Annotated in this window: 42 protein-coding genes, 1 tRNA gene and 1 other annotated feature (1 of these 44 running past the window's edge); of the genes, 11 read left to right on the top strand and 32 right to left on the bottom strand. The window is 46.1% G+C overall.

Annotation, left to right across the window (positions count from 1 at the left end; genetic code table 11):
• The 3 genes from M2444_RS24845 to M2444_RS24835 all read right to left on the bottom strand — a co-directional run.
• Positions 1-1593, bottom strand: partial view of an exosporium glycoprotein BclB-related protein gene (locus tag M2444_RS24845; RefSeq protein WP_280788269.1) — the 5' portion only. Its footprint begins 270 nt before the window's first position; only the first 1593 of its 1863 coding nucleotides appear in the window; it begins with the start codon at positions 1591-1593; its stop codon lies off the left edge, out of view.
• A 437-nt stretch (positions 1594-2030) separates the two neighbouring features.
• Positions 2031-4916: a beta strand repeat-containing protein gene (locus M2444_RS24840; RefSeq protein WP_280788268.1), complete on the bottom strand. Its 2886-nt coding sequence runs from the start codon at positions 4914-4916 to the stop codon at positions 2031-2033.
• A 14-nt stretch (positions 4917-4930) separates the two neighbouring features.
• Positions 4931-5290, bottom strand: coding sequence for a hypothetical protein (locus tag M2444_RS24835; protein WP_094878790.1), 360 nt, complete (start codon positions 5288-5290; stop codon positions 4931-4933).
• A 279-nt stretch (positions 5291-5569) separates the two neighbouring features.
• Positions 5570-5786 (top strand) — a binding site (T-box leader).
• Between the two features lie 40 nt (positions 5787-5826).
• Here M2444_RS24835 and M2444_RS24830 point away from each other — a divergent pair.
• The gene (locus M2444_RS24830; RefSeq protein ID WP_280788267.1) at positions 5827-7692 is read left to right on the top strand and encodes an arginine--tRNA ligase; all 1866 of its coding nucleotides are present in this window, start codon (positions 5827-5829) and stop codon (positions 7690-7692) included.
• A 60-nt stretch (positions 7693-7752) separates the two neighbouring features.
• Here the strand turns inward: M2444_RS24830 and M2444_RS24825 are convergent, their stop codons facing one another.
• From M2444_RS24825 to M2444_RS24810, 4 genes are all read right to left on the bottom strand, one after another.
• On the bottom strand, positions 7753-11097 hold the full coding sequence (locus tag M2444_RS24825) for a GH36-type glycosyl hydrolase domain-containing protein (RefSeq protein ID WP_280788266.1): 3345 nt from the start codon (positions 11095-11097) through the stop codon (positions 7753-7755).
• A 47-nt stretch (positions 11098-11144) separates the two neighbouring features.
• Positions 11145-13310 (bottom strand): beta-glucosidase BglX, encoded by a 2166-nt coding sequence (bglX, locus tag M2444_RS24820; protein WP_094878787.1) that lies wholly within the window; start codon positions 13308-13310, stop codon positions 11145-11147.
• Between the two features lie 42 nt (positions 13311-13352).
• Positions 13353-14102 carry an alpha/beta hydrolase gene (locus M2444_RS24815; protein ID WP_280788265.1) on the bottom strand — a complete coding sequence of 250 codons (750 nt, stop codon included), beginning with the start codon at positions 14100-14102 and terminating at the stop codon, positions 13353-13355.
• A 119-nt stretch (positions 14103-14221) separates the two neighbouring features.
• Positions 14222-15241: a LacI family DNA-binding transcriptional regulator gene (locus M2444_RS24810; protein ID WP_094874611.1), complete on the bottom strand. Its 1020-nt coding sequence runs from the start codon at positions 15239-15241 to the stop codon at positions 14222-14224.
• Positions 15242-15642: 401 nt separating this feature from the next.
• Between M2444_RS24810 and M2444_RS24805 the strand changes: the two genes are divergently transcribed.
• Positions 15643-16551 carry a serine hydrolase domain-containing protein gene (locus M2444_RS24805; protein ID WP_280788264.1) on the top strand — a complete coding sequence of 303 codons (909 nt, stop codon included), beginning with the start codon at positions 15643-15645 and terminating at the stop codon, positions 16549-16551.
• Positions 16552-16878: 327 nt separating this feature from the next.
• Here M2444_RS24805 and M2444_RS24800 read toward each other — a convergent pair whose 3' ends face one another.
• The 3 genes from M2444_RS24800 to M2444_RS24790 form a co-directional block, all read right to left on the bottom strand.
• Entirely contained in the window at positions 16879-17055 is a 177-nt protein-coding gene (locus M2444_RS24800; protein WP_280788263.1) for a hypothetical protein, read from the bottom strand.
• 33 nt (positions 17056-17088) lie between these two features.
• Positions 17089-17162 (bottom strand) — tRNA-Arg (locus M2444_RS24795).
• A 166-nt stretch (positions 17163-17328) separates the two neighbouring features.
• Complete coding sequence (locus tag M2444_RS24790) at positions 17329-17685, bottom strand: hypothetical protein (protein ID WP_280788262.1); 357 nt, start codon at positions 17683-17685, stop codon at positions 17329-17331.
• Positions 17686-17830: 145 nt separating this feature from the next.
• Between M2444_RS24790 and asnB the strand changes: the two genes are divergently transcribed.
• Positions 17831-19675, top strand: coding sequence for an asparagine synthase (glutamine-hydrolyzing) (gene asnB / locus M2444_RS24785; protein ID WP_094874317.1), 1845 nt, complete (start codon positions 17831-17833; stop codon positions 19673-19675).
• Positions 19676-19739: 64 nt separating this feature from the next.
• Here asnB and M2444_RS24780 read toward each other — a convergent pair whose 3' ends face one another.
• From M2444_RS24780 to M2444_RS24765, 4 genes are all read right to left on the bottom strand, one after another.
• Complete coding sequence (locus M2444_RS24780) at positions 19740-20576, bottom strand: aldo/keto reductase (protein WP_094874318.1); 837 nt, start codon at positions 20574-20576, stop codon at positions 19740-19742.
• 157 nt (positions 20577-20733) lie between these two features.
• Complete coding sequence (locus tag M2444_RS24775) at positions 20734-21186, bottom strand: cupin domain-containing protein (RefSeq protein WP_094874319.1); 453 nt, start codon at positions 21184-21186, stop codon at positions 20734-20736.
• A gap of 102 nt (positions 21187-21288) precedes the next feature.
• The gene (locus M2444_RS24770) at positions 21289-22224 is read right to left on the bottom strand and encodes an SPFH domain-containing protein (RefSeq protein ID WP_094874320.1); all 936 of its coding nucleotides are present in this window, start codon (positions 22222-22224) and stop codon (positions 21289-21291) included.
• The gene (locus M2444_RS24765; RefSeq protein ID WP_094874330.1) at positions 22224-22658 is read right to left on the bottom strand and encodes an NfeD family protein; all 435 of its coding nucleotides are present in this window, start codon (positions 22656-22658) and stop codon (positions 22224-22226) included. Before M2444_RS24765 ends, M2444_RS24770 begins: the two co-directional genes overlap by 1 nt.
• A 602-nt stretch (positions 22659-23260) precedes the next feature.
• On the opposite strand from M2444_RS24765, the gene M2444_RS24760 reads away from it, so the two are divergent.
• Positions 23261-25189: a glycosyl hydrolase family 18 protein gene (locus M2444_RS24760; protein WP_256990661.1), complete on the top strand. Its 1929-nt coding sequence runs from the start codon at positions 23261-23263 to the stop codon at positions 25187-25189.
• A 77-nt stretch (positions 25190-25266) separates the two neighbouring features.
• A complete protein-coding gene (locus tag M2444_RS24755; protein WP_280788261.1) occupies positions 25267-27657 on the top strand; it encodes a glycosyl hydrolase family 18 protein in 2391 nt (796 codons plus the stop codon).
• A gap of 246 nt (positions 27658-27903) precedes the next feature.
• Here M2444_RS24755 and M2444_RS24750 read toward each other — a convergent pair whose 3' ends face one another.
• The 3 genes from M2444_RS24750 to M2444_RS24740 form a co-directional block, all read right to left on the bottom strand.
• A complete protein-coding gene (locus M2444_RS24750) occupies positions 27904-28560 on the bottom strand; it encodes an XTP/dITP diphosphatase (RefSeq protein WP_094878473.1) in 657 nt (218 codons plus the stop codon).
• 1 nt (position 28561) lies between these two features.
• Positions 28562-29320, bottom strand: coding sequence for a ribonuclease PH (gene rph / locus M2444_RS24745; protein WP_280788260.1), 759 nt, complete (start codon positions 29318-29320; stop codon positions 28562-28564).
• 164 nt (positions 29321-29484) lie between these two features.
• Positions 29485-30606, bottom strand: coding sequence for a GerMN domain-containing protein (locus M2444_RS24740; RefSeq protein ID WP_179281759.1), 1122 nt, complete (start codon positions 30604-30606; stop codon positions 29485-29487).
• A 272-nt stretch (positions 30607-30878) separates the two neighbouring features.
• Between M2444_RS24740 and M2444_RS24735 the strand changes: the two genes are divergently transcribed.
• Positions 30879-31487, top strand: a complete 609-nt coding sequence (locus tag M2444_RS24735; RefSeq protein ID WP_094878470.1) for a phosphatidylglycerophosphatase A family protein — start codon at positions 30879-30881, stop codon at positions 31485-31487.
• 736 nt (positions 31488-32223) lie between these two features.
• On the opposite strand, the gene M2444_RS24730 is transcribed toward M2444_RS24735, so the two are convergent.
• The 5 genes from M2444_RS24730 to M2444_RS24710 all read right to left on the bottom strand — a co-directional run bounded on the left by M2444_RS24730 (position 32224) and on the right by M2444_RS24710 (position 39439).
• Entirely contained in the window at positions 32224-33231 is a 1008-nt protein-coding gene (locus M2444_RS24730; protein ID WP_348536933.1) for an MBL fold metallo-hydrolase, read from the bottom strand.
• Positions 33232-33327: 96 nt separating this feature from the next.
• Positions 33328-34062, bottom strand: a complete 735-nt coding sequence (locus tag M2444_RS24725; RefSeq protein WP_280788258.1) for a class I SAM-dependent methyltransferase — start codon at positions 34060-34062, stop codon at positions 33328-33330.
• A 149-nt stretch (positions 34063-34211) separates the two neighbouring features.
• Complete coding sequence (locus M2444_RS24720; RefSeq protein ID WP_094878469.1) at positions 34212-35903, bottom strand: glycoside hydrolase family 13 protein; 1692 nt, start codon at positions 35901-35903, stop codon at positions 34212-34214.
• Positions 35904-35974: 71 nt separating this feature from the next.
• Positions 35975-37624 (bottom strand): response regulator, encoded by a 1650-nt coding sequence (locus M2444_RS24715; protein WP_280788257.1) that lies wholly within the window; start codon positions 37622-37624, stop codon positions 35975-35977.
• A complete protein-coding gene (locus M2444_RS24710) occupies positions 37625-39439 on the bottom strand; it encodes a sensor histidine kinase (RefSeq protein WP_094874329.1) in 1815 nt (604 codons plus the stop codon).
• A gap of 350 nt (positions 39440-39789) precedes the next feature.
• On the opposite strand from M2444_RS24710, the gene M2444_RS24705 reads away from it, so the two are divergent.
• The 4 genes from M2444_RS24705 (at position 39790) to M2444_RS24690 (ending at position 44335) form a co-directional block, all read left to right on the top strand.
• On the top strand, positions 39790-41154 hold the full coding sequence (locus M2444_RS24705) for an ABC transporter substrate-binding protein (protein WP_094874434.1): 1365 nt from the start codon (positions 39790-39792) through the stop codon (positions 41152-41154).
• A gap of 207 nt (positions 41155-41361) precedes the next feature.
• The gene (locus M2444_RS24700) at positions 41362-42246 is read left to right on the top strand and encodes a carbohydrate ABC transporter permease (RefSeq protein WP_042130723.1); all 885 of its coding nucleotides are present in this window, start codon (positions 41362-41364) and stop codon (positions 42244-42246) included.
• Positions 42247-42271: 25 nt separating this feature from the next.
• The gene (locus tag M2444_RS24695; RefSeq protein WP_094874433.1) at positions 42272-43162 is read left to right on the top strand and encodes a carbohydrate ABC transporter permease; all 891 of its coding nucleotides are present in this window, start codon (positions 42272-42274) and stop codon (positions 43160-43162) included.
• 351 nt (positions 43163-43513) lie between these two features.
• On the top strand, positions 43514-44335 hold the full coding sequence (locus M2444_RS24690; RefSeq protein WP_094874432.1) for a TerC family protein: 822 nt from the start codon (positions 43514-43516) through the stop codon (positions 44333-44335).
• A 484-nt stretch (positions 44336-44819) separates the two neighbouring features.
• Here M2444_RS24690 and M2444_RS24685 read toward each other — a convergent pair whose 3' ends face one another.
• Positions 44820-47186 (bottom strand): YcdB/YcdC domain-containing protein, encoded by a 2367-nt coding sequence (locus tag M2444_RS24685; RefSeq protein ID WP_280788256.1) that lies wholly within the window; start codon positions 47184-47186, stop codon positions 44820-44822.
• 171 nt (positions 47187-47357) lie between these two features.
• Between M2444_RS24685 and M2444_RS24680 the strand changes: the two genes are divergently transcribed.
• A complete protein-coding gene (locus M2444_RS24680; RefSeq protein ID WP_280788318.1) occupies positions 47358-48305 on the top strand; it encodes a serine hydrolase domain-containing protein in 948 nt (315 codons plus the stop codon).
• 99 nt (positions 48306-48404) lie between these two features.
• Here M2444_RS24680 and M2444_RS24675 read toward each other — a convergent pair whose 3' ends face one another.
• The 9 genes from M2444_RS24675 to M2444_RS24635 all read right to left on the bottom strand — a co-directional run bounded on the left by M2444_RS24675 (position 48405) and on the right by M2444_RS24635 (position 57126).
• Positions 48405-49535 (bottom strand): low temperature requirement protein A, encoded by a 1131-nt coding sequence (locus M2444_RS24675; protein WP_094874429.1) that lies wholly within the window; start codon positions 49533-49535, stop codon positions 48405-48407.
• A 178-nt stretch (positions 49536-49713) separates the two neighbouring features.
• Positions 49714-50466: an ABC transporter permease gene (locus M2444_RS24670; RefSeq protein WP_094874428.1), complete on the bottom strand. Its 753-nt coding sequence runs from the start codon at positions 50464-50466 to the stop codon at positions 49714-49716.
• Positions 50460-51236 carry an ABC transporter ATP-binding protein gene (locus tag M2444_RS24665; protein ID WP_280788255.1) on the bottom strand — a complete coding sequence of 259 codons (777 nt, stop codon included), beginning with the start codon at positions 51234-51236 and terminating at the stop codon, positions 50460-50462. Before M2444_RS24665 ends, M2444_RS24670 begins: the two co-directional genes overlap by 7 nt.
• Entirely contained in the window at positions 51217-52209 is a 993-nt protein-coding gene (locus M2444_RS24660; RefSeq protein ID WP_280788254.1) for an ABC transporter substrate-binding protein, read from the bottom strand. Before M2444_RS24660 ends, M2444_RS24665 begins: the two co-directional genes overlap by 20 nt.
• Before the next feature lie 247 nt (positions 52210-52456).
• Positions 52457-53170, bottom strand: a complete 714-nt coding sequence (locus M2444_RS24655) for a GntR family transcriptional regulator (protein WP_094878584.1) — start codon at positions 53168-53170, stop codon at positions 52457-52459.
• Positions 53171-53178: 8 nt separating this feature from the next.
• Positions 53179-54195: a sugar kinase gene (locus M2444_RS24650; RefSeq protein ID WP_280788253.1), complete on the bottom strand. Its 1017-nt coding sequence runs from the start codon at positions 54193-54195 to the stop codon at positions 53179-53181.
• Positions 54188-54943 (bottom strand): 2-dehydro-3-deoxy-phosphogluconate aldolase, encoded by a 756-nt coding sequence (gene dagF / locus M2444_RS24645; RefSeq protein ID WP_280788252.1) that lies wholly within the window; start codon positions 54941-54943, stop codon positions 54188-54190. Before dagF ends, M2444_RS24650 begins: the two co-directional genes overlap by 8 nt.
• 1 nt (position 54944) lies before the next feature.
• Positions 54945-56048, bottom strand: a complete 1104-nt coding sequence (locus M2444_RS24640; protein ID WP_280788251.1) for a DgaE family pyridoxal phosphate-dependent ammonia lyase — start codon at positions 56046-56048, stop codon at positions 54945-54947.
• Positions 56014-57126, bottom strand: a complete 1113-nt coding sequence (locus M2444_RS24635; RefSeq protein ID WP_280788250.1) for an amidohydrolase/deacetylase family metallohydrolase — start codon at positions 57124-57126, stop codon at positions 56014-56016. The genes M2444_RS24640 and M2444_RS24635 overlap by 35 nt, the downstream gene beginning before the upstream one ends.
• Between the last annotated feature and the right edge of the window lie 545 nt (positions 57127-57671).

Raw genomic sequence — 57671 nt, 5'->3', positions numbered from 1 at the left:
CCCCAATAAAGATAGTGCAGCTGTTGTACTGAAATAGGCTGCCATAGACGTAATCGTTCCGGCACGAGGAACTGAGAAGGCAAAGTTCAATAAGGTCCCGGCTGCTCCTGTAAGATCAATAGTGCCCCCTGTAATAGCAATGTTTGTTGCGTTGCTGCCGAAGCCGACTGCGCTTGAAGTATTCAGAAGACCTCCCAAAACTGTGGTCATAGCTACTGGCAGACCAGAAGCATACGGAATAATTGCACCTGAACCTGTGGCGCCCGTTGCTCCAGTCGTTCCCGCTGTTCCCGTTGCTCCGGTCGCTCCGGTGGCTCCCGCTGTTCCTGTTGCTCCGGTCGCTCCCGCTGTTCCTGTTGCTCCGGTGGCTCCCGCTGTTCCCGTTGCTCCGGTCGCTCCCGCTGTTCCTGTTGCTCCAGTGGCTCCTGCTATTCCTGTTGCTCCGGTGGCTCCCGCTGTTCCTGTTGCTCCGGTCGCTCCCGATGTTCCTGTTGCTCCGGTGGCTCCCGCTGTTCCCGTTGCTCCGGTGGCTCCCGCTGTTCCCGTTGCTCCGGTCGCTCCCGCTGTTCCTGTTGCTCCAGTGGCTCCTGCTATTCCTGTTGCTCCGGTGGCTCCCGCACTTCCTGTTGCTCCGGTGGCTCCCGCTGTTCCTGTCGCTCCGGTCGCTCCCGCTGTTCCTGTTGCTCCGGTGGCTCCCGCTGTTCCTGTCGCTCCGGCGGCTCCCGCACTTCCTGTTGCTCCGGTGGCTCCCGCTGTTCCTGTCGCTCCAGTGGCTCCCGCTGTTCCTGTTGCTCCGGTGGCTCCCGCTGTTCCCGTTGCTCCGGTGGCTCCCGCACTTCCTGTCGCTCCGGTGGCTCCCGCTGTTCCGGTGGCTCCCGCACTTCCTGTTGCTCCGGTAGCTCCGGCTGTTCCTGTTGCTCCGGTGGCACCCGCACTTCCTGTTGCTCCAGTGGCTCCCGCACTTCCTGTTGCTCCAGTGGCTCCCGCACTTCCTGTTGCTCCGGTGGCTCCGGCTGTTCCTGTCGCTCCGGTGGCTCCCGCTGTTCCTGTTGCTCCGGTGGCTCCGGCTGTTCCTGTCGCTCCGGTGGCACCTGCTGTTCCTGTTGCTCCGGTGGCTCCCGCTGCTCCTGTTGCTCCGGTGGCTCCTGCTGTTCCTGTCGCTCCGGTGGCACCTGCTGTTCCTGTTGCTCCAGTCGCTCCTGTATCTCCGGTTGCACCAGTGGCTCCTCTAATCCCTATATTTTCACCATACAATTCAGAGTAGACAAGCCGATGAGCAGTCACTAATTGGCCAGTGCTACTTTTTCCCCAAACTGAGACTTGAATTGGATCATCTACTAGAGTTGGTGTTGTAAATATAAATTCGAATGAATCAAAATTTGCATAATAGTCATTCGTTTGTACTTCATTAGGTCCCACCGTATGAAGTTCACTAACATATAGCGTTCTTGTACCGTTCATATAGTAGCCTTCGATTTGAACTATCGACGCAGTGACATCGCTCTGGTTGACCAGTTTAATAGTAACAAGCTGAGTAGGTCTTTCACCGCTTACCAGATTGTTTTCTATAGGTCCAGTAGATAAATAACTCAAGTTCTCAACTCCTCTTCAATTCAAATAGATTTATAAATACTCTTAAAATCTTTAGATCAAAAAACCCCTACAACAAGATAGTCCACTATAAATTTTTAAAATTGTAACGTTACTATAATCATTCCTCCCATCTACTCCAAATTTGTTAACGATGAGCCTATTATATTTTTCAGTCCATAATTTCTGGCTCTTTATAGTAATATTCTTATCTTGAAATATTGCGTGGACATCCATTAAAAGCCACTGCTATACATATTAAGTACTGTCAGAGCAAACTAGTAAATCTATGAGAATTCAATCTACTACAAATCTTAAAAGTACTTTTCTCCGTCTAGCCCACAACATATTGTGTTATCAAAACAGAGGATAACCCATGAGCTATACTTACAGCTACAGGTTATCCCCCTCTTTGAACATTGAAACTTAGAGAACAATTTTTAAGTCAATTCATGAACAGACCAAACTATACCTGCTGTGTTGGCGCCGCCCAAATTCAAAGGAACTGTCAAACCATTAGACACATAGAACAAGCCAATAACATCACCTGCTGTTAGAGCAAACTCACCAGCCAGCGTTACAGTCCCGCTCCCCAAAATAGCTCTCAAATCTAGAATAAGCGCAACATTGACATCTAACACAGGAAATAATCCACTTACCAGATTTGTTGCGGTAGGAGATGTTCTCTGAACTATAAATGCTGGATTAATTCCACTACCAAGACTTATTGAGATAGAAGCGGTTGTGGAATAATTAATAGTTGCTTCAATAGAATATCTGCCTGTCGTCGGAACTGTGTAATTTCCCGTAACTGGGCTAAAGGATGGATCAGAATAGAACGGAGAAGTCACAGTCCAGCCCGTAAGTTGGGAAGAACTAGATACTGACAAAGTTGGCAGGAATGCAGAGAATCCTTCAGCTTGAATATTCGGCCCCGTTGCTCCAGTTACACCAGTTGTTCCGGTTGCTCCTGTCACTCCAGCAGCTCCCGTTGCTCCGGTCACTCCTGCGACTCCTGTTGCTCCGGTCACTCCTGCGGCTCCCGTTGCTCCGGTCACTCCTGCGGTTCCGGTTGCTCCTGTTGCTCCAGCCGCTCCCGTTGCTCCGGTCACTCCTGCGGCTCCGGTCGCTCCTGTCACTCCAGCGACTCCGGTTGCTCCGGTCACTCCTGCGGCTCCGGTTGCTCCTGTTGCTCCATCGGCTCCCGTTGCTCCGGTCACTCCTGCGACTCCTGTTGCTCCTGTCACTCCTGCGGCTCCCGTTGCTCCTGTCACTCCTGCGGCTCCGGTCGCTCCTGTCGCTCCAGCGGCTCCGGTCGCTCCTGTCACTCCAGCGACTCCGGTTGCTCCTGTCACTCCGTCGGCTCCGGTCGCTCCTGTTACTCCAACCGCTCCCGTTGCTCCAGTTACACCAGCCGCTCCCGTTGCTCCTGTCACTCCTGCGGTTCCGGTTGCTCCTGTTGCTCCTGTCACTCCTGCGATTCCGGTTGCTCCTGTTGCTCCATCGGCTCCCGTTGCTCCGGTCACTCCAGCGGCTCCGGTCGCTCCTGTCACTCCATCAGCCCCGGTCGCTCCTGTTACTCCAACCGCTCCCGTTGCTCCAGTTACACCAGCCGCTCCCGTTGCTCCTGTCACTCCGGTCGCTCCGGTCACTCCTGCGGCTCCGGTTGCTCCTGTCACTCCAGCGACTCCGGTCGCTCCTGTTGCTCCATCGGCTCCCGTTGCTCCGGTTACTCCAGCGGCTCCGGTCGCACCAGTCGCTCCATCGGTTCCGGTCGCTCCTGTCACTCCAGCGGCTCCGGTCGCTCCTGTCACTCCAGCGGCTCCGGTACTACCAGTCACTCCAGCGACTCCGGTTGCTCCTGTCACTCCTGTCGCTCCTGTTACTCCTGTCACTCCTGTCGCTCCTGTTACTCCTGTCACTCCAGCGGCTCCCGTTGCTCCAGTTGCACCATCGGATCCGGTCGCACCAGTCACTCCAGCGACTCCGGTCGCTCCTGTTACTCCATCGGATCCGGTTGCTCCTGTTGCTCCAGCGGCTCCCGTTGCACCAGTCGCTCCGTCGGCTCCGGTCGCACCAGTCACTCCAGCGACTCCGGTTGCTCCTGTCACTCCTGCGGTTCCCGTTGCTCCGGTCACTCCTGCGGCTCCGGTCGCTCCTGTCACTCCTGCGGTTCCCGTTGCTCCGGTCACTCCTGCGGCTCCGGTCGCTCCTGTCACTCCAGCGACTCCCGTTGCTCCTGTTGCTCCAGCGGCTCCCGTTGCTCCCGTTACACCAGCCGCTCCCGTTGCTCCCGTTACACCAGCCGCTCCCGTTGCTCCCGTTACACCAGCCGCTCCCGTTGCTCCCGTTACACCAGCCGCTCCCGTTGCTCCCGTTGCTCCGGTCACTCCTGTCGCTCCTGTCACTCCTGCGGTTCCGGTTGCTCCTGTTGCTCCATCGGCTCCCGTTGCTCCGGTCACTCCAGCGGCTCCGGTCGCTCCTGTCACTCCAGCGGCTCCGGTCGCTCCTGTCACTCCAGCGACTCCGGTTGCTCCTGTCGCTCCTTCAGCTCCCGTTGCTCCTGTCACTCCTGTTACTCCGTCGGCTCCCGTTACACCAGTCACTCCATCAGCCCCGGTCGCTCCATCGGCTCCCGTTGCTCCTGTTACTCCATCGGCTCCCGTTGCACCAGTCGCTCCATCGGCTCCGGTCGCACCAGTCACTCCATCAGCCCCGGTTGCACCAGTTGCTCCGTCGGCTCCCGTTGCACCAGTTGCTCCGTCGGCTCCCGTTGCTCCTGTTACTCCATCGGCTCCGGTCGCACCAGTCACTCCATCAGCCCCGGTCGCTCCATCGGCTCCGGTCGCACCAGTCGCTCCATCGGCTCCCGTTGCACCAGTCGCTCCATCAGCCCCCGTCGCACCAGTCGCTCCGTCTGCTCCCGTCGCTCCAGTCACTCCTGTATCACCTGTAGCCCCAGTTGCCCCTACGGTTGCTCCGAGTAATTCTGAATGAACAAGTCGGTGAGCAGTAACGATTTGCCCTGAGCTATTTTTCCCCCATACTGAAACTTGAATAGGATCATCTACCAGGCTTAAAGTCGTAAATATAAATTCAAATGCATCAAAATCAGCATAATAATCATTGGTTATGACTTGCTCAGGCATTACGTTAATAAGCTGACTAACATACAAAGTTCTTGTCCCATCCATATAATATCCTTGGACGAGAACCGTAGAAGAAGTAACATCGCTTCGGTTATCGATTTTGATCGTAACATGTTGAGTAGGTCGTATCCCACCCACCATGGTATTATCTATCGGCCCGGTAGATAAATAGCTCAATTCTCAACACTCCTTTAGATTATTTCTGCGTGCTTCTCCCATGCTACTACACGATGAGGATCTACCAATTGTCCTGAAGCCTGTTTTCCCCAGACCGAGATCCCTACCTGTGCTTCAACTTCTTCTAGTGTTGCAAACACGAATTCAAATGCATCTAAATCCGCAAAATAGTTCCTAGTTAGTACTTGGTTAGGTGTGAGATTTACCGTTTCATTCACATACATTGTTCTTGATCCATTTAGAAAAAAGCCTTGAATGACGAGATTATAAGGATTAAGAGAATCCCGATTAACCACTTTTACTGTTACGATTTGTGTTTGTCTGATCCCCAGAATTGGACTATTATCTATAGGTCCGGTTGAAAATAATGCCATCTTTATTCACTCCTCTCTTTCACTCAATTTGAAAAAATACAAACTATAAAACTAGTAATATGATCCATAATTAATAGCTCTATATAGTAATATTCTGTATTTAAAGTTAATGCGTGGACATTTATGCAAAGGAATTTCCACTCAATAATGAGAGCCCCTTCTGTTTTGTGAGTTTGTAATTACTTATCGGACAATCTAAAACTCAAGCGTTTCCAGATTGATACCGAGTTTCGCCCTATTGCTTTTTTCAAAATATTCGTTATACTAATTAAAATTATTCAAGCATCGATGAGCGGGAGAGTAGTTAAGGTGTTCTAGTCCTCAGCGAGCCGGGTAAGTGTAAGCCGGTACAGATCACTTAATGAAGCGCACCCGTGAGATGGACTTCTGAACCCAAGTAGGAAGTCCCGGCTGAAGACCGTTATCCTGTAAGGTGGCTAAACGTCTGTTTAGCAACGAGAGTGGTACCGCGAGCGCTAAAGCCCTCGTCTCTTTTGAGACGAGGGCTTTTTTGTATTTTCAAAGGAGGGTATAAAATGTTAAGTCAAATCATCAAAAACAGCATTGAACAAAGTGTAAAAAAAGTATTCCACACCTTAGAAATTCCTTACCCAAACGATGTTCCTATTCTGATCGAGCAGCCCGCTAATCTAGAGCATGGTGATTATTCCTGCAATATTGCTATGCAGCTAGCCAAAATCCTGCGCAAACCACCTCTCGTCATAGCAGAGTTAGTAAAAGCAGAGCTTAAATTACAAGAGAGCTACACAGGCTTTTTACAAAAGGTCGAAGTAGCTGCTCCTGGATTTATTAATTTGTACATGGATTGGCGGATATGGGCTAAACATTCCTTTGAACTGCCCAACAGCACAGGGGAAAAGGTCATCATCGAGCACACCTCAATCAATCCAAACAAAGCTGCTCATGTGGGTCACCTGAGAAATGCGTGCATCGGCGATGCGCTGGTCAGACTAATGAAAAGAACCGGTCATAACGTAGAGGTCCATAACTACGTCGATGATCTGGGCAACCAGTTAGCGGATACAGTCGTTGGTTTATTGAATGTACCGTTGGAAGGAGATCATCAGCGTTTTGGTGATTATTGCTGGGATCTTTATGCCAAAGTGAATAAAGAATATGCACAGAATCCAGAGATGACACATAAGCGCACAGAAATGCTGCATGCCCTGGAACAGGGTAACGGCAATAAGGCGTGGCTGGGTAACCTTGTCGCTGAACGTATGGTGAGAGAACATGTAGAGGAAATGAAGCGTTTCGGTATTCACTATGACCTGCTGGTATGGGAAAGTAATATTTTAAAAGAGGGATTCTGGGCAGCCGCATCTGAGCAATTGAAGCAAACCATGGTTTTTGTACAGGAGACTGAAGGTAAGCTGGCAGGCTGCTGGGTGTTAAAGCAAGGGACAGCGATTAGCAATGGAGCGGATTCGGAGGATCATCATATGGATAAGGTACTTGTACGTTCGAATGGTATTCTGACTTACACTGCCAAAGACATTGCCTATCACCTCTGGAAATTTGGTCTATTAACCAAGGATTTCACCTACAGTGAATTCTCGTCCGGCTTATGGACTACAGGATTAACTGGAACCCAGGAGCCCTATGGACAGGCGGATCGTGTTATTAACGTGATCGATTATAGACAGGAATATCCGCAGCAAATGGTTAAGCAGGCTTTGGGCGCATTAGGTTATAACGATCAAGCCGCGAAACTCCATCATGTGAGTTATGGTGTGGTGTCCCTTAGTCCGGCTTCCGCAGCCGAGCTGGGAATAAATATTTCGGAAGGAAAATCTTCTTATGCCATGTCAGGGCGCCAAGGAATTGGTGTTAAGGTGATCGATTTAGTGAAGCTTATGGAACAGAATATCGAACATTCACGCTCCGATAAAGAGGGGCTTCCCAGCCATATCATTGCAGCTGCTGCCATTCGCTATTATCTGCTGCGGTTTAATCTGGGAACAGAAATTGTGTTTGACTTCAAACAGGCTACCGAAATATCCGGCAACACAGGAGTTTATCTGATGTACACCTATGCCCGTGCTAGTAGTGTTTTGGGCAAATCCACCCTCCCAATCCACACAGATGCCTCACAGATTCAATTCCCACTCGAAATGGAAAAAGCAGAGCTTGCTCTGCTGAGACAGCTTAGCCTCTGGGAGGAGACCTTGTATTCTGCAAGCGTAGAATTGACGCCGAATATACTCTGCTCTTACGCACATACTTTAGCCACTCTCTTCAATAATTTTTATTCTACTTGTCCGATTTTAAAAGGGGAGGCGGCGACCATTGCCTTTCGCCTCTGGCTTACTTCGAGATTTAAGGACACTTTAGGTGATGTGCTAGAAGTACTTGGATTACCAACACCGAGCCGTATGTAGTATTTCAAAAAAAAGGGCAATCTCTACACTTATCGTAGAGATTGCCCTTTAATGATTAGCTTACTTATAAATTTCAATCACATTTCCGGCTTCTACGCAGAGACGATCAAAGTCCTCACGCTTAATCCGAACACCGCCACTACGGTAGCGATTAAGTGTACCTTCAGCCTGCACTTCTGTACCATTGATAGTAATCCGACTGTTCTCCCCACCCGTAAGGTGGTAGATAAAGTCTACCTTAGTACCTGCATATTCAAAGCTAAAGCGCATGCCGTCCAGCGACTCCGGCAGGATGGGGTCAACAATTAAATCTCCGCCTTCGGTACGAATCCCTAGTGCATTCGAGATTAACTGATTCATGTAGATCCCAGGACCGCTGGAATAGATTCTCCAGCCGCCTTTGACCGCCACGTCACCATTACGCAGCTTATCGAAATTCTCCTGTGCCTCATAACGAGTGTTAAATTTACCATCCGAGCTACTGAAATAGGAGTTAGCTTGACGTAGTTCAGCGTTTGGCACCACATCGCGAATTCCGATCGGATTGATCGCTGCTAGGCCATTCCAGACCTGATCGGTTTTCCCTAGCTTAGCCATAGCTTCTACATAACGGATGTGCGCATGTACATATTGAAGTCCAATTTCCCGACCAAAGTTAGAAGCTTGCTCTGCACGTTTGAAATGACTGCTTACACCGCCAACATATTGTGCTGGACGGTTCATTAAACGTACACCGTCAGGACAGAATAGTTTATCTTGGATCACTTCATAATGAGCTTCGGCTTGTTCCGGAGTTAATAGCTCACTGATCATACTGCGCGTCATTGGCAGCAGACGATACTGGATTCCTGTTTCCTTATCACTCGGGTGTACCAAAAGCTTCACTTGCTCTGGATCTTCCATATACAGGAATCCAGGAATCACCTCAGATTGGAGCATATGTGTATTGAAATCCTCATGGATACCATCCACCATTGCCTTCAGCTCGTCTGCTTCCGCTGGATCAACGGAACGAAGAACTTCCGAGAACTGATTAAGAGTCTGATAGGTAAGCGCCACTGTCCAGCTACTAACCATGTATTGCTTCAACTGTGGATTCGCAGGCTGGAGTGTATCATCCCAATCTCCATCACCGTAAGAAGACAAATACGTATCATGCAGGAAGTGGTTCTTAATATACGCCACTTCCTTCCGCGCATGATCCAGCAGTGTCGCTTCTTTCTCTGTAAAGTCAAAACTATGCTTACGAGTATACGGCACTGTTTCTTGCAAAATGCTGTAATCTTTAGTTACTGCCAAATAGTCCCCAAGCACTTTTAGCGGCCACACAATAATATCCCCGTGGCTTTCCTCTTGCTGAATCTTCGTATATTTATCAAACATGAACCACTGTGGCCAGTTACCGTCATCTTCATATTGATGAGCATACAGCGTCAGCAATATTTCACGAACCTGTTCGTATTTTTGCGTAGCCATAAAATATTCCACAGGTCCCTGACACACATCACGAGTTCCCCAGGCAGCGCCGCCATATTGCTCCAGCCCGTGAGGGACAGAATAATGGATGAGCATATTATGTGTATACCACCAAGCCAGAGCATTCACCTTAAACAGCTCACCTTCTGACCCATCACCTAGCGTCAAGCGGAAGCCATTCATAACCCCGCTATAGAACTCGCGGTATGTGGAAATTTCCTCTTCAACTGTACGGCTGCTCGAATGAATCTCCTTACCATCCAGAAGGCCTTGAATATTCAAAGTCCACTCACTGCTCGCCGACAACTCCAGAACAGCTAACGGTGCATCTGTGTGTGGAGCATTGGTAACGAATCTGCCTTCATCTTGAAGCGTAAACTCCGCTCCCTGTACCTGGAATTTATACTGCAAGTCAGGATACTCTCCAGCACTTAGTGCGCTTCTGTCCGCCGAGAAGGTCACAGTTCCCTCTTCTTGCTTGCATTGATATGGAAGCTCGTATTCATTAACGTTCATAGTGATTTGATTAGTGACTAAATAGCGATAAGCTTTTCCGCTTTCCGTACGCACATTCAGGAATATTTCCGGAGAATCTGCCGTAGTGTAGTTCGTAATCATAAAGCATTCGCCTTCTGTTCTGTAATACCAACGGGCATAGTTGAAACCAACCTCGAACAGGGATGGCATGGTCAGTAGACGGTATTCGCCATTCCACTGCACATAAATTCGTTGTCCCGAAGCTTTTGGAATATTAAGCGCATTTCTAGGATTGGACATTAGCTTGTTGAAATTGGTATTGCCAATGACTACTTGGGAGTTGAAAATCCCATACATATATGAAGTTGTCGTGATAATCTTATCGTTAAGTCGAGCGTTATCCCCACTCATCAGAATATGACCATGTGGGCGTTCTACGCGTAATTCCTTCTCTTTTAGGACTACATGCTCATAATTTTCAGTGAAGAAAGACAGTAGAACGTCTCCTTCTTTCTCCTCTTGATAACGAACTGGAAACAGACCTTCGATCTCATTCTCTGATAGAGAATCTGCCACCAGCGGAGCACCAAGCTCCTCCGTGAGGAAAGAACGTTCGAGCGGTGCTTCAGCTTCTAAAGGTAAATCTTTTACAGCATCCCAAGCCGCAGCGATATCATTCGTAAATTCTAGGGTAGTGATCGCTTGTGGATGATCTTGTTTGAACAATCCGTAGAATACAAACCTTGCTTCCCCACTCAATTTCACCCGCTCCGATTGCAATGCAGTATAAGCGAATTCATATTGATAGATTTCATTACTTAATTGCTCACGGCTCAAGCTTTCCGGTTGATTAGTCTCTTTATAAGACAATCCAAAGAATTGAAAACCATCTGTCGAGAAGCTTGCTGACTTAGTGATTGCACCCTGTTGTAGATATGGAAATTTGCCACCTTGCGGTTGATTCTGTCTGGAGCATACTACATATCCCTTTGACTGATCCTCGAATACGGCATGATCAATATACTGTGACAGGTAGGCTTCATTACTGCGAACAGCACCGATATCGGCAATACCCACATCTTGTCCGTACACGAGATCCACATCTGCCTCATGTCCCGAAAGCTTCACATCCCAGAACCATGCGCCTTGAGCCGTAGGAGTAAAAATAACCTGATATTCAATATTTTCCGCAGTACCTTCCCAAACCAAGCGGTTCCCGGCCTTACGTACAGTGCTTGAAGAATGAATGCCCAGCAAAGGAACAGCTTGAATGCTTCCATTACTATGAATACGTAAATATAGATTGGATAAGGAGCCATCCACAATATTAGGCAATAATTGATTGATCATTGTCCGTTCATGAAGAACTTGGAACAAGTCCCCACTGTTTGTAAAAGTGAATGATAAGTCTCCAGCGTTTAAATGGATGTTAGAATTCATATTAGTAGTCATATTTTCGCACTCCTCGATTACGACAGCGTGTGTCGTATATATTCTACTTAAGCTAATGTTAAGCGAAAATCGCGTTCTTTAACCTCTTGGCTATTTGGACCCACAAACAATTTGAATTTGCCCGGATCACTGCTAAAGCTTAAATCGCTATGATAATAACGAAGCTGTTCTTCCGTAAGCGTAAAGCTTACTTCCTTGCTTTCTCCCGGGGAGAGGCTGAACTTGGCAAAGTCCTTCAGTTCCTTCATCGGTCTGACAACTTCTCCTGAAATGTCTCGGATATAGAGCTGTACTACCTCTTCACCTTTTACATTGCCCGTATTAGTCACCGTAACAGTCACCTTAATAGGCTGATCCTTCGTCATGATTTCACCGGAAAGGAGCGGCTCACTGTAGCTAAATGTCGTATAACTTAGACCGAAGCCAAATGGCAGAAACGGCTCATTAGGAATGTCCAGATATTGTGAGACATAACGTTTGTCCGCACCCGGTCCAAGAGGGCGTCCAGTGTTGAAATGATTATAATAGACCGGAATTTGCCCAACAGATACAGGGAAAGACATCGTTAATCTTCCTGACGGATTCTCGTCACCATACAGTAGGCTGGTAATCGCCGCACCGCCCTCGCTTCCTGGGAACCAGGCTTCCAGAATAGCATCCGCGTTCTCGATCACGCCACTAAGATCCAGTGGGCGTCCGTTAAATAACACCACCACAATAGGCTTGCCCAGCGTCTTCATACGCTGCAAAAGCTCACACTGCGCTTCCGGCAAACGGATATCTGAACGACTTCCAGCTTCTCCGCTCATGTCCGAATGTTCTCCAAGTGCCAGCACAATCACATCGGCTTCCAATGCTGCCGATTTCGCCTCCAGCCATTGCTCTTCTGTAAAGCTCTCAATCCCGGAGCCTTCGGCAACGGTAATTCTACCCGCAACAGCACGAGCTTCCATTGCTGGGGCAAGACGGCTAGCTTCTTCCGTTGAACCCAACCAGGACCACGGTCCAAGAATATCTCCGTTATTGGCAAAAGGTCCGATTAGTGCAATGCGTTGCTCTGCCGCAAGCGGTAAAACCTGATCATTCTTAAGGAGTACACAGGATTTAACTGCTAGTTCACGCGCTGCTGTCCGGTGATCTTCACAGAAAATCACTTCACGCTCTTTCTCTACATCTGCCCCGCGTAAAGGATTCTCAAACAAGCCCAATCTTTGCTTCAATTTCAAAATACGAAGTACGGCTTCATCGATGATGCTTTCGTCCACTTGCCCATCAGCTACAAGAGCTGGTAATTGGTGCACATAACACTCCGTCATCATCTCGATATCCACGCTAGCTTTGATAGCTTTAAGTGCTGCTTCAGCTTCATCCTCGGCGACACCATGCGGGATCAGTTCCTTCACCGCGCCCCAATCCGAGATTAACACGCCGTCAAAGCCCCATTCCTCACGCAGCAGCTGACGAAGCAGCTTAACGTTTCCGCTTATCGGAATTCCGTCAATCGTGTTGAACGAAGTCATCACCATTTCTGCGCCCTCATCCAGAGCAGCGCGATAGGCTGGCAGATAATATTCCCTTAGCTGACGTTCTGACAAATCGACCGTATTATAATCCCGTCCGCCTTCGGATAGACCATAGGCTGCAAAGTGCTTAACACAAGCTGCCAGACGACTTTCATCGCCCGTCAAGTCACTTCCCTGAAATCCGCGTACAAACGCACGAGCAAACCTACCATTTAAATAAGAATCTTCGCCGGTAGACTCCATCACTCTACCCCAGCGCGGATCCCGAACAAGGTCCGCCATGGGTGCAAAAGTGACGTGTACACCGGAGACCGCCGCTTCTTTAGCCGCAATCTCGGCGCTCAGCTCTGCTCGTTCCATATCCCAAGAGCAGCCAATCGCTAGTGGCACCGGAAAAATCGTCTTGAAGCCATGCACGATATCCGCCATCATCAGTAATGGAATACCTAATCTATTTTTACGTAAATGAGCTTCCTGGACGGCAATGACTTGCTCTGCGCCCGAAAGTCCAAGTACTGAACCACTATTCTCAATCATGTGATCCGTAATCCCCATGGATGCCATAGGGCCAGTGATTTTCCCTCCTTCTTCTGCCCCTTCATAGAAATTAGCAGCAAGCTGCTGTAATTGTGCGATCTTCTCTTCAAGCGTCATCTGATTCAACAGGGACGTCAGTTGCTGGTCTTTCATCTCAAATCCTCCATAATATCTCTCTAAAATCACTCTTTACTCTTAGTTGTACAAGAAATCAAAAGCCGTCTTCAGATGCTGCTCCCAGAATCTCCATTCATGCGTTCCTGAGGTCTCAACATATCGAAATGTATAGGGGCTCGCCTGCATATAAGAAGCAAATTCCCTGTTCATCTCAACAAATGGATCTTCAGAGCCACAGCAGGTCAGCATCGAAGGCAGCTCACGTTCCTCGTCGATTAATTTAGCCGCTAAAGCATACAGATCTTGATCCGGCTTGATTTGTAAGCGTTTTCCGAAAGTGCCTGCCATCTCCCTCGCCATATCCGAAGACATTTGCGGGTCTCTCAATCTTTTCTGAATATCTGTAACGCCTGATAAAGAAACGACTTTGCTATAACGCTCAGGATAGGTAAGCGCACATTTTAATGCCCCATATCCACCCATCGATAGTCCGGCAACATACGTCTTCTGCGGATCATTATCCAGTCTCAACATTCGGCCACAAAGCTCAGGCAGCTCTTGCGTAACATAGTGGAAGTAATCCAGTCCGTACTCCATATCTGTATAATAACTTCTTCCTACCTGAGGCATTATGACTGTACAGCCATACTTGTTAGCATACTGCTCAATAGTGGTCATCCTGTACCATGTGCTAGCATTATCGCCAGCACCGTGTAACAGATAAAGCGTCCCACCGGAGGTGTTGCCCGAATCAACGGGGGAGATTATGCTAATGGACGTTGTCATTCTTAAGGTAGGAGAACCGGTCTCCACTGTTAGAAGTGCCATATGTCATCTCCTTACGGAACCTTTTTTTTAAAATACAAGAAAGTATATGCTTACGCTATAAATTATCCTTCTATTTCTCGCTCAAACGCTTACCGTCCTTACAAGGACGCCGAAGGTATTTATGCTTGTTTATTAATCTTCTTGCAAGATCCCCGCTTAACCAAAACAGACTCGAATACCACATGCTTGTTCTCCGATTGTCCCGAAATCAGGTCAAACAGAATTTCAACACTGGCTTTCGCCATATCCACCCCAGGTTGGCTAATCGTATCCAGCGATGGGTGATAGTATTCTGCCATCTCTATACCGTCAAATCCGATGATCGAAATATCATTTGGAATTGATAGACCCAAGGACAATAAAGCTTTGGCAGCTCCGATAGCAATGGTATCTGATGCGGCAAAGACAGCAGTGATATCTTTCTTCTTATTGAGCAGTCTTTTCGTAGCTGTAAAGCCAGAACTTGGACTGTATTCACAATCCTCTACCAAGGCAGCATCATACTCAATCCCATGATCCTCAAGCGCCTTGATATAACCCATAAGACGACGGTTTCCGGTAGTATGCTGAACCAAAGGAAATCTGGCCAAAAAACAAATGTTCCGGTGTCCGAGTGAAATTAGATAGCTCACAGCTTTATAGGACTCTTGCATATCATCAATGATCACACTGGAGAATACGGCAGGATCAACATCCTTCGTAGTCGTGATGGTAGTCAAAACGAATGGGATCGGCAATTGTTTGAATTTTTCTTCAGAATGGTCATATGTACCACCCATAAAGATTACCCCGTATAAATTCTTTTCCTTCACAAGCTGAAGAGCAGCATTGATCTCATCCACTCCATCTTCAACATGCTGGATCAGAAGCGGGCAGCCGCGCAGATTTACTTGACGCTCTACTTCTTTGATCATGTCTGCAAAAAACGGGTTTGCAATTCCCTTAACCATAAGCGCTATCGTATTGGAACGCGTTTTCTTCAGATTGCTCGCATTTCCATTTGGAATGTAATTATGTTCTCTTACAACAGCCATTACTTTAGCTCTGGTTGCATCACTTACAACACCGGAGTTATTAATTACCCTGGAGACCGTGGCGATACCAACGCCTGATAGTCTTGCAATATCCTTGATATTCATAATTCCCCCTGTTTCACCCCTATAATGAGCTCCCATGCACCTGATGAAATCAGCTTGGTGGAAACGCATGAAATGATGGGAAACGTTTCCCATGACATCATTTTGACTGTTTTCGTATCTAAATCGCTTAATACGTTCATTATGGACAGATATTTTTTAGAAGTCAACCTATGATTTTCGAATAAAAATGAATCGCATCTCGAATCCGTTTTAAATTTTAAGTATTTTAGTGTTAAATAGTAGTCTTCCTGCTTGCATTGACTTTAAAATAAGAATAGAATACCATCAATTTAGCTATTAAATATCCAGACAGAGGAAACGTTTCCACTCTATTTTCAATCATTTTGATCGACAATCTACCTCATCAAGCTTGGAATCATAGAGAAAGAGGGCTGCATTTTATGTTAAACATGACTCGCTTTGAAGCTCAAATCCGCGAACGTGGATTAAATGTATTCAATGTACGTGTGCTTCAAAACGGATCTCTAGTGGGGAAAGTGGATCTCGCAGAGGATATCCGGCGCTTGCAGCATTCGGTCAGCAAATCTTTTACATGCATGGCGGTGGGTCTAGCCATCGAAGAAGGAAAGCTATCACTAAATACAACACTTAAAGATGTGTTTCCCGAATATGCATTCACTCATAAAGAGGCCTGTTCTTCCATGCAACCTGGGGAGTTGACCTTGTTCGATTTACTACGTATGAGTACAGGGCATGATTCCCCACCGTTTTGGGTTGAAGAAAGATTGGCTTTGAAGAATGTAAATTGGATACAACATTATCTATCGCTGCCTTTAGACAGACCTCCTGGGGAACAGTTTACCTACAGTAGCGGGGATACCATTATGATCTCTGCCATGGTTCAGGCCCGTGTCGGACAAACCGTAAAGGATTACCTCGTTCCCCGTCTCTTTGCCCCACTAGGCATAGAAAATATTGATTGGGAAATGACTCCTCAAGGGATCACCCTCGGTTGTGCCGGACTTCAGATCAATACCGAAGAACTAAGCCAATTTGGACAGCTTCTTTTGCAAAAAGGAATGTGGAAGGGACAGCAGCTTATTCCAGCAGCTTGGATTGATTTTGTTACACAAAAGCAGATCGAAAATAACGGAGCTGGTGATTGGGGCCAAGGGTACGGTTGTCAATTCTGGTTGTGTACGCACGATGCTTATCGTGCCGATGGCGCTCACGGTCAATTCTGCATGGTTGCCCCGGATGCTCAAGTGGTAATCGCTATTAACAGTATGGAAGATAATATGCAAGCTATTCTAGACACTGTCTGGGAGGAGATCTGGCCGCTTCTATAGCGGTGGGCATATGTAAGATGGCCTTCTCACGGGAAGGCTCAAGGTGCCGAAAAAGTAGTGAAGGCTACTTTCTCGGCATCTTCTTTTCGTATAATTAGGCCAACCCCAATTATAGGGTTGGCCTTTTTTGAGAGTAATTAGGGAAAAGCTCCCTCTATTTAGCCGATAATTGCTTGAAATGAATGAAAAGAGGGAAATCCTCCCTAAAAATCGGGAGAATATCTATATTCGCCAACGAATTAGTTAAATTACAGGGAGGATTTCCCTAATTATTAGTCTATTGAGTAGAAAGCTCTGCATTATAGGGAGATTTTCCCTAATTATCTATCAGAGCTTCAGTTTACTTACTTTGGCGAGGATGCTCTTCTCGCAAAAATACCTTCCCGAAGGAAGGCTGTTACTTGCCCCGAGCGGGATGCAGCCCTTCCGGGCTGACTGCGAAGCTGATCCTATCGATGCCTTTGCTCCGACGAACCAACCGGGCTTCTCTTCCCCTGTACGCAAAAACAGCCTTCCCGAAGGAAGGCTGTTACTTGACGTCCCGGAAGGGATTCGAACCCCTGACCGTGCGCTTAGAAGGCGCATGCTCTATCCAGCTGAGCTACCGGGACATATAAGAATTAATGATATGTATTGACGCAACGATATTTATTATACCTTATTCAGCAGAATTTTCAAGATCAAAAATTTTGGAAAAAAAGTAATCATTATCCTGTTAAATAAATAACAAGGGTATCCTAGCTATTTTCATAGCTTAAAGATACCCTCTTTTTCATCCTACTCCAGATTCCGAAAATGCTGCTCCAACTGTTTTTTCAAATCTCCATATGTCATTAACTCTCTCTGAAACTTGGAACGTTCATCTTCAGGCGTCATAATCATACTGCCTGTAAACGCGCTCGAAGTCACATCTTTAAAAGCATCATGCATATTGTTATCAAACCAATCAGTAGAAGTATCTGCTTCGTTAGTGAGGATACGGACAATCTCATAACCTTCTTCGCGCTGATCTTCTACGATATATACCAGAAGCGCAGGATCACTAACAGCACCTGGCAATACACCTACTTCTGCACAAGGCGCACCGTCATACTCCATCATTCTACGAATTTTGGCATCTTTAATATAATACACCTGTCATCCTTCCCTCCTGGCAAATTCATCTCTTCCCTAGTGTTCGGATAAGGACATACATTTTATGCCTTCCTTCGGCATATATCTGTATTACTTGGCAAAAAAGTAAGGACAACAATCGCACAAAAAGAGAGGATGAACCATCATGTGCGGAATAACCGGATTTATCCAGTGGCGCGGAGATCTCACGCAGCACTCGCAGTTGCTGGTCAAAATGACTGAAACTTTAGCAGACCGCGGACCGGATGCAGCTGGAACTTGGATTTCAGGCCCCTGTGCATTCGGTCACCGCAGACTTAGCGTTATCGATCCAGAGAACGGCGCGCAGCCTATGATCACCCGCCATGAGGAACAAGTATACGCGATTGTGTACAACGGCGAATTATATAATGCACCCGAGCTCAAACAAGAACTTAAGCAGCGGGGTCATCAATTCCGTACCCAATGTGACACTGAGGTTCTGCTTCACGCCTATATCGAATGGGGACCGGATTGTGTAGAGAAGCTCAATGGGATCTTTGCCTTTGCAGTGTGGGACGGTCTTCGGGATCAGGTCTTTTTTGCACGTGACCGTTTAGGCGTGAAGCCCCTGTTCTATAGTAAAGTGGATGATGTCTTAGTTTTTGGCTCAGAGCCTAAGGCGCTGCTGCAGCACCCCAAGGTACAGCCAGTCGTAGGTCCAGAAGGACTTGCGGAAATCTTTATTATCGGTCCAGCCCGTACACCAGGACACGGTGTTTATAAGGATATGCAGGAACTTCGTCCTGGGCATGCCATGATCTATAGCCGTGAAGGTCTGCGTAGTTACGCTTATTGGAAGCTGGAAAGCGTAAAACACACTGATAATGAAGCAGAAACAGCTACTAAGGTGCGTGAACTGCTGCAGGATACGCTCGAACGCCAACTGGTCTCAGATGTTCCTGTCTGCTCCCTCTTGTCAGGAGGGCTGGACTCCAGTGCGTTAACAGCACTTGCAGTGGACTACTACAACCGAAACGGTCAAGGACGAGTGGATACGTATTCCGTCGATTATGTCGATAACGACAAGCACTTCAAGAGCCATACTTTTCAGCCCGGAGCAGATGGGCCATGGATTAAGCGAATGGTCGATGAATTAAATACGAACCATCGCTATATCTCGTTTGATACACCAGAGCTTGTAGAAGCACTTGATAATGCACTGTACACACGCGATTTACCTGGGATGACCGATGTGGACTCTTCTTTGTATTTATTTTGCCGTGAGATTAAAAAGAATGCTACTGTAGCCATTTCCGGCGAAGCTGCCGATGAGATTTTTGGCGGTTATCCTTGGTTCCATCGGGAGGAAATGCTCTCCTCAGGCACTTTCCCTTGGTCTGTTGCTCCTAAAATGCGTGCCAGTCTATTATCCCCTGAAGTTAATGAATGGATTCGGCCGCTGGAATATTTGGGTGACAGATACAGTGATGCAGTAGCCGAAGTCCCAACATTGGATGGGGAGACAGGTAAACAAGCACAAATGCGCGTAATGTCCTATTTAAACATCACCCGCTTCATGCCTACTTTGCTCGACCGTAAGGACCGAATGAGTATGGGCGCCGGACTAGAGGTACGTGTTCCTTATTGTGATCATCGCCTCGTTCAATATGTCTTTAATATTCCTTGGGAAATCAAGAACCTAAACGGTCGTGAAAAAGGGATTTTACGCAAAGCGCTTGAGGGAATTCTTCCAGATGATGTACTATATCGTAAAAAAAGCCCTTATCCGAAAACACATAATCCAGCCTATTTAAACGCAGTACGAACACAAGTATTAAATATTCTAGATGACTCTACTTCACCTATACTCCCATTAATTGATGCTGCCAAAATCCGTGAGATCGCCGCTTCCCCAGAATCCTCTACCAATCTGCCTTGGTTCGGCCAGCTCATGTCCGGTCCTCAGCTTTTTGCTTACCTCGCCCAAGTAGATCTCTGGCTGCGTAAATATAACGTCTCCATCCAATAAGCGACAAGCCAAACAGCAAGTCCCCGTATCGGCGGCTTGCTGTTTGGCTTGTATTCGTAATTTTTTAGAAATTAAAATTGTCCGGATCGGGACCGAAACGATGGTTTCTGTTCAAATCTTCGATGGCTTTAACATCCTCATCACTTAACGTGAAGTCAAAGAATCCTGCATTTTCCTTGATTCGATCCGCATGTACTGACTTCGGAATCGTAATGACGCCTTGCTGCAAATCCCAACGAAGTACAATTTGAGCAGGGGTCTTATCATACTTTCCAGCCAGTTCTTTAAGAAGGGGAAGATCCAGGTTCCCTTGCATTAGCGGACTCCAAGCTTCAAGCTGGATCCCTTGCTCATTGGCATACTTCAGCAGCTCGCGCTGAGTCAAAAGCGGATGGAATTCCACCTGATTCACCACTGGAACCACGCCAGTATCCTCGATGATATCCTTCAGATGATGAATCTGAAAATTGCTCACGCCAATAGATTTGATGAGGCCCTCTTTTTGCAGATGAATCAGAGCTTTCCAAGTCTCCCGATACTTTCCTGCCACCGGCCAATGTATGAGATACAAGTCTATATAGTCCAGCCCCAGCTTGCGCCGGCTAACTTCGAACGCTTTCAGAGTTGATTCATAGCCTTGATCAGGGTTGCGCACTTTCGTCGTAATAAACAGTTCATCACGGGCCACTCCACATTCACGAATAGCCTGACCTACACCTTCTTCGTTATTGTAACCAGCAGCCGTATCAATACTGCGATATCCAAGCTCCACTGCGGTCTTGACCGCGTGAATAACCTCTTCCCCATCTTTAGTCTGATACACGCCAAGGCCCAGCCACGGCATAGTCACTCCATCATTTAAAGTCGGACCTCCCGAGAACGGTGCATTCAATTCACTCATTGCTTAACCCTCCAAGCTTATTGTTATTTCATTAATCTTACTTAACCTAAATTCACGCTTCAGAAGCAAGCGCTATCACAAAAGTATAGCAGAATGCTTCATCATTCCCAAAATCCTCATAAAAAAACGGAGGCATATATAAAGCCCCCGCTCTTCTTTATTTCTCAATTAGTTTGAAATCATCAAAATGGAATTCTGGAGAAACGATACAGGAGACCAACGTCGGTTCTTCACCTAACGTACGCGCGGCCTGCCATACTCCCGCTGGAACAACCACTTGTGGCTGCTGGCCTGCAGCAATATCGAGACCCAAAATAACTTCCTGCACATCCTCAGGCTTATCTCCAGTACCTCCGAGACTAAGCACGATTGGACTACCGGAATGCCACAACCAAACTTCATCGGACAATACCGTATGCCAATCAGATTGCTCGCCTTCGTGAAGCAAAAAATAAATGGAAGATGCCGAATGACGTGATCCAGAATAGCTATCGCCTAGCACTTCCTGGGAGATTTCAAATTCTGAATTCCAAAGTCTTTTGTACCAACCACCCTCTACGTGGGGCTGTAGTCCGAGCAGTTCAACTAGCGGTGAGATTTCTTTTGTCACGGTAGCTTCTCTCCTTCAAAGTTTGCATGAGCAACAATAGCTTCGTATGCATAAGGTTGTTTTTGCTTTTTACTTTAACGGAAGAAGCACGAATTGTAAAATCTATTTACTATCCTTGCTCGCTTTGAATACCTCAGCAATCGCCCCAAGACTTCCCAGCGTTTCAACAGCGCTTGTTGGCAGGAACACTTTATTCGCAGGACCTTTAGCGATTTCAGCCAGCGCCTCGAAGGAGCGATAAGCTAGCACCTGCTCATCCAGACCTGCTGAGCGAATCAGCTCTATGCGTGTTTTTTCAGCTTCGGCCACCGCTTGAATGGCTTTCGCCTCACCATGAGCTTCCAGCTCCTGTGCTTGCCGTGAACCCTCTGCTTGGCGGATACGTGCTTCCTTGTCACCTTCTGCTTTTAGAATCTTACTCTGCTTATCCCCTTCAGCACGCAGGATCATATCCTGCTTAGCAGCTTCCGCTTCCAAGACAATCGCCCGCTTGCTCCGTTCCGCTTTCATCTGCTTATCCATTGCTTCCTGAATATCCAGCGGTGGCTTGATATCAATGACTTCCACACGCTCAATCCGTACGCCCCATTTCTCTGTAGCTTCATCAAGAGCCAACCGAATATCGGTCGAAATCTTTTCCCGCCCAGATAAGGTCTCATCTAATTCAAGCTTACCGATGATTTGCCGCATTGTTGCCGTCGAAATGTTTCTTACCCCATATACATAATCAGAAATGCCATAGGTTGCTTCCTCTGGTCCAACCACCTGATAGAAAATAATTGTATCAATCTGCACCTGCACGTTATCCTTCGTGATTACCGTTTGTGGAGGTACATTCGCTTGCTGGATTCGTAAATCATGGTACGTACGCACCTGATCAATTACAGGAATCAGAATGTTCAGTCCCGGAGTCAGCAGACGATTAAATTTACCGAGACGTTCCACTACACCTACCCGCTGTTGTGGTACGATTTTGACTGTTAATGCCACAAATACTACGACCACCACAATAATAATTCCGATAATTGCCCATTCCATTAGTTCATGTCCCCCCATCGTTCTACTTCAATAATCGTCGTGCCTCTCTTCACTACTCTTACAACCTCATCCTTGCCCAGAGACTGAACCGAGCTTGCGCTCCATGTATCTCCACCTACCTTGACTTGCCCATATTGTCCTTGCTCAATAGGCTCAACGACGACACCTTGCCTGCCGACGATTTCTGTACCGGTATCCTTGAACCCACGTGAGCTGCGAAATTTAGAAACCAGTGGTTTCGAGAATATAGTAAGACCAAGTGCGACCAGTGATCCGAGAACCACCTGAAACAAAATAGCATCGGGAGCAATCAACGAAACCAAACCAGCAGCTAATGCACCTATACTGAGCCACAACAGATAAAAAGTAAGCGTCATCATCTCTACTACAAACAGGACACCGGCTGCGATCAGCCATAACACCCACACAACCATCGGTGAACCCACCACCTTCCGTATAATACTACTATAACGAAAAGAACCTGCGATGCGTTGCGTAATTTCCGTAAAAATATTGCAGGCATGTATATCATTTATATTCATGACATCAAAGGTTATGTGTTCTGCATACGTTTCCTGAAAAATAGGACATGCGCCCAATCTATCAAACCTCGATCAAATATGTATCCTTCAATAAGAAAAATCTCCCCCTACATTCCCGAATTTTATCCCTAGCTTAATCGCGCTCTATGCTTGAAAATAAGAAATGCCTCCACCCATATATATGAAATTCATCCTAATTATTCAACTCCAACCCAACTCTTCTACCCATCCTACCCTCTACCAGCATTGTTATATCTACAAGTTTATTAGAAAAGGAATTCTTAGAACAGCAGTTTAGAAAGCGCTTACTTACCTTGTGAGGCTTCATGAGGACGGCTATTTGGGGCTGCTAAATCTATGAATTGGATGTCGGTAGAATGAGAGATACGCACAGGTGAAGGTACAGGTCCATTTCAAACTACGGGAGGTGAACATCGGGATTTCTTGCCGAAAAGTATTCGAACTACACATTAAACCTCGGAGGTAGAAAATCAATGATATTCATGAAAAAAAGTTCACGCAAAACCTTTGCGATCGCGATGATCGCCGCGCTTGTTCTGACACTTTTTTCAACCCTGGGTAGTAGTGCTAAAACGGCCAACGCTGCACAGGATTATAAACTGGTTGGTTATTACGCATCTTGGGCCGCTTATGGGCGGGCTTACAATGTATCCGATATTGATCCTACCAAAATGAATGTCATTAACTACGCCTTCGCAGATATTTGTTGGAATGGCATTCACGGCAACCCCGACCCAACTGGCCCGAATCCAGTAACCTGGAGCTGTCAAAATGAGCAAGCACAGACCATTAACGTTCCGAACGGCACGATCGTACTGGGTGACCCGTGGATTGACACCGGTAAGAGCTTTGGGGATGACAAATGGGATGACCCCATCAAAGGTAACCTGAAGCAGCTGTGGAAGCTGAAAGAAAAGAACCCCAACCTGAAGACAATGATCTCCGTTGGAGGCTGGACTTGGTCGAACCGTTTCTCGGATGTGGCGGCCACCGCTGTGACCCGTGAGGTTTTTGCCAACTCTGCGGTAGACTTCATTCGTAAATATAAAATGGACGGTGTCGATCTCGACTGGGAGTACCCAGTTAGCGGTGGGCTCGCAGGGAACAGCTACCGTCCCGAAGACAAGGAGAACTATATCCTTCTTCTGCAAAAAATCCGTGAAAAGCTAAATGCTGCCGGTCAGACCGACGGTAAAACCTACCTGCTGACCATTGCTTCCGGGGCAGGCCCGACGTATGTCAATAACAATAATCTTGCAGGTATTGCTTCCATTGTAGATTGGATCAATATTATGACCTATGACTTTAACGGAAGCTGGAATAAGACTACAGGTCACAATGCTCCTTTGTATTATGACCCTGCCGCTTCTGCCTCAGGTCTGACCGAACCGCAAAATTTCAACATCGATAAAGCAGTAACCAGCTATTTAGATCATGGCGTACCCGCAAACAAGTTAGTTCTCGGTATGGGATTCTATGGTCGAGGATGGGGTGGCGCTCCGGCAACAGGAAATGGCCAATACCAATTGTCCTCTGGAGTTTCGTCCACAGGTACATGGGAGAAGGGCAGCTACGATTTCTACGACCTCGAAGCTAATTATATTAACAAAAACGGCTATACCCGTTACTGGAATGACACATCAAAAGTGCCTTATCTCTATAATCCAACGAATCAAACTTTTATCAGCTATGACGATGTAGAATCCTTTGGCCATAAGATCAGTTATCTCAAATCAAAAGGTCTTGCAGGCGCCATGTTCTGGGAAACAAGTGGGGACCGGAACAAAACACTGACCAACAAACTAAACGCCGATCTTGGCGGTGGAGTTGTGCAACCAACTCCAACTCCAACAGTAACGCCTACACCAACACCAACACCGACGGCTACAGTAACCCCAACCTCAACACCGACACCAACGTTAACTCCATCGCCAACAGCTACTCCGGGACAATGTGCAGCGGCATGGAGCCAGACAGCCGTATATACGGGCGGTCAGCAAGTTTCTTATAACGGTTCAGTCTATGAAGCCAAATGGTGGACCCAAGGCGATCGTCCCGACCTTAGCGGTGCTTCCGGAGTCTGGAAATTTATCAGCTTGTGCGGAACAGCAACGCCGGCTCCGTCGGCAACAGTAGCACCGACGCCAACTGTTGCGCCAACAGCAACTGCCACACCAACCGCAACAGTAACACCGACACCAACTGTAGCACCGACGACAACTCCGACACCAGCGCCTACTGTAGCACCGACTCCTGGAAGTTCCAGCTGGGCAGCAGGAATCGCCTACAAAACGGGTGATGTCGTTAGCTACAATGCCAAAACGTATACCTGCCTTCAGCCCCATACTTCACTTCAAGGATGGGAACCGGCGACCACACCCGCTCTTTGGAAACTGAATTAAGATTCCGATTTGCGCGTAGGGAATCATCGTTCCTATCTACCCGTGAAATCATATTATCCCCTATGGAGGAATGTTAAATGAAGATAAGTACACGAAATAGGCGAAGTAAATCCGCACGTTACATTGCAGCCTTAATGAGCGCCATCATTCTGCTCCCGCTTTACACAAGTGCAGGAGGATCGTCGCAAGTGGCCTTAGCAGCAGGAACAACGCCAGCTGCTCCTGCTCCCGCTGCAGATCATCCGCGTAAAATTGTTGCTTATTTCCCGGAGTGGGGAGATCAGGAGAACAAAGGATTTTATACTGTCGACAAAATACCGTGGGATAAAATCACTCATATTAACTATGCATTCGCGAAGGTAAACCCTCAAACGAACAAGATTGATTTGATGGACCGTACAGCAGCGATCGAAAAAGATTATCCCAACCAGCTAACGAATTTGCCGTTTAAAGGACATTTTAACCAACTTATAAAGTATAAGCAGCTTTATCCTGATGTCCGCACCCTGATTTCGGTTGGTGGCTGGTCGGGTTCTGGTGGTTTTTTCAACATGGCCAATTCAGAAGCAGGTCGCGAGACGTTTGCGAACAGTGTCGTGGATTTTCTACGTACGTACCAGTTCAACGGTGTAGACATTGATTGGGAGTACCCATCCGGCACAGGCCAATCAGGTAACCCGAATGACTTTGGCGTAGCTGAGCCGCTGCGTACAGTGAACTACAACAACTATGTTCTCCTGATGAAAAAGCTTCGCGAAAAGCTGGATCAGGCAGGTGCACAGGATAATCAGAAATATGACCTAACCATCGCCGCAACCGCTTCCTCCTGGATTCTAGGCGGGATGAAGTTAGGGGAAGCTAACCAGTATTTGGACTGGGCGAACCTCATGACATATGATTTCCACGGTGCGTGGAATGGATATGTAGGACCGCATTCCGCCCTGTACCCAGATTCTCGCGATACAGAAACCGCTGCGCTGGGCACTCCGGTTCTGAATACCGACTGGGCCGTTCGATACTATTTGGGTACGCTTCCACCGGAAAAAATCGTTATCGGAGTTCCTTATTACTCACGTGGCTGGAAGAATGTAAATGGAGGCATCAACAACACCGGTCTTTACGGTACAGCACCTACAACCGGAGGTGGAGCCGATGGCATATACGGAATCTGGAATGACCCTGCACCAGAGCAGCCGGCTGGCGCAAATCCAATCTGGCATGTGCTGAATCTGCTCAAGGACCCAGCGAACAAGCGCTATTTCGATCCTGTTACCAAAACCCCATATATGTATAACGCAGACAAAAAGGTATTTCTTACGTATGAAGATAAGGAATCTCTCGGCTACAAACTGGATTATATCAAGCAAAAAGGATTGGGAGGGATGATGTTCTGGGAATTGACTGGCGACTATTCTGAAAAGAGTGATGGCACCTATACGTACGGCAACGCTTTGACCGATTTTGCCTATGACCAGCTTAAGACAGCCTCTCTGCCAGGTGGAACACCGAAGCCACAACTTCCTGCGCCTCAGAACTTTAGCCTTAATTTCAGTGGCACTTACGATCATCCGAATTATACCTACTCCTTGAAAATAACGAATAACACAGGTACGGATATCTCTGGTGGCTGGAAGCTGGAATTCGATCTACCGACAACAACAACCTTGACCTCTGCGTGGGGAGCAGGTACTGTAGAACAAATCTCTACGGCTTGGGACTTTAACCGCTACCGTATTACAGGGACGGCTTCCCAAACGATTGCAAACGGAGCTGCACTGGAAATTCCAGGCATGATGAAGCTGAACTTCTCGGGCGGTCCGCAACGCATTACACTGAACGGAAGCTCGTCCCAGCAGGAATACGACAAACTATATGGAGGCGTTACGCCAACACCAACGCCAACACCGTCTGCAACACCAACACCTACTCCAACCACGACACCGTCTGCAACGCCGACTGCAACCATAGCACCAACTTCAACGCCAAGCGCAACCGTAACTCCAACACCTACGCCGGGACAATGTTCGGCAGCAACTTGGAGTGCGACAGGCGTGTACACTGGGGGACAGCGTGTATCCTACAACGGTTCACTATATGAAGCCAAGTGGTGGACGCAAGGAGATCGTCCCGATCTTAGCGGTGCTAATGGCGTCTGGAAATTCATCAGCACATGCGAAACCGCAACGTCTACACCTACGGTAACTGTAGCTCCAACAGTGACGCCGACGTTGGCACCTACAGTGGCACCAACGTCTACTGTTGTCCCAACACCTACAGCAATCGCAACACCAACTCCACTACCTACCGTTGCACCTACTTCGGGAGGCTCAATCTGGATAACAGGGGTTGCTTACAAAGTAGGTGACGTTGTCACCTATAATGGAAAAACATATTCATGCTTGCAGCCTCACACTTCCCTTCAAGGGTGGGAGCCAGGTTCCACACCTGCTCTTTGGAAGCTGTTATAATCCAGCCAATGAAAAAGCTCCACATTTATTATAGTGCCGAATAATCTTCAACCCTAAGTCTTACGGATTCACATGACGTTATTTGTATAAAGCCACTTTTAAGATCAGCTGTGTCCGGTAATGGTAACAAACTTGCAAATATAACAACCATACGAAGTTCGGTGCTTAGTTTCCGAAATGATTGCAAAAAAACAGGGTATCCAGCAGCCAATGGCTTTTGGATACCCTGTTTTGTATAAAAAGGCTCTATTCCTGTGGTAGTTCGCCTTCAGCTGCCAGCTTCTTCTCCAGCTTCGCTGTTAGCATTCGCAGTGCAGCTCCTCGATGGCTGATATGCTGCTTCTCTTCTAGCGTAAGCTCTGCCATAGTTTTTTCATGCTCCGAGAGATAGAAGAGCGGGTCATAACCAAATCCGCCAGCACCGGAAGGTTCTGAGGTAATCCAGCCCTCGACTGCACCTTCTGCGGTTAGCTCCTGCTTGGAAACCGGATCATACAGCGACAAAGTGCAGACGAACCTAGCTGTGCTCAGCAAAGGCTGGTCAGTGTCTTCCCCCTGCTTCAATCGCTCCAGCTCGCTAAGCAGCTTCAGATTATTCGCACCATCCGTAGCATCTTCACCAGCATAACGTGCAGAGTACACACCCGGCTGACCATCCAAGGCGTCTACGCAAAGACCCGAATCATCGGCGAGGACCGGGATTCCAAGGGCATCACCTACGGCTTTGGATTTTTTAAAGGCGTTCTCGGCAAAAGTGGCTCCGTCTTCTACCACATCGGGCAGATCCGGATAGTCGTACATACTTTTCACTGTCAGCCCTAGCGGGGCAAAAGCATGCTCGAATTCACGTACTTTCCCCTTATTCTTCGTCGCAACAATAAGAATACCGCCGTCAGACTTCATGCTACACCTCTTGGCCCGGCTGGCCGGAAGGGATTTTGAGAGCAATCGCTCCCAGTGCTTCTTTCTGCGCAGCAATCAGTTCATAGATTCCCTTCTCACCTAGACCCAGTAAAAGATCCAGCTCTTGACGAGTGAACGGTCTTTCTTCACCAGTCCCCTGAAGTTCAACAAAGGCACCGCCGCCAGTCATCACTACATTCATATCTACTTTTGCTTTGGAATCTTCTTCATAATTTAAATCCAGCAGCGTTTTATCCCCTACAACACCGACACTGATTGCCCCCAAGAAATCTGTTATAGGAAACACAGGCAACTTATGCTGAACTGTAATTTTGTTAATCGCAAATGCCATGGCAACAAAAGCACCTGTAATCGAAGCGGTCCGCGTACCACCATCCGCCTGAATCACATCACAGTCCAATGTAATACTACGCTCGCCTAACGCTTGTAAATTCACTACAGAACGAAGCGCTCGTCCGATCAGCCGTTGGATCTCCATGGTGCGCCCGGTAAGCTTACCGCGTGCAGCTTCACGCTGATTACGGGATTGAGTGGCCCGAGGAAGCATCGAATATTCTGCGGTTACCCAGCCTTTTCCTTGTCCTTTAAGAAACGGAGGTACTTTTTCCTCTACTGTAGCCGTACAAATGACTTTGGTATCTCCCATTTCTATGATCACGGAGCCCTCAGCATATTTATTCGTTTGGGTTGTTATTGTCAGCGGCCGTAATTGGTCGTCGTTTCGCCCGTTTGATCTCATCTTTTCTGCCTCCTACATCGTATAGCTAATAGTTTAGCGTGAGTCCCGTCTCCCCGTTATAAATAGCGAGTCGTATACTGCTTGGGACGCAACGTTTTTTTGAGCAACTTTTATTCTACCAAAGAGGAGGCACAAAAGCATCTTTTAAACCTTACAGAGTCATTCTATAACGGGATCTCATTCAAATATTCTGGTGCGGAAACAGGTTTGCTGTAGTCCACATTATCTGTATCAGTAATCGATTCCTTGCCGTTTAAGCGAATTTGCACAAGAGAATCATCTGAATTTTGAGCAACCGTCAGTACGACCGATTCCAGCATTTCAGCGGGTACACCTTTACCATCTGTGAACATATCATCCGTCAAAGATACGGTAACTACACCGTTCTGCCCAGCGTCAACGGAATCAAGTATCGTTCCCTCCGTCATGACCATTTCCAGCCCATTTCCGGATTCAGGACCTGCGATCAATTCGTTCAAAGCAGCAGTCAGCTGTTCTTGTCCAGCGGGTACAAAACGGGTTACAGGAACATAATATTGGATACCGTCAGGAGATGTTGTGGAAAAATAAACAGTAACCGCACTGGAGTTCATCAGAAGAGGACCTTGCTTCGGCAAATTAATGCCCATTGTGCGGGTTAATGGACGATCCAGCGGAGTTCCTTGAAGCGGCATCTCTGTGAGCTTTTTACCATCTACCCAGAGCTGTACGCTTTTAATGTCATCTTGACCGGTCAGCGTCCAAGTGATAGCTTCGAGGATTTTACGTTCCTCTAAAGGATCATAATTATTGAATTCTGAATTAAATTCGACAACAGCTGAATTCGACTTGTCTATCGTAACATCTTTTACTTCCGTTCCAGCTGGAAGAACGCCTTGGAATCCTTCAGGCACTGATGAGGCATATTTCCCCTTGCTCACTAATGCCATTAACGAGTTTTTAATTGCGCTGGAATCTTTGCTCTTTGGCAAGCTGAGGGATACCGGAGCGAGTAATCCATTACCATCTTCCAAAAATACGGTTGTCCGATCTCCGGAAGCATTGCTCTGTGAAGTTTTGGTGTTGCCTTTAACCGTGGTCTGTGTATCATCCTGTGTCACCGGACCGAATACACCTGAATCCAAAGTAGTATCTCCACTAGTCTGTAACATTTGCGCTTCCACCTCTGGTGGCGGAGCGTCAATCGATGCCGATTCTGAACCAAACAATCCACAGCCAGACAGTGTCAGTGGAACTGCGATCAGGAAGACTGCGGAGATTCCGCGGATTTGTTGCATAGGTTTCATCATTTATTACCCCTTTCAAGGTTAGATAGGCTTTGTACTGCTATGTATACGAGACCTTTGTCCAAAAAATAACAACAGCTTATCCTAAATTGTTGGAAAAGCCTTTGGACTACTTCTTCATCTCAAGTAGGAGCTGGATTTCAGGTCACTGAAACTTCCCTCTCTGGACAAATACTTCCGGTAAACGTACAATCTGAGGTAACAACAGTCCTTAACATCATACTAACGTTTGCTGTAATGAAATGACTTACTAAACAACGAGGTGAATGAACATGGCTGATGAAAAAATCGAAAAAATACCGTACAGTCTGAACAGCAAGGCCGTCGCAGATGCGACCAAATTCTGGCTGAACAAGCGTGGAGTAACCCTGGAAGAAATCGCGGAACTCGTTATGTTCCTGCAACAGAAATACTATCCGAATTTAACGATGGATGAATGTATCCATAATGTAGAGATGGTGCTTAGTAAACGCGAAGTACAAAATGCAGTACTCACAGGCATTCAATTAGATGTAATGGCAGAAGAGGGCAAGCTGTTCTCCCCACTTCAGGATATGATCGAAAATGATGAGGGATTATACGGCGTAGATGAGATTCTTGCCTTCTCTATCGTGAACGTATACGGCAGTATCGGATTTACCAACTATGGCTATGTGGACAAGCTGAAGCCAGGTGTTCTTCAAAGGTTAAATGACAAAAGCACCGGACAGATCCACACCTACCTCGACGACATCGTCGGAGCCGTGGCGGCCGCAGCCAGTAGCCGAATCGCACACCGCAAGCAAGCGGAACGCGAAATTGAGCTGGATTTGCCTCATACACCGGAGGACCGCGAAGAGGCCGCTAGGAAACTTGCGGAATATGATGAAACGCCAGAGTGAGTTTCGGATGCATCAAAATGAGGAGTTCCAGATATATCAAATGAAATATCAAATGAAACTCTGAAACAATCGCTTTTTTGTGAGTAGCGGGCGAGGGGTTCTACGGTGGGGGTTATGCTGTGGAGGTTCTACAGGGCTCGTTGGCTATAGGGAAATCCTCCCTATAAAATAACGATTTTGGCTCAAATCCAGAGATTATACGGAATTCTTCCCTATAATCTCTATGAAAATCTCAATTTATAGCCAAATCAGTAGAATTATAAGGAGAAATTCCCTATAAACAGCTCTAGAATCCTTAAACCCAAAATTACAGGGTGAAATTCCCTATAATTACTACCAGCATTTAGCTGCACCACATATATCATTTAGTTGCACGACTTTTGAAGCGTTTCGCCACGTTGTCGGACTTAGGAGACGTTATACTCACAAATCACCCTTAATTTAAATACTTTCGGATTCCAGAGACGCTATTCGCTCAAAAATGACCCAAAAGACTATTCTGCACAAGTAATAACGCCTTTCCGGTCCAATACTAACCTCAAATGCCCTAAAATCCACGAATAGCGTCATCTGAGTCCGAATACATACGCTAACGCATGAATATGGAAGTGATCGAAGGATGATAAGAGGGACGGAGGGACAAGGTTACTCAAATACAAAAAAGAGCAGTCCCCACAATCAGGACTGCTCTTGAACAAGTTATACTTTCCAGTACACTTCGATCTTACAAGATACTCTAACTGATATGCTCTCCTGCACTTTCAGCTGCGGCGAACAAGAAGCCGCCGTCTGCCTCCAGCATGACTGCCCGTCCCCGGCGCACCAGCTCCGCCAAATGCGCCAATGTCTCACTCATCGCAAAGCGCATCTGGTGAACGGTGGTTACCCGGCTGCGAAACAAAATTTCGCATACCGCGAATCCGCTAAGCGGACCGTTGGCAAGCAGAGCCGCCGCTGTATCCAGCCGCTCCTCATGATGAGCGAGAAGGCTGTCTACCCGGTGCGCGAAGCCAGCGAAGGGCTCGCGATGCCCCGGGAACGCCATGCTTACCCGGTAGCTGCCCAGTTCACGTAGCCCCTGAAGGAACGTCTTCAGCGGCTGTGGATCGCTGCCTGGCAGCAGGCTTACATTGGGCGAGATCTGCGGCAGCACAGCGTCTCCGCAAATCATAAGCCCGCTGCCAGCATGATACAGGCTAACATGCCCAGGCGCATGTCCGCCGGTAACAATGAGCAGCCATTCACGGCCGCCCATCTTGAAGGTCTCCGCCACATTGAAATAAGACACGACAGGCTGTGGCTCCACTTGGGAATTAAAGCTTTCCAAGTGCGCTTTAATTCCGTTCGACCACTGATCTGTCATCCCATGCCGGGTGAAATAAACCGGCAAAATCTCATTTATATCCAAGTCATGTCCCGCACCGTTCCCTGCATTCTTCGCGTCTTTCCCCGCATCATCACCAAAGCCCCCCCACATCAACCTTGCCTCCGCATGGGCGCGCTCCGTCATCCACACCTTACAGCCACTGTGCGACTGCAGCCAGCCGGCTAATCCGTAATGGTCGGGATGGTGATGCGTGACGACGATATCCCGCACATCATTCCACGATAAGTTCAGCTCCTGCAGGATGCCGAGCCAGCAATTCTCTGTATCCGGGCTACGCGGACCGGGATCAATAATTGTGACTCTGCCCTCTTCATCAGGAAGGATGTAGCTGTTCACTTGACGAAGAGGCGAGTCCATGGGCACCGAGATCTGGAGAATGTTCTGATCCCATGAAGTAATCTCCGCCTTAGACATGGAGCGTTCACCACCTTTGAATCTTTTTCCGGATACCATCTACGGACGTATTCCACCAAAGATCATCCGCGTGGACCTTTCTGCATCATAAACCTCATCTTCATAGCTGCCATGTACAGCTTCGAGCTGTAAGCCTGCTGCCTCGATCATTTCCTTGAACTCCTCCAGTGAATATAGCTTCACACGCTCATGATATTGACGAGGTGTAGGGTCATTTTTAGTGGTTAAAATGATGTCCTTCTTCACATACCCATCCTCGATCTTGCGTGACTCCTCAATCAAATTGTCTCCATCCTCACGTTTAGAATGCGGCACCAGATGACGAATCACATACGCAGGATTCAAAAAATCAATCACGAACTTGCCACCCGGCTTCAGCAAACGATAAATTTCACGCAGAACCTTTACTTGCTCCTCATCTTTTTCAAAATAACCAAAAGAAGTGAACAGATTAACTACGGCATCGAACCCTCCATCCAGTGGTAAATCACGCATATCGGAACGAAGCCAGGTTACCTTCTCCGCCCCGACTTGAGATCGAGCCTCACGCAGCAAAACCTCCGACAAATCTACGCCGGTAACCTCGTATCCTTCCTCCGCAAGTGCCAGAGAATGACGTCCCATCCCACAACATAAATCCAGCACTTTTGATCCTGGAGGCAGTCTCAGCCAGGCGATCATCTGATCCACTTCTTTACGTGCGCCACAGAAATCCCGGTGTTTATATACGATCAGATAATCTTCTCCGAAGCTGTTTTCATACCATTCAGTCATGTTGTCCCTCCTCCTACTGACGTCATCTCGCAACTCCACTTCATCTATGCCAATGTAACGCCATTGTACAGTCTTTTGCTGACAAACTCAAAGAAGAGTCATCATCATAACCACTTGGCCTTTAATGACAACTCTTATTGAAACTTCCTTTACTGAAGCTGCTGCAAATAGACTCTTGCTTCATAAGGACGAAGCTTGAGATCTTGAATATCCTCGTTTTTCTCCACGGTATAATTAGAAATTAACAGCTCCATGTTCTCTGGCTTAAACTCTGCCGGCCATTCAAATTCAGGCGATCCATCAAAAAAATTCAAAATAACCAACAATCGCTGATCCTCTAAAGTTCGGGTATACGCATATATCTCCGTGTGCTCTGCAAGCAGTAGCTCATACGATCCGTAGACGATCACCTTATATTTTTTTCTTAACGCAATCAGCTGTTTATAGTAGTTATAAATGGAATCCGGATCTTTAACTGCATTGCCGGCATTAATCTCCATATGGTTGGAATTCACTTTAAGCCAAGGTTCACCCGTTGTAAAACCACCTGCATGTCCATCGTCCCATTGCATGGGGGTACGGGCATTGTCTCGGCTTTTATGATGAATCGCAGACATAATCTGCTCTTCCGGAACACCGTTTTTTCGCTTTTCTTCATAATAATTAAGGGTCTCCACATCCCGGTATTCATCAATGGAATCAAAACATACATTCGTCATGCCAATTTCTTCTCCTTGATAAATGTAAGGGGTGCCTTCCAGCATATGAATAAAGGTCGCCAGCATCTTAGCCGAAGGAATCCGGTAAAAAAGATCGTTCCCGAACCTTGACACCGAGCGCGGCTGATCATGGTTACATAAATAGTTTGCATTCCAGCCTCTGTCATGCAGAACCATCTGCCAGTTGCTCATGATTTTTTTCAGCTCAAGCAGACTCCAGGGCACCACATCCCATTTTCCGCTACCCGGCGAAGCGGCATCCAGAAACATATGTTCAAACTGAAAAGTCATATTCAGCTCCCGACGTCCGTCCCCTACATAATCCAGCGCCTGCTCTGGTCCGAGACCCGAGGTCTCTCCTACTGTCATAATATCGTAGAAATATAACACCTTATCGTATAGATTCTGTAGCAAGGTATGTACATCCTCCAGATTGGAGAACATACCATAGGCTCTTACAGTAGGTGTTCCGTTCGGGTTGTCTGCATCTGGATACCCTTTCGTCTTCACGATATGTGCAATTGCATCAAAACGAAATCCGTCCACGCCCTTCTTCAGCCACCACTCCACCATCTCATGCAGCTTATCAATGACTACAGGATTTTCCCAGTTCAGATCGGGCTGGTATTTGGAGTAGAGATGAAGATAATATTCATCCGTCACCGGATCAAGCTCCCATACCGAGCCACTGAAATAAGATTCCCAGTTGTTCGGAGGACCGCCATTTTTACCTTTTCTCCAAATATAGTAGTCCCGTTTAGGATTGTCCTTCGACGACCTGGATTCTACAAACCAAGGATGCTCATGTGACGTGTGGTTCAGCACCAAATCCATCATCAACTTCATTCCACGTGCGTGTAACTCCCTGAGCAACCTATCAAAATCATCCATCGTACCGAATTCCTTCATAATGTCACAGTAATCACTGATGTCATACCCGTTATCATGATTAGGTGATTTATAAATAGGACAGACCCAGATCACATCTACACCTAGGTCCTGTAAATAATCCAGTCTCGATATAATGCCTTGTAAATCTCCGATTCCATCTCCGTTACTATCCATGAAGCTGATCGGATAAATCTGATACACGACGCTTTCTTTCCACCATTTGGGGTTCATAACTCCGTTACCTCCTATTTAGCTATATGTAGAGTTTAACCACACAGAGCCTAGTAGATAACAAATTCCCCCTACTTCCCTAATCCCTTTTGATATTGTGAAGGTGTAAGTCCAGTCCATTTTTTAAACGTAGCACTGAAGTGACGCTCTTCACCGTACCCTACCAACTTTGCAACGGCGTACATCTTTAGATTTTGACGGAGCAGCTTTTTCGCTTCTTCTACCCGGTATTGATGCAAGTAATCGAGAAAATTCACACCAAGCTCCTGACGGAATAGCGAACTTAAATAAGTATTAGAAACATAGGCTTCCTTCGCGACATACTCTAGTGTCAGATTGGTATTATATTTATTGCGGATGATCTCCATGGCAGTGACTACTGTGCGATGCAGCGGACGATGTTTGGAAAAGGCCTCCACCACGTTCTGCATAACCTTATTCAAAATCGTAGACAATTCTTCCAACGTCTCTATCTGTGGAGCCTGCTCCATCCAATTGACCAAATGCTGCTTCCATTCGAAGCCAGCAACTTGTTTCTCTTGCGCAAGTCTCTTTAATCGAACTACAAAAGCAGTTACCCGGATATTCACCTCTTGCTTGAGACATCCCGGGTTGCCGCGAAAACGATCCAGCCATTTCTCCAGCAGATCGAGTGCCAGCTCATTGCTCCCAGCACCAACAGCCACAAGCATCTCATCCTCCAGCACATGTAACTCAGGATCATCTAATATCCCGATTTCCTGTGCGCCACCCCCAATAACTCCCGAGCCTTCTGTATAAAAATAAACGCCGCCTTTCCCGTTCAGAAAGCGGGATTCCATGGCCTGAAGCGCTTCTTTATAAGACAGGTGAGCTTCGGAAATATTCAAGCGACAGGAGCCAACGGCAATACTGATCGACAGTTTGAGGTATTTCTCCAGATTACTTTGCAGCTGCTCAATCTGCTCCTTCAACTGAAGGGGCGCTCGGTAAGGCTTGCGAGGATCCGTTCCGGCTATGCCGCTGCCAATCCAGAGCAAATTATTGCCGTCATGAAAAGTCTCAATCTTTCCTCTATAGATCGGTGACAATGTCTCACTGATAATATTTAACGCGGCGTAACGAATAAGTACGAAATCCTGTCCCGTACTTCCAGTGGAAGGCGAGTCAAAATCGAATCTGACAAGACCAATCTGCGGCCCTTCTGAACCAATCGCCATAGATAACTCTCCGATCAGCTCTTGTCGCCGTTCTAGCGGAACCGGTGGATGGTAAATCCACTGGGATAGAACCTGACTTTTAACAAGCGGTGCATTTTTATGCCAGGAACGATCTCTTTTAAGCTGTTCATCCTCCTGATTTCGTTGTCTTTCAATAAGTTCCTTGGCCTTCAATACCGTCTTCAGAATTTCCTCAGGACGGCATGGCTTCAGCACATAATCAACAACACCTAGGGCGATTGCTTGCTTCGCATAAGAGAACTCGTTATATCCCGATAAAATAATGGACCGGAATCCGTAACCTCTGCGCCGTGCGACTTCAATCAGCTCGAGACCACCCATTTGTGGCATACGAATATCCGTTAACAAAAGATCGGGCTGTTCATTCTCCATTAGAGCCAGTGCTTCACTTCCATTCCCCGCCTCGCCCATGACCTCAATTTGATGAGACTTCCAATCAATCATATTTACAATGCCCTCACGGATCGTATCTTCGTCTTCAGCAATCAGCAGCTTCATCATTTATGGACCCTCCACAGTGATATGAATAATAATACGTGTGCCTGCTCCTTCTACACTCTCTAGTTGTAAAGAGGCTCCTGCAAAAAATAAGGCCAGTCGTTCCTGCACATTCATGAGCGCAAATCCTGTGCGTCCTACATTGTCTTCCTCAGGTAAAGAATTCCCCCTCGCTAAACGTTGATGTAGCTCTAGAAGTCTATCTGCCGTAATCCCTACACCATTATCCTGTACCTCAAGCACAATAGTCTTCTCTATACGGTAAGCGCGAACGGATATTAGTCCACTTCCAGACAGCGGCTCAATCCCGTGAATCACTGCGTTCTCGGCTAGTGGCTGCAGCAGCAGCTTCGGTACTGTGAAGTCCTTGATACTCTCATCCAAAGAAATTTCGAATTCAAAACGCTCCTTAAAGCGATTTTTCTGCAGGAACAAGTAATTGGACACCAGCTCCACTTCCTGTTCCAAAGTAAACGTATCACGTCCATCATTTAAGCTCAGTCGGAACACTTGAGATAGAGAATACACCATATCGGCAATTTCTTTATCTCCCTTCTTCTCCGCTTCCCAACAGATTGTATTTAACGTGTTATATAAAAAGTGAGGCCTGATTTGAGCTTGAAGCGTTTTCAACTCTGCCTCCTGCTGCTTCATTCTTGACGCGTATACATCGTTGATGAGCGATTTAATCCGCTGTACCATAAGATTATAACCATGCCCGAGTAAGCCGATCTCGTCATTTCCTTCAAAAAATACCCGCTGCGTAAAATCACCTGTCTGCAGTCTGCGCATCGAACGGGAAAGCTTCTTCAGTGGTTTCGTGATAGCGGCAGCTGCCAGCCAAGTAACCATTAGACTAACTACTAAACACAGAACAGCGATCGTCATCGTGACCTGTAAAATCTGACCGAGCTCTTTAACAAGCTGCCGCTTGGAATGAGCCACCACCACATACCAGCCTGTCGTCTCCGATTGCAGATGTGACACAATCCACTGTTTATGATCCGCTGTAGATTCCAGCCTTTTTTTCACAGTCAGCTTAGGATCGCTGTCCGCAAAATACGGAAGTTCCAGATCTCTTTTGCCAATCCAGCCCGGATTCGAAGCCGTAATAATCAGCCCGTCCCGGTCAATCACGAACATATCTACATCATCTTCAGCATTGTCGAGATATTGGCTACCAATCTTCCCTGCATCCACACCGATCACAGCGAGTCCTGCCGGCTTTAATGTGTAAATATTCTTGATGATTCTGGAAAGCACAATCTTATGATAATGATCCCCTACAAAAATGCCGTCAGTCGGCCTGGATAGTCCAAAGGTTGGGCTGCCTGCTGCTTGAATAGCTTCTTTATAATACGAGGTTTTGATAAAATCCGAGAACTTCATCCCTGTCGTCAATCCTGCCTGATTCGCAGCAAAAGGCTCTGCTCCGTTGTTATCGTCTAAAGAATACAGAATTAGAGATTGTATAGAATTGCCTGCAACCATAAGATTGGTAACGGTCTTAAATACAGAATTACGTTCCTTTTGTGCTTCAGACGAAGCTAAGAGCCGCTGCACACTTTCATCCAGAAAGAGTGTATTCGAAAAAGATATCATGCCTCGCACCATCTCATCGATCTGCTCTGCTGTTTTTTTGGTAAGATGATCCTGTGACTGTTTCATTTTCTCCACAACCTGCTGTGAAGAGATCTGATACGAGTTCCAGCCCATAGCGAATATGGTCACCAGAAGCAGGGGGACGAACCATAACAACAGCTTAAATTGGAGCGGAAGATGGCGATAACGGCTGACTAAGCGAAAGTTTCGATTCATGAGAACCACCTTGTTATAAGTTCTTACATATAGAAAATGATGTGTAAACCAAGTATAACTGAAATTATTACACCCTGAACCGGCTTTTTACATTCGCTAAAAAATGCCTACATCATTCTTAAATATGAACCATGTTTCTATTTGCCAGAAACTCTTAAGATGAGGATGCAAGCAAAAACGCCTTCGGACGTCTCTTATAGACGGTAAGCGTTTATGCGAGAAATATAAGGATAATGTATAGCGTGAAACTTATACTTTCTTATATTTCAAGAAGAAACGACGTTGTCGTCTTCCTGGATGGATAACAATCGTTTCTTCAAAATACATCATTCTAAAAAGGTGGGTTTTTGATGAAAAGTAAAGGAATCAAGCTAATGCTTATGAGTCTAATGCTTCCAGCTCTGCTTGCAGGCTGTGGTGGCGGAAATAACAACGCGAAAGCTACAAATGCTCCTGCAAATGACAAAGCCGAAGCTACTGCCGAGGCAACAACGAACGCACCAGCCGAAAAAATTACACTGAAGTTCTTCACCGCACTTGCGGATCGGGCAAACGGTTCAGGCAAGGTGGAGCAAGACATTATCGACGCTTATATGAAAGAGCACCCTAACGTCAAGATAGAAGTGGAAGCGCTTCAAGATGAACCTTATAAATCAAAAATTAAAGTATATGCTTCCAGTAATCAGATGCCTGATATCATTCAAGCTTGGGGCCAGCCTTCTTTCCTGAGTCCTCTGCTCGATAATGACTTACTGCTTGAACTGAACAGCGCTGACTTCGAAGGTGATCAGTTTGTTTCCGGTTCCATGGACGGCTTCAGCAAAGATGGCAAACTGTACGGATTGCCACGTAGTGCCGACTATATGGTCATGTTCTATAACAAGAAAATCTTTGCTGACAACGGCATCGAGGTTCCGAAGACTACCGCTGACCTGCTCGCAGCTGTTAAAACATTGCGTGCCAACAAGATTAACCCTATCGCTATGAATGGTATGGATGCATGGACACTGCCAATCTGGTATGAGTTTGTTGCTCAACGACAAAATGGTGATTTTAATAAGATGGATGAAGCTGTTGCCCGTAAAATATCCTTTAATGATCCTAGCCTTGTTGCAGCTGCAACTGAAATGCAAGATTTCGCAAATGCTAAAGGTTTTGCCGACGGCTGGCTGACCGCCGATTACGGCGCAGCGCGTAACTTGTTCGGACAAGGACAAGCCGCTATGTTCTTTATGGGCGCTTGGGAGTCTGGCCTGGCTACAGATGTGAACTTCTCTGAAGAATTCCGCAATAATGTAGGCGCATTCGCTTTCCCTGGTTCAGATAAAGGTAAATCCACGGATGATGCTGCTTGGTACGGTGGTGGATATGCAGTAAGTAAAAACTCCAAGCATCCTGAAGCTGCTGTTGATTTCTTGAAGTATTTCTTCGCTCCTGAGAACTGGTCCAAGATGTTATGGCAAGCTGGCGCGGGTACACCTGCGCAAAAATTCGATGAATTCTTAACTGGTAATGAAACTCAGCTCCAAAAAGAACTAGTGGATGTCTTCAGCTCGATGACCTCTTCTAGCGGAACCCCGCTACAGGATATTGGTAACGACGAGTTCAAGCAAAAGGTAATGGAGGCTCACCAAAGCCTGCTCTCCGGCGCTATGAATACAGCTGAATTCGCCAAAGCGCTTGACGCTGCGTCCGATAAATTGGCTGGTAAATAAGCTCTAATACTAGTAAGTACATGGATTACGGCGCTTCTAAATTAACATCATAAATAGTAGCGTACAACCCCCGACTCTCCCCAGAGGCCGGGGGTTTGTTTTCGAAAAAATGTGTACAATCATCTGAAATATACGGCATGTTCCATGGGCTAGCTACCCGTTACGATGGTAGTAGATAGATTACTCTTTCAAAGGACGGAGATTTCCATGCACAGAGTGTTAAGCGACAAAAAAGCGATATTCCTGCTCATCGCACCCGGGCTATTCCTGTTTGCTTTTATGATTTGCATCCCTATCTTCATGAGTGCTTATTACGGCTCTACGGACTGGGGTGGGATCGGCAAGTACAATTTTATCGGCTTTGATAACTATCGCGAAATCCTATTCCATGACAAAGTATTTTGGACTTCGCTGGGCAATGCCCTGTTGCTCACCGCTGCCACTGTATTCTTGCAGCATCCCTTTGCCATTCTCATAGGGATATTCCTGACCAATTCCGGTAAATACGAAAAAATATTCCGGACGATCTTTTTTATCCCCGCAGTAATTTCTGTTGTGGTTACAGCCAAGCTGTGGAGCGGGATTTTTCACCCCAATTACGGATTGCTCAACAAGTTGCTAAGTGGTGTCGGGCTGGATTCACTCACACATGATTGGCTTGGAGATCCGAAGACAGCAATCTGGTGCATCATCATTGTTGTTATGTGGCAAGGTTTTGGATACGCGCTGCTGCTATATTATTCAGGTCTGCAAGGCATTCCAAGTGATCTAAGCGAAGCCGCAAAAATCGATGGCGCAAACAACTATACCCTCTACACACGCATTATCATACCGCTTCTATCGCCTATGATGCGAGTTGCCATTATCATCGCGGTAACAACCTGTCTTAAGCAAATGGAAACCGTGTTCTTAATGACCAACGGCGGCCCGGCGAACAGCACGCAATTCTTAGGGAACTACCTTTACAAAACCGCCTTCTCATCATCGCTATACGGCTACGGTAATGCCATATCCATCCTATTTATTGTGTTCTGCCTTGTACTGACCGTAATACTCAACAAGGTTCTGAAGAAAGATATCGGAGAGTTTTAGAATCCCTGTAACCGGAGGAAATCATATGAATAATTCATTAGCACCTGCCGCTTCGCCCCCCAATCTGAAGCTTCATAAACAGAAGCGCAGTAAACCTACTACTGGCAAAATCCTAATGATGGTGTTTCTTTGTCTCATTGCTTTGATTCAGTTATTTCCGCTCATCTGGCTGATCGATTACTCCCTGCTAAAAAGTGGTGATTTCTTCGGAAGCTCTTTTCTGAAATGGCCATCCCCCCCGCAATGGGAGAATTATAGAAACGCGTTTACCTATGGGCGTGTACCACGCTACTTTGCCAACAGTCTTATCATTACAGTAATTACCGTTATGCTGTCCGCATTAGTGTCATTGATGATGGGGTATGCGTTCACCCGTATGAAATGGAAGCTAAGCGGTATCGTGCTGTCACTTATCATGATGGGTATGATCATTCCCATTCACGCGACACTGCTGCCGAACTTTATCCTGTTTAACAAGCTCGGAATGCTGAACAATATGTACACACTGATTCTGCCTTATTCTGCTATTGTTATCCCCATGAGTGTGCTCATCATGACTGGATTTCTAGAGACCATCCCTCGTGCGATTGAAGAGTCGGCGGTTATCGATGGCTGCGGCATTTACGGTGTGATCTTCCGCATCATCTTCCCTATTACGAAACCCGCACTAGCTACCATCTGTGTACTCAATTTCATCAGCACTTGGAATGAATTTATTATGGCGAACACCTTCCTCACCTCGGAGGATCTCAAAACCATTCCATTCTCCATTATGAAATTCGCTGGAGAATACTCGTCCAACTACGGTGCTCAGTTCGCTGTTATGACGATCATTGCGATCCCAACCATCCTGATCTATCTGCTCTTTACAGAACAGATGACTAAGGGAATTACGGCTGGGGCGGTTAAGGGCTAACACAAAAAGCGTGGAGAACTCTAGCTTTATTCCTCCAAGATTTTATTGACATTAACTTTCAACTCGTATATGATCTCCTTAGGCAAAAACACAACGAATAAAATTAAAAATTTAATATATCCCGTAAAGGGGAGTAGCTGTTAAATAAAGTCGTCAATACGAGAATATGAGGATATTCTCCGGCTTTATTGGCAATTCAACATTGTTAGCGAGACCTTTACCAATCAGGTTAGACCTTTATTCCAAAGGCTAATCTGTTTGGTAAAGGTCTTTTTTATATAAAATTGGTTAAAATGGTATAGTAAGTATCTTTTAGTAGATATTTGCATTAGAAAAGGGAGGACAACAGTAATGGATTGGGGATTAATATTAGAATATGGCTGGGTATTACTCGTTCTTGTAGCACTAGAAGGACTACTAGCCGCAGATAACGCATTAGTATTGGCAATTATGGTAAAGCACCTTCCTGATGAGGAAAGAAAGAAAGCACTATTTTACGGATTAGCCGGAGCCTTCGTGTTCCGTTTCGGTTCACTATTTGTCATCTCTTACCTGGTTGATATCTGGCAGGTACAAGCCATCGGCGCGATTTATTTATTGTTTATCGCAGGGAACCATATCTTCCGAAAACTATTGTTCAAGAAGCCTGTTACGGATGAAGCAGCTGAAAGCGGTACTGGAGCTGCAGTCAACAAAAAGAAATCCAGCTTCTGGTTTACTGTATTTAAAGTAGAAGTTGCTGACATCGCCTTCGCGGTCGATTCCATTCTTGCAGCAGTTGCCCTGGCGGTTGCTCTTCCTGCAAGTGGCCTTCCAAAAATCGGTGGACTTGACGGCGGTCAATTCCTCGTCATCTTTGCCGGTGGATTTATCGGACTGGTCATCATGCGTTTCGCAGCTACCTTCTTCGTTAAATTGCTCCACACCCGTCCAGGTCTTGAAATTGCAGCCTTCTTCATCGTAGGTTGGGTCGGAGTTAAGCTGGCAGTCATTACATTGGCACACCCTTCACTTGGTGTTCTTTCCGAAGATTTCGCACATAGTACTTGGTGGAAGCTCACCTTCTATGTTGTGCTCGTACTCATCGCTGCAATTGGTTGGTTTATGAGTAGCAAGGTTGAAGAGAACGCTAACGAGAATCCAATTAAAGAAGTAGATAAACAACTTCATTAATCCTATTTGAATCACAAATAAATAACCCGAAAGATACACCCTTTAGGTGTTAGTCTTTCGGGTTATTTTCTTTTAACTCCTATTTTGCTCCCGATATTCTTGTGGAGTGCAACCGACGAAAGAGAAGTGTAGAAGCGTTTAACTGCATTTTGTACATCTATAATTCTTCGAAACCCTCCGCCATTGGATATAATTGTATTTGGTACAACTATTTTTTTGATTTTCTCCCCTAGAGGTAGATTCTCCAGTTCTTAGTTGCAGAGAATGCAGTTAAATACACAATTCTCTTCTTACATAAGAATTAGCTGCACATAATGCAGTTATCTCGCTTACTCCAGCAAGATTCGGCGTTAAAGGAGAGGGGTTACCGAAAGCTACGTTCTATCAAGTAGCCATGTCCTCAGCCAGCCACCTCAAACTAAAAAAACCAGGGAGCGATTCTCCAATAATCGGAGAATCGCTCCCTGGCCAGTCTTTTTAACCCTTATTGACCAATCAGCTGATCCGTCTTTCCTTGCAGCTCCACTAGCTTCATGATCACCGAAGCGGCCTGCGCCTTCGTTACCGTCTGCTGCGGATTGAACTTGCCATTGTCATCCTTTAACAGTCCCAATTTCACAACAAGAGCCACTGCTCCCTTATTGTTTATAGATGCACTATCACTGAACTGACTTACCGTTACATCTTTATCAAGATAGGCTGTGAGTTTGTTGTATTTCAAAAAATTAGCTAACTGAACAGCCAGCTGTTCCCGAGTTAACTTACTATCAATTTGCAGGCTTTGATCCTTGTTGATCCACTTACGATCAGCTGCATAAGTAACAACATCATAATATGAATTCTCAGGCTTCACGCCTGCCACAGTTTTTCGTTCATTATTACTATTATAATTGCTGAAATTCGGATTAGAAGCCTTGGCAAGGTAAGTTAACCAATCGCCAACAGTTATTTCTTGATCCGGGTTTACTTTACCATCGGCATCCGGAGTAATCACATGATATTTTACTAATTCTGATAATGGTTGTTCTGCTGCATGACCTTTGATATCCGTTGCAGATATTTGAGCATCTTGCTGACCGAGGTAATCAAAGACTGCTACCCATTTTCCAGTGGCTGCATCTAAAACCTGATACATTCCATTAGATTCATCAAAGGCTGTATCATATACCAGTTTCACCTTTGGCACCGCATTGCTATTATAACTATAGTATCCACCAACCTGAGTGTATCTTAGCTTAGTCTGATATTTAGGTTTATAACTTTCGAGCGCTTCCTTCTTGGAAATGGTAGCCTCAGGCGATAATGTGATATCATCGATACCGTCTATCCGATTCCCCATGTAAGAAATCAGTCTGCCGTAAAGATCCAAGCTAACCGTAAGGTTACTGTCACTCACAGGAATCCCTTGATGATATCTAATAAACTGATATCTAAATCCTGATCCGTCTGAAGTCACGCTTGAGTTATCTCCATCTTCTACAAGCTTTAGTTTCTGGCTCGCCTGAGGATACAGGCTATTAATTATACTAAGTACTTTAGTCTTAGCTTCAGCCTCACTAAGCTTCTTCCCTCCAGCAGGAGCCGGCTCTTCCTTCTTCTTATCCTGAGTAGCACCATAAGTTTGAATCTGATACTGTAATATTTCACCAGTCTTTGCATCAATCTCAGCAGAGGATTGTTCTGGAAAGCCAGCACCAATGAAACGTTCATTTCCACTACTACCCCAGGATAACTGCCAGATCTTCCGATCTGTTTGCTGGAAGTCACTTCTCAAGCTTTGTGAGATCAATTTACGATCTGCTGGAATATAAGCAACCTTCTTTACAAGCTGTTCCGCTTCTTTTGCAGTAAGCTCTGTAGTTGATGTTCTTGCTTGAAAGACATCCTTACCTTTTGCTACATCTGAATACACGACTGGGGTGGATACGGATTCTTTTCCTTCATAATCTATTCTCTTGCCGGTCAATGCATCGATAGGATATAGAGACTGATCCACTGGGCGCCAGCCTAAAATCCAGTTGTTAGGTTTTCCGTTCTTATAAATAGGAATGTAAAAAAGGCCTACATCAAACTGTTCCGCAAATTGCTTCTGTGCTTGCTCCAAGGTAATCTTGGGCTGTGCAGAAGGGTACTCAAGCCCTTGAGAAGACTTAGAGAATTGAATTACATTACCGTTGCCGTCCACGGCTATGTTAATGTTATCCGATCCAGAAGGTAGACCATTCTTCATGACACTGAAGTAATAGCTGTATTGAACAGGACCGAATAAAGAGTTCGAAAAATAATTATAACCAGCATCCTCATTTAATTGCAGATCACTGCTCTTAACCGATGCGGCTGCCTTAGCCACAAAAGCCTTGGCGATCTCCAGTGCCTGAGTCTGGGATACTTTCGGTGGATAATAGGATTCGTTATTCTCACGAGGGTATGAAATATACGTACTGATGATATCTCCATTAATGGCATCTACCTCACTGCTAAAGCCATATCCCATATTCCCCTCTTGTATCTGCCACTGAATATTCCACATCATTTGATTTGCTGGAGGGGGGTAGCTTTGGTTAGATCCCAGTTGAACATTGTTTACCGTTGCATCCTTTAGGGCTGGGAATAGCTCTCTTAGCTTCGCAACCGCTTGCTCCTGTGTGAATTTCACTTTTGTAAGATCTGCCTCGGAGTTCGTTGTAGTCACCGGTGCTTGTGCGCTAACTTGTGTTACCGTAGTGTTGCTACTAACAGATGTAGAATCGGCTGCAGCCAAGCTTGGAGGTAACAATAATGCGATGGCGACAGAAGTAATCAATACCGTTTTAGCTGTCTGATGAACAAAGTGAGTGTTATTGCTTTTCAAAAGAATTCATCCTCCTCTAACACGTGATTCATAACATTATACAGATAATTACTTATATTTTCCATATTTAATTAACGACAGGAAATTACATGGTTTATGTAATGTGCGCTCTATAAGCTATAATGGTAGGCAGCTACAGCTCAAACTCATCTATGAAAGGGGGCCACTCACATTACTGACTGGAACCTTCAGCCGCTTATAGACGGCATTACTGGCCTAGAAATTCGCAGTTGTCTAATCGTTCAACATGGAGAAACGATATTGGAGCATTATCGCGAGCCTGAAATCGCTACAGAGCTAGGCAAAATTAACTCATGCACTAAAAGCGTGCTCGCCGCCCTTGTCAGCATTGCCATAGATAAACAAATCGTTCCACCACCTGATACACCTATTTCTGTATTCTTCCCTCCATTAAAAGAGGATCAAGATCAACGAAAAAGAGAAATCACTATCCATCACTTATTAACAATGACAGCAGGCTTTAACTGGACAGAATTTGGGGGGCAGAATTCCTTTCCGAATATGACCAGAAACGCAGACTGGATAAAGTTTGTGCTCGCCCAGCCGCTATCTCATACGCCAGGCACTGAGATGAACTATAACTCTGGATGCTCTCAGCTCTTATCCGCTATCCTGCGGGAATGTTCTGGACAAGACGTTGCAGCATTTGCTGAAGATCAGCTATTTCAGCCGCTTGGTATCGAAAGCTATCGCTGGGACAGTGATCCGCAAGGCATACATACTGGTGGATTTGGCCTTTATATGATGCCTGAGGATATGCTCAAATTCGGTCTCCTTTATTTGCAAGAAGGGCGCTGGAGGGATCAGCAGCTCATTCATTCGGATACCGTTCAGAAGTCCACTCACCCTTATGTTGCAGCTACGCTACCACAGAAGAGCTTCTATGGCTGGCACTGGTGGGTATCCTCATTCAATGCAGGTACAGAGCAGCAGCCGAATGAGATCCCTTATTATTTTGCGCTTGGCTTCATGGGCCAGCACATTATTGTGGTACCATCCTATGAGCTGGTTGCAGTCATTACTGCGGATAAATACAAGAAAGGCTCACCAGCTAATGTGTTCGGCCGATTTATCGTGCCAACGCTTCTTGGGCGATAAAAACAAGGGAATACCGTCCACTCCCATCATACAAGAAGGAAGCCGATCACACGGATCGGCTTCCTTCTTGTTTTCTTATTCAGCTTCGGCACAACAAGCTTACGTCGTTAATTTTGCATATACAACAAAAAATAACATCATTTCACCAATGATCAGGTAATTAGGTATAAGGAACAACAAATCTACTGCGAAAAAAACTCCAAGTAAACCTAATAATAACGCTAAATGGAACATCCCTAATCTTTGCTGTAAACGTCTGTATTTATGGAAGACCAACGAAGTAGAGAAGAAGTAGAGCAACACCGACCCAAAAATAAAACATACCATAAATGTATAATCTAGTTGTTCGAGAAATAACAGTTGGATCGAAGCAGCGATCATACTCAAGGAAATATAAATAAACAAATGGCCATAAATGATGGTCTGTCCGGCAGTCTCTATGCTCTTGTCCACTTTCTTCTCAACATTATCAAAGTATTGCCACCACATAGCTATAATTAATAGAAAAGTTAATAATGCAAATAAAATAGATTGCCACGTCCAGTGGCTAGACTGTAAGACTGCAAGTATACTGACCACTGATTCGCCAAGTAGAATGAGGGTAAACAACGAGAACCGTTCTAATAAATGATGAGTGTTTATCGGGCTTTTCACCAAGTATCTCCGGCCGATTAAGGGAAGCAAGATATCTACAGTAATTCCCGCATACAAAACTACATAACGTATCCAAGAGTCAAAGAAAAGGGATAAGGCAGAGATCACTAATCCAATCCAAAACCGACTTCCCAAATAGCGGGCAGTACCCTTTCTATCAGCTGCTTCATTCTTATTTACCGTAAGATATTGAATGGCAGTCATAGCTCTTAAGCCAACATAACCTATTAGAAATGGCATATAGTATTGATCAAAGTTAACCGATAAGCTAGCCGTCATTATTAATACAAAAAATAATTGTAGAATCAGAAATATCCGGTGTGAAAAGATGTCTTGTCCAAACCGATTCACAAAAAGCGATTGCCCCACCCAGGCCCACCAGATCGGAATGAATATTAAGATAAATTTAGATAAATATTCAAGTGGAATTGTACCCGCCTCTACATGCAACAAGACATGACTCGCTTTTGAAACCGCAGCTACAAAAAGCAGATCATAAAATAGTTCCAGCCAGGTCACTTTCTTCTCAGCAAAGGATGCTGTGCTCTGTTCAAATCCCCATGTGCGTTTATTCATCGTTTTACTCCCTTAGTTTGGATGTGTATATAATACAGTTTATCGAGTACTTATCCATCTTAACCGAATTGATATACTAATTTGAAGCCCCTTTATTTCCACTCAAAAATCACGCAAAAAAAGCTCCCCCTTGCCTAAACTCGACAAAGGAAAGCTATAGATATATCTCCAACTATATTTAATTCCGCCACTTCATAAACTTGTAATCAAGAAAATCAACAAGTAAGAAGAGGACAAAACCTACCAAGCTGAACAGCATAATACCCGCATACATCTCCGGATAATCCAGTCTTAACCAAGCATCCATAATGAAAAAGCCCATGCCATGCTCCGTTCCGTAAATCTCCGTGAAAAAGAGTACAGATATCGCTGTTCCAAGCGAAATACGAATCGTACTCAGAATGACCGACAGTGCACCCGGCAGTGTCACATGCCAGAACTTCTGCACCGTACTTGCCCCTATACTCGTTAAGACATCATAGGTATTCTCAGGAATAGCCTTCACACCATCCCTTACGGAGATAATAATCTGGAACAAGAGAATCATCATGATCATTAAGATTTTTGACGTTTCACCAAGCCCGAAGAATAGCATCACAACGGGAAGCAGAGCGATTTTTGGGACAGGATAGGTTAAATAAACGACAGGGTCAAGCAGCTTATTCCAAGTCAGTGAACGTCCCATCAGAAGACCAATGAGCAGTCCAATGATTAACGCCAGCACTACACCTGCAAAAATTCTGAACAAGCTATATCCTACATTTAAAGCAATCTCCTGACCACCTAAGTGAAACATAGCGTTATATACAGCGAATGGACTCGGCAAAATCGAATGATTCATAAGCAAATAGGCAATATACCACACCACATTCATACAAAAGAACACAAACAACAGTCTTATTATGTGATGAATCCGATTTTTTCTCACCATATCTCCTGCATTACCTTTCTGATTCGCTTAGTCTGTTCAAAGAAATCTACACTGTCCCGCTTAACTTCATGCTTCATTTGAAATACCAATTGATTATCGATCATTTCCGGAGCTTCTTCTTTATTTGATGGCATAACAATAATTTTCTGCCCCAGCAGAATAGCTTCTTCCACATCATGGGTAACAAATAAGGTAGTCGCCGGATGCGCTAACCAGTTATCCAAAAAGAGAATCTGTAGCGTTTCCCTAGTAATCGCATCCAGTGCGGAGAAAGGCTCGTCCAGCAGTAAAATAGTAGGCAAAATGGCGAATGCTCTGGCGATTGCCACTCTTTGCTGCTGTCCTCCACTGAGTGATAGAGGATAACGATCAGTTAAATCAGAGATTCCCATCGACGAAAGCCACTGCTTAATCTGATTCTCCCGTTCTTGCTTGGATGTGCTCGCAGTATACGAGATTTTCATCGCGATTTGAATATTATCATGTACAGTCTTCCATGGAAGAAGCCCATAGTTTTGCGGTACCAGGCCGATCAGAGTTTCTTTATCATGCACGGATTTTTCATTAAAAAGAATTTGCCCCATATAGCTTGGCAGCAAGCCCGCAATCGCCCGTAATAAAGTGGATTTTCCGCTGCCAGAGGGTCCGATGATCGTGTAAATCCCATGCTCCGGTAAAGATAGGTCCATCTTCCCTAAGGCCAGTTGACCTGTCTTATACTCTACTTTAAGGTCCTTAATGACGAGTCCTTTATTTCTTGAATTGGACATCAGAAATCACATCTTCAGCCGAGATATTTTTGCTAAGCAAACCTTTTTCCCGTGCCCATGCAAATGCGGCTTCTACTTCTTTCACATCCACTTGATTGGCAGGGAGATAATCAGGCACCTTGATCTCATCTTTCAACGTTTCTGGATAACCAACTTCTTTGATCACAAGATCGATATATTCGGATTGATCATGAGATTTCATATACGCTACCGCCTCGTCATAAGCAGCATACATATTGCGGATCGCATCTGCCTTAGCATCAATAGCAGTTTGTGGGAAAGCCAATACAAATGGATTCACTCCTGCTGTATGTGTGGAGCTAAGCACGCGCAAGCCTGAAGCTTTACCCATTGTTACAAATGGTTCAGGCAAAATAGCCGCATCAGCCTTATTGTTCTTAAGCAATTCTAACCGGGTAGGGATTTGTGGAACCTCAGTTACCGTGATATCATTTTCTGTCAAACCCGCTTGTTTCAGCATCATCGCCACAGTATATTGTGTGGAAGTGTTTTTGGACAAAATCACGGTTTTGCCTTTCAGATCCTTCACATCTTGGATCGCATCATTCCCAGTCAATAAATCGAATTCACCAAAAGTTGTGCTAGTGATCTTCACATCCAGCCCGGCTTCATTATAGATAGAAATCGCAACCAAATCAGCACTGATCCCCTCTAACTTGCCTGCTTGAAAGGCGACATCACGGTCTTTTGCACTCTTGAACGTTTGGATGTCCAGGTTCACTCCATGTTTCTTATCAAAACCTTGCTCATGAGCAATTACAAAAGGAATCGCATCAATCGAGGGCAGTAAGCCAAGCGACAAAGTAACAGCTTCTTTTGAGGTCTCTGCTGCGTTTCCCTCTGTCGATGCTGTATTCGTGTTATTCTTTGAACCACAACCTACTGCAAGTACAGCGACGACAACGAACATCATCGGCAACATCCACATTCTTTTTAGTGCTTTTTTCTTCATAAAACTCTCCTACCTCCATTAATCTTTCTATAGTAGACATGCCCCTATTCTTTGCAATCTGCAAAAGAGCATGCAAAAAGCCCTTAAGCTGTTCCAGGACGCTTCAGGTATTGTAATTTTACATCAGTCATCACAGCTTGTATATTCATAAATTTAAATAGTTATATTTATCACATACTTAGATGCAAAAAAATCCGAACCATCCTGCAAGGAATCTCCCCTGCAAATTGCTCCGGATTTTCGCTAACTACACCTCATAGTTCACTACATAATTCTGCAGCTCTGTATTGTAAAAGCCGATACTATACTCCGTTACCTTGCCCAGCTCGTCATAAGAATAACGGGTTCGCTTCAGCAAGGGACGCTTCTTATCAAGGAGCAATATCTCCTCGACATCAGGCGGAGGAACGGCAACGGAAAATTCATCACGCAGTTTCTCTAAGGAAACGCTCCGCTCTTCAAGTAGTTCATACAAGGACTGGGCATTTAAGTCTAGTAGATCCAAATCATCCATACCATTTACTAAATAATGTGTGTAATGAACGTATGGAATATCATTTAGACTGTATATGCGTTCCAAGCGTATACAATGTTCGCCGAATAAGCGGTAAGGTTCGCTTCCGACTTCATTATATACTCGCTCCGCCTTCATCCATTGCTTCCGAATTTGGTGCCCTTCATCCACTAGAATTTCCGTGAATTTTTTCCACTTGGACAGCTTGGATGATGAGGTATTACGGATCACCTTCGTCCCCTTGCCGCTCCCCTTCTCCAGAAATCCTTCTTGGACAAGCTCCTGAATGGCACCGCGCACCGTGATCTTGCTGACATTGAATTCCTGCTCTAGCTGAGGCTCAGAAGGAATATTCAATCCAATAGGATAGACTCCGTGTAGAATCCGATCCTTTATAATATTTGCAATTTGTATATATAAGGGCTTATCTTTTCGGGACAAACTCAAGAAGTTCACTACCTTTCTACATCGCCTACGGATAGAGTCATAGCTCGAAGTATATCCGCTTCTGAAGCCATGGGAGTGTCTCCCTCGACAGTATGGGCTAGCATACTAGCGGCAGCGGCAAATCGCACCGTCTGCTCTGAGGTAAAGCCAGTTAGCTCTCCATGCACAATTCCGCTCGTATAGGCATCTCCAGCCCCTATTCTATCATAGACGAGAAATCTCAGCGTATCCGAAAAGAAGAAGCTCTGGTTCTTATAAAGATACCCACGCAGTGAATGTGAGTTGTCGCCATGAATACTGCGATGGGTGCCTGCGATCACCGAGATCTCGTACTGCTTCGCAACTGCCGGAATAAGTTCGAGCAATTGCTCTTCACGTTCAGCTTGGGCAGTGCTCATCCCCAAGATAAATATCGCATCCTTCTCATTCATCATTACGATATCAGCCAGCTGCAGCATCTCCCCGTAATGCGGCTTCGCTAGCGAATACCCTTTCGGTCCCCATAATGACGGACGATAGTTGCAATCAAAGATCACAGTCCCACCCTGCTGCTTGACAGCTCTAGCCAAGGATTTCATATGATGACGTACACTATCGTTCATAGCCAGCGTAATGCCGCAGAAATGAATCACATCCAGACTTCGCGCAATCTCTTCATAATTATAAGTTTCCTCAGGAGCCGTATTGAAGCTACTCTCCAGACGATTACTATAAGTCACCTTGCTTGGACGTGCACCAAATCCATTCTCCAAGAAATACAAGCCCAGATATTCTCCTCCTCGTATAACGAGGTTAGATGAAATACCCAGCTTCCGCAAATACGCGGCGGCGGCCTCTCCCAAGGAGGTAGTCGGCAAACGGGAAATCAAATAACCTTCATGCCCGAAGCGTGCCAGTGCCGAGCTGACATTAACCCCGGTGCCGGAGAATGAATAGTTTAAGGCGTTTCCCTGTGATAGCAGCTGAACTCCCGGCACCTGCAGACGCATCATCACTTCTCCGAATGCCCCGATTCGTTTAGGCATATTTATCTGTCAGCCTCTTCATAATTCCAAGCAAATCACGTACATCCTGGATCCGGGTTTTTCCCGATTCTTTATCAATAATGGATGAATAGACATGCGGAATCACTTGTGGTACCCCTGCTTCAAGAGCAATCTCCAGAATAGCCTCGAAATTATCCATATCAATTCCGCCGGTTGGTTCGAGTGCAAATCCTGCCTCAGCACAAGCCTTCGCGACAGAGCGGTATTCCTCTTCACGGCTTAATCCCTGCATTGGAAAGTACTTCAGTGCATTACCACCCATATCCCGAACAAGCGCAATTGCTGATGCTACAGGTACAATTGCCGCTTCACTCTCCGCAGCACTGAAGAGTCCTGTTGAAATATTCACATAACCCGCACGACCAGAAGGAGCGACCATGCTGTTGATCCAGCTGTCCTTCCCGCCCAGATTAGCGCGTGTAGCTCCGACAACAGGGAACGCCTGGTTAATATGACTACCCGGATAATGCTTAGCAATCTCGGCCACAATTGTCGCTTGGCGATTATCCCCTGCACCTAAGCCAATCGATACCGCATCTTCAATTTCTTGACCATATTGCTTCATCGCTGTTACGGCTTCTTCTACCGACTTATAATCCTTAGAGAGCACACCAACCAGCACATACCCTTCCGCCGCTTCATAAATCTCTTTAGCATTAGTGATATCTTTAGCGAGTACATTTAATGCGGTGCGTCCCTTATAAAAACGTTGTGAAATCGATGTCATCTTATTGTCCCCCTATCAATTTATGAATGCTGTCTACGATCACGAGCAGATCATCCCCAAGAAGCGGCCGTGGGTCAATATCGAAATATCCCTGCTTCACTCCATAATCGCGGGTATAGATCGCAATCTCGCCCCGCTGCAACCCCCCTACCAATTCCTTAGCCGTAATACCGGCCAGCTGCGGATCAACCTGAACTCGGCCGCGATAGATGGCACGGCCCGCCTCATCCTGCACAATGGTTACTCGAATTCCCGGAAGATCATTCAACACCATCAATCCCTGTAATGATGCTTGCTCGTTGTCACTCTTGTCTTCCTTGACCATGTATTCCTGTAAAGCTTGCAGCAGACCAAAGGAAGTTTCTTTACCGACCTTCATACTGCGACCTATTCCATACAATTGCACCTTAACCCATTCTACATATTTACGTTTGCCGGCGATAATACCGGATGTTGGCCCTTCAATGGCTTTAGAACCACTATAAATTGCCAGATCAGAGTATTTTACATATTTACAGAGGTCTTCTTCCGCTGCGGCATCAACGATTAGCGGCACCCCTTTACGCTTGGCGATCTCCCATGCCTCTTCGACGGATAACATATTTTTCTGCACTGCATGGTGGGACTTCACGTACAGAATGGCAGCCGTCTGCTCAGAAATGGCATCCTCTATATGCTCGGCCCGGCCTTCATTCGCATAACCGACCTCAATTAGTTTACCTCCGCCTAGATAGACCATCGTTTCCACAGGAGCCCCGTACTGTACATTATGCCCCTTCAGAATGATGATTTCATTGCGTGGAATGGCTTCTTGGTGCAAACGTTCACTGCGGCGCCGATTGCCTTGGGTCACTAACGCCGCAACGGACAATGCAATCCCGCTGGAGGCTGAGTTAACGATAAGCGCTGCTTCAGCGCCGAGCATTCGTGCCGTGTAATCTCCGGCTTTATCCACCAGATCCGCTATTTCCACATAACTCTGTCCGCCTTGCTTCATCGCCTCCATCACTGTGTCGGACGGAGCGGACACCCCCAGGATGCTCATTCTGCCGCTTGCATTGATTACACGTTTAAGCCCGTATTTCGCATTTAATGAATTCCCCACCTATAACCACTCCTTTTGCATGGATTACTTTATCCGTGATTCTTTCTTTTCCTTCAGAATCAACAAGCACTGCAGACTTATGCTGCAGGATGAAGAGGGTCAGGTTTGCAGGATCTCCCACCTGAATTCGGCCCAGCTCCGGCCTACCCAGCCACTCCGCCGCATTGGAAGTAACCGCTGCCACAATCTCATCCAGAGCATAGCCCAAACATAGAAACTTGGAAAGTACATTAGACATGCTAAAGACAGGTCCCTTCTTTCGATTCACTCGATAGATATCCGTGCTAATCGTATTCAGTCCAATACCATTACGTTTAGCAGCCTCAGCTACCTTAAAAGAGAAGCTAGCTGTTCCATGTCCCACATCTAGATGAACTCCCCGTTCAATAGCTTCAGTCAGTACCTGAAGCGGCTGACCATCCGCTGCAAACAAATTATTCTCTTTTCCGTTGAGATAATGAGTCACGATATCCTTACGCTGCAAAAGGGGCATAACCTCTCTGATATCTGGCGGTGCTGAGCCGATATGTACCATTAACGGCAACCCTGTCTCCATTGAAAGGCTTCGTGCAATATGCAGTGGTTCAATCCCGCTGGCGCCGACAACACTCTTGCTGATTCTGGCCTTTAATCCCACGATCATTTCCCCATAAGTTCGGACAGCTTGCAGGATCTTCTCCTTATCAATCCATTCCAAGTTGGACAATTCATCAATTCTTAGCAGTCCGATCCGCGAGATATTCAAGAAAGCCAGCACATTCGTCTTAGCCTGAGACGCATCCAGAGCCAGATCACCTATCCGATCCGCCCCGCAGCTACCCGCATCGACTATAGTGGTCACCCCTTGCCGGACGCCGATCTCATCAATCTCGTCACCATACGGATCAAATTCACGAAAGGCATGCACATGCATATCGATCCAGCCACTGGATACGTACGCGCCTGAACCTTCCCATTCCTGCCCCCCGCGCCCCTCACCTGCCGGGGTAATCTCCGCGATCTTGCCATTCTCGATTACAATGTCGATCTCTTCTCCGCTTACTCGTTTCACATGACGGAGTACGTATCTTTCATCCATTGTTCTCACCTTTTTCCATATAACATTATAATGTTTAAAATACCACGAAAAGCGCATTAAGTAAATATAACGTTATAATGTTTATGTATAAAAACTAATTCACCTTGTCGGGTTAATAGGCATTTGTTAGTTTGAATTTATAGCTTGCGGAGCACTTATTGCACTCTCCGCAGGAATTTTCAGTGGTTTGGCGAGTAAGAACTCTAGTATTGGTGAAGGATTTTGCTTAGGTAGAACGTGTTATAGGGAAAACCTCCCTATAAATTAGGTCATAGCTGTTGTATGAACAAGTTATACGGAATTTCTCCCTGTATACTTGCCAATTTCAATTAAAAACAGCCAGTTCAGCTGAATTAAGAGGAACAATTCCCTCTATTCTATCGACATGACCTTATATTATAGAATTACAGGGAGTAATTCCCTATAGTTCTAGCGTTTTGACCCTGAAGTAGGTAGCGTCAAGAAGTTTGTGTAAGAGAACAGAAAGTAGCTTCTCGGGTATCTGTTAGTGGGTGTGGATGTTCTTTGGGGCGGGGAAACCCGCC

This window comes from Paenibacillus sp. PastF-3 (assembly GCF_029893135.1).
Classification (GTDB): Bacteria; Bacillota; Bacilli; order Paenibacillales; family Paenibacillaceae; genus Paenibacillus_AQ; species Paenibacillus_AQ nitricinens.
Note: the sequence above shows the minus strand (reverse complement) of the source record. Positions and strands in the feature narration are given on the sequence as shown.

What these genes read in the sequence shown, in the direction of transcription:
- M2444_RS24705 (WP_094874434.1), top strand. Translation starts at nt 39,790, where the DNA reads ATGAAAAGTAAAGGAATCAAGCTAATGCTTATGAGTCTAATGCTTCCA.
- M2444_RS24780 (WP_094874318.1), bottom strand. Translation starts at nt 20,576, where the DNA reads ATGAGTGAATTGAATGCACCGTTCTCGGGAGGTCCGACTTTAAATGAT.
- M2444_RS24665 (WP_280788255.1), bottom strand. Translation starts at nt 51,236, where the DNA reads ATGTCCAATTCAAGAAATAAAGGACTCGTCATTAAGGACCTTAAAGTA.
- M2444_RS24755 (WP_280788261.1), top strand. Translation starts at nt 25,267, where the DNA reads ATGAAGATAAGTACACGAAATAGGCGAAGTAAATCCGCACGTTACATT.
- M2444_RS24670 (WP_094874428.1), bottom strand. Translation starts at nt 50,466, where the DNA reads ATGGTGAGAAAAAATCGGATTCATCACATAATAAGACTGTTGTTTGTG.
- M2444_RS24700 (WP_042130723.1), top strand. Translation starts at nt 41,362, where the DNA reads ATGCACAGAGTGTTAAGCGACAAAAAAGCGATATTCCTGCTCATCGCA.
- M2444_RS24660 (WP_280788254.1), bottom strand. Translation starts at nt 52,209, where the DNA reads ATGAAGAAAAAAGCACTAAAAAGAATGTGGATGTTGCCGATGATGTTC.
- M2444_RS24740 (WP_179281759.1), bottom strand. Translation starts at nt 30,606, where the DNA reads ATGAAACCTATGCAACAAATCCGCGGAATCTCCGCAGTCTTCCTGATC.
- M2444_RS24725 (WP_280788258.1), bottom strand. Translation starts at nt 34,062, where the DNA reads ATGACTGAATGGTATGAAAACAGCTTCGGAGAAGATTATCTGATCGTA.
- bglX (WP_094878787.1), bottom strand. Translation starts at nt 13,310, where the DNA reads ATGAAAGACCAGCAACTGACGTCCCTGTTGAATCAGATGACGCTTGAA.
- dagF (WP_280788252.1), bottom strand. Translation starts at nt 54,943, where the DNA reads ATGACATCGATTTCACAACGTTTTTATAAGGGACGCACCGCATTAAAT.
- M2444_RS24770 (WP_094874320.1), bottom strand. Translation starts at nt 22,224, where the DNA reads ATGGAATGGGCAATTATCGGAATTATTATTGTGGTGGTCGTAGTATTT.
- M2444_RS24735 (WP_094878470.1), top strand. Translation starts at nt 30,879, where the DNA reads ATGGCTGATGAAAAAATCGAAAAAATACCGTACAGTCTGAACAGCAAG.
- M2444_RS24730 (WP_348536933.1), bottom strand. Translation starts at nt 33,231, where the DNA reads ATGGACTCGCCTCTTCGTCAAGTGAACAGCTACATCCTTCCTGATGAA.
- rph (WP_280788260.1), bottom strand. Translation starts at nt 29,320, where the DNA reads ATGAGATCAAACGGGCGAAACGACGACCAATTACGGCCGCTGACAATA.
- M2444_RS24710 (WP_094874329.1), bottom strand. Translation starts at nt 39,439, where the DNA reads ATGAATCGAAACTTTCGCTTAGTCAGCCGTTATCGCCATCTTCCGCTC.
- M2444_RS24650 (WP_280788253.1), bottom strand. Translation starts at nt 54,195, where the DNA reads ATGCCTAAACGAATCGGGGCATTCGGAGAAGTGATGATGCGTCTGCAG.
- M2444_RS24750 (WP_094878473.1), bottom strand. Translation starts at nt 28,560, where the DNA reads ATGAAGTCTGACGGCGGTATTCTTATTGTTGCGACGAAGAATAAGGGG.
- M2444_RS24815 (WP_280788265.1), bottom strand. Translation starts at nt 14,102, where the DNA reads ATGGCACTTCTAACAGTGGAGACCGGTTCTCCTACCTTAAGAATGACA.
- M2444_RS24825 (WP_280788266.1), bottom strand. Translation starts at nt 11,097, where the DNA reads ATGACTACTAATATGAATTCTAACATCCATTTAAACGCTGGAGACTTA.
- M2444_RS24715 (WP_280788257.1), bottom strand. Translation starts at nt 37,624, where the DNA reads ATGATGAAGCTGCTGATTGCTGAAGACGAAGATACGATCCGTGAGGGC.
- M2444_RS24830 (WP_280788267.1), top strand. Translation starts at nt 5,827, where the DNA reads ATGTTAAGTCAAATCATCAAAAACAGCATTGAACAAAGTGTAAAAAAA.
- M2444_RS24695 (WP_094874433.1), top strand. Translation starts at nt 42,272, where the DNA reads ATGAATAATTCATTAGCACCTGCCGCTTCGCCCCCCAATCTGAAGCTT.
- M2444_RS24835 (WP_094878790.1), bottom strand. Translation starts at nt 5,290, where the DNA reads ATGGCATTATTTTCAACCGGACCTATAGATAATAGTCCAATTCTGGGG.
- M2444_RS24635 (WP_280788250.1), bottom strand. Translation starts at nt 57,126, where the DNA reads ATGGATGAAAGATACGTACTCCGTCATGTGAAACGAGTAAGCGGAGAA.
- M2444_RS24810 (WP_094874611.1), bottom strand. Translation starts at nt 15,241, where the DNA reads ATGAATATCAAGGATATTGCAAGACTATCAGGCGTTGGTATCGCCACG.
- M2444_RS24720 (WP_094878469.1), bottom strand. Translation starts at nt 35,903, where the DNA reads ATGAACCCCAAATGGTGGAAAGAAAGCGTCGTGTATCAGATTTATCCG.
- M2444_RS24805 (WP_280788264.1), top strand. Translation starts at nt 15,643, where the DNA reads ATGTTAAACATGACTCGCTTTGAAGCTCAAATCCGCGAACGTGGATTA.
- M2444_RS24675 (WP_094874429.1), bottom strand. Translation starts at nt 49,535, where the DNA reads ATGAATAAACGCACATGGGGATTTGAACAGAGCACAGCATCCTTTGCT.
- M2444_RS24690 (WP_094874432.1), top strand. Translation starts at nt 43,514, where the DNA reads ATGGATTGGGGATTAATATTAGAATATGGCTGGGTATTACTCGTTCTT.
- M2444_RS24765 (WP_094874330.1), bottom strand. Translation starts at nt 22,658, where the DNA reads ATGGTTGTGTGGGTGTTATGGCTGATCGCAGCCGGTGTCCTGTTTGTA.
- asnB (WP_094874317.1), top strand. Translation starts at nt 17,831, where the DNA reads ATGTGCGGAATAACCGGATTTATCCAGTGGCGCGGAGATCTCACGCAG.
- M2444_RS24760 (WP_256990661.1), top strand. Translation starts at nt 23,261, where the DNA reads ATGATATTCATGAAAAAAAGTTCACGCAAAACCTTTGCGATCGCGATG.